The organism is Nisaea sp. (genome assembly GCF_039990255.1).
Taxonomy (GTDB): domain Bacteria; phylum Pseudomonadota; class Alphaproteobacteria; order Thalassobaculales; family Thalassobaculaceae; genus Nisaea.
The window spans coordinates 1-57,671 of sequence record NZ_JBDXGG010000013.1; the positions used below are offsets into that span (position 1 = coordinate 1).

Annotated in this window: 49 protein-coding genes (1 of these 49 running past the window's edge); 26 read left to right on the plus strand and 23 right to left on the minus strand. The window is 60.9% G+C overall.

The genetic code is table 11. From position 1 onward, the window contains the following. Nucleotides 1–55: 55 nt before the first annotated feature. The 6 genes from ABJ076_RS09055 to ABJ076_RS09080 are packed head-to-tail and all read left to right on the plus strand — an operon-like array spanning nucleotide 56 to nucleotide 13,236. Nucleotides 56–6,238: an amino acid adenylation domain-containing protein gene (locus ABJ076_RS09055; protein ID WP_348202658.1), complete on the plus strand. Its 6,183-nt coding sequence runs from the start codon at nucleotides 56–58 to the stop codon at nucleotides 6,236–6,238. Nucleotides 6,239–6,248: 10 nt separating this feature from the next. Beyond that, nucleotides 6,249–8,903 carry an amino acid adenylation domain-containing protein gene (locus ABJ076_RS09060; RefSeq protein ID WP_348195160.1) on the plus strand — a complete coding sequence of 885 codons (2,655 nt, stop codon included), beginning with the start codon at nucleotides 6,249–6,251 and terminating at the stop codon, nucleotides 8,901–8,903. Next, nucleotides 8,900–9,658, plus strand: a complete 759-nt coding sequence (locus ABJ076_RS09065; RefSeq protein ID WP_348195162.1) for an alpha/beta fold hydrolase — start codon at nucleotides 8,900–8,902, stop codon at nucleotides 9,656–9,658. The genes ABJ076_RS09060 and ABJ076_RS09065 overlap by 4 nt, the downstream gene beginning before the upstream one ends. A gap of 29 nt (nucleotides 9,659–9,687) precedes the next feature. Continuing rightward, nucleotides 9,688–10,812: a hypothetical protein gene (locus ABJ076_RS09070; RefSeq protein WP_348195164.1), complete on the plus strand. Its 1,125-nt coding sequence runs from the start codon at nucleotides 9,688–9,690 to the stop codon at nucleotides 10,810–10,812. Beyond that, nucleotides 10,809–11,954: an FkbM family methyltransferase gene (locus ABJ076_RS09075; protein ID WP_348195165.1), complete on the plus strand. Its 1,146-nt coding sequence runs from the start codon at nucleotides 10,809–10,811 to the stop codon at nucleotides 11,952–11,954. Before ABJ076_RS09070 ends, ABJ076_RS09075 begins: the two co-directional genes overlap by 4 nt. Beyond that, nucleotides 11,938–13,236: an aspartate aminotransferase family protein gene (locus ABJ076_RS09080; RefSeq protein WP_348195167.1), complete on the plus strand. Its 1,299-nt coding sequence runs from the start codon at nucleotides 11,938–11,940 to the stop codon at nucleotides 13,234–13,236. Before ABJ076_RS09075 ends, ABJ076_RS09080 begins: the two co-directional genes overlap by 17 nt. Nucleotides 13,237–13,330: 94 nt before the next feature. On the opposite strand, the gene ABJ076_RS09085 is transcribed toward ABJ076_RS09080, so the two are convergent. Further along, nucleotides 13,331–13,552, minus strand: coding sequence for a hypothetical protein (locus ABJ076_RS09085; protein ID WP_348195169.1), 222 nt, complete (start codon nucleotides 13,550–13,552; stop codon nucleotides 13,331–13,333). 47 nt (nucleotides 13,553–13,599) lie between these two features. On the opposite strand from ABJ076_RS09085, the gene ABJ076_RS09090 reads away from it, so the two are divergent. Then, complete coding sequence (locus tag ABJ076_RS09090; RefSeq protein WP_348195171.1) at nucleotides 13,600–15,030, plus strand: amidase; 1,431 nt, start codon at nucleotides 13,600–13,602, stop codon at nucleotides 15,028–15,030. 76 nt (nucleotides 15,031–15,106) lie between these two features. Here the strand turns inward: ABJ076_RS09090 and queF are convergent, their stop codons facing one another. Both queF and ABJ076_RS09100 read right to left on the minus strand, forming a co-directional pair. After that, nucleotides 15,107–15,580, minus strand: coding sequence for a preQ(1) synthase (gene queF, locus ABJ076_RS09095; RefSeq protein ID WP_348195173.1), 474 nt, complete (start codon nucleotides 15,578–15,580; stop codon nucleotides 15,107–15,109). Between the two features lie 204 nt (nucleotides 15,581–15,784). Further along, a complete protein-coding gene (locus ABJ076_RS09100) occupies nucleotides 15,785–16,912 on the minus strand; it encodes a TauD/TfdA family dioxygenase (protein WP_348195175.1) in 1,128 nt (375 codons plus the stop codon). Between the two features lie 186 nt (nucleotides 16,913–17,098). On the opposite strand from ABJ076_RS09100, the gene ABJ076_RS09105 reads away from it, so the two are divergent. The 3 genes from ABJ076_RS09105 (at nucleotide 17,099) to ABJ076_RS09115 (ending at nucleotide 19,620) form a co-directional block, all read left to right on the plus strand. Further along, complete coding sequence (locus ABJ076_RS09105; RefSeq protein ID WP_348195178.1) at nucleotides 17,099–18,001, plus strand: LysR substrate-binding domain-containing protein; 903 nt, start codon at nucleotides 17,099–17,101, stop codon at nucleotides 17,999–18,001. A 180-nt stretch (nucleotides 18,002–18,181) separates the two neighbouring features. Next, the gene (locus ABJ076_RS09110) at nucleotides 18,182–18,946 is read left to right on the plus strand and encodes a class II aldolase and adducin N-terminal domain-containing protein (protein WP_348195181.1); all 765 of its coding nucleotides are present in this window, start codon (nucleotides 18,182–18,184) and stop codon (nucleotides 18,944–18,946) included. A gap of 119 nt (nucleotides 18,947–19,065) precedes the next feature. Then, entirely contained in the window at nucleotides 19,066–19,620 is a 555-nt protein-coding gene (locus ABJ076_RS09115; RefSeq protein WP_348195183.1) for a cytochrome b, read from the plus strand. A gap of 72 nt (nucleotides 19,621–19,692) precedes the next feature. Here ABJ076_RS09115 and ABJ076_RS09120 read toward each other — a convergent pair whose 3' ends face one another. Further along, nucleotides 19,693–20,112 carry a helix-turn-helix domain-containing protein gene (locus ABJ076_RS09120; protein WP_348195186.1) on the minus strand — a complete coding sequence of 140 codons (420 nt, stop codon included), beginning with the start codon at nucleotides 20,110–20,112 and terminating at the stop codon, nucleotides 19,693–19,695. Between the two features lie 109 nt (nucleotides 20,113–20,221). Between ABJ076_RS09120 and ABJ076_RS09125 the strand changes: the two genes are divergently transcribed. Further along, complete coding sequence (locus ABJ076_RS09125; protein ID WP_348195189.1) at nucleotides 20,222–20,572, plus strand: hypothetical protein; 351 nt, start codon at nucleotides 20,222–20,224, stop codon at nucleotides 20,570–20,572. A gap of 194 nt (nucleotides 20,573–20,766) precedes the next feature. On the opposite strand, the gene ABJ076_RS09130 is transcribed toward ABJ076_RS09125, so the two are convergent. The 5 genes from ABJ076_RS09130 to ABJ076_RS09150 are packed head-to-tail and all read right to left on the minus strand — an operon-like array spanning nucleotide 20,767 to nucleotide 28,395. After that, a complete protein-coding gene (locus ABJ076_RS09130) occupies nucleotides 20,767–21,606 on the minus strand; it encodes an HNH endonuclease signature motif containing protein (RefSeq protein WP_348195190.1) in 840 nt (279 codons plus the stop codon). 34 nt (nucleotides 21,607–21,640) lie between these two features. Continuing rightward, complete coding sequence (locus ABJ076_RS09135; protein WP_348195192.1) at nucleotides 21,641–23,740, minus strand: hypothetical protein; 2,100 nt, start codon at nucleotides 23,738–23,740, stop codon at nucleotides 21,641–21,643. Next, entirely contained in the window at nucleotides 23,737–26,502 is a 2,766-nt protein-coding gene (locus tag ABJ076_RS09140) for a DUF4159 domain-containing protein (RefSeq protein ID WP_348195195.1), read from the minus strand. Before ABJ076_RS09140 ends, ABJ076_RS09135 begins: the two co-directional genes overlap by 4 nt. A 10-nt stretch (nucleotides 26,503–26,512) precedes the next feature. Further along, complete coding sequence (locus ABJ076_RS09145) at nucleotides 26,513–27,370, minus strand: DUF58 domain-containing protein (RefSeq protein ID WP_348195197.1); 858 nt, start codon at nucleotides 27,368–27,370, stop codon at nucleotides 26,513–26,515. Nucleotides 27,371–27,384: 14 nt separating this feature from the next. Further along, nucleotides 27,385–28,395 carry a MoxR family ATPase gene (locus tag ABJ076_RS09150; RefSeq protein WP_348195198.1) on the minus strand — a complete coding sequence of 337 codons (1,011 nt, stop codon included), beginning with the start codon at nucleotides 28,393–28,395 and terminating at the stop codon, nucleotides 27,385–27,387. Between the two features lie 85 nt (nucleotides 28,396–28,480). Here ABJ076_RS09150 and ABJ076_RS09155 point away from each other — a divergent pair, with 85 nt between their 5' ends. From ABJ076_RS09155 to ABJ076_RS09170, 4 genes are read left to right on the plus strand one after another with little or no spacing between them, the layout of a single operon-like run. Beyond that, complete coding sequence (locus ABJ076_RS09155; protein ID WP_348195200.1) at nucleotides 28,481–29,068, plus strand: DUF1285 domain-containing protein; 588 nt, start codon at nucleotides 28,481–28,483, stop codon at nucleotides 29,066–29,068. Then, nucleotides 29,068–29,688 carry a CoA pyrophosphatase gene (locus ABJ076_RS09160; protein WP_348195202.1) on the plus strand — a complete coding sequence of 207 codons (621 nt, stop codon included), beginning with the start codon at nucleotides 29,068–29,070 and terminating at the stop codon, nucleotides 29,686–29,688. The genes ABJ076_RS09155 and ABJ076_RS09160 overlap by 1 nt, the downstream gene beginning before the upstream one ends. A 9-nt stretch (nucleotides 29,689–29,697) precedes the next feature. After that, nucleotides 29,698–30,906: a CCA tRNA nucleotidyltransferase gene (locus ABJ076_RS09165; RefSeq protein WP_348195204.1), complete on the plus strand. Its 1,209-nt coding sequence runs from the start codon at nucleotides 29,698–29,700 to the stop codon at nucleotides 30,904–30,906. A 2-nt stretch (nucleotides 30,907–30,908) separates the two neighbouring features. Continuing rightward, nucleotides 30,909–31,679 (plus strand): fumarylacetoacetate hydrolase family protein, encoded by a 771-nt coding sequence (locus ABJ076_RS09170; RefSeq protein ID WP_348195207.1) that lies wholly within the window; start codon nucleotides 30,909–30,911, stop codon nucleotides 31,677–31,679. Between the two features lie 261 nt (nucleotides 31,680–31,940). Here the strand turns inward: ABJ076_RS09170 and ABJ076_RS09175 are convergent, their stop codons facing one another. The 7 genes from ABJ076_RS09175 to hemC form a co-directional block, all read right to left on the minus strand. Then, nucleotides 31,941–32,525 carry a hypothetical protein gene (locus ABJ076_RS09175; RefSeq protein ID WP_348195209.1) on the minus strand — a complete coding sequence of 195 codons (585 nt, stop codon included), beginning with the start codon at nucleotides 32,523–32,525 and terminating at the stop codon, nucleotides 31,941–31,943. Between the two features lie 106 nt (nucleotides 32,526–32,631). Further along, nucleotides 32,632–33,495, minus strand: coding sequence for an oxygen-dependent coproporphyrinogen oxidase (gene hemF, locus ABJ076_RS09180; protein WP_348195211.1), 864 nt, complete (start codon nucleotides 33,493–33,495; stop codon nucleotides 32,632–32,634). Nucleotides 33,496–33,589: 94 nt separating this feature from the next. Further along, on the minus strand, nucleotides 33,590–34,381 hold the full coding sequence (locus ABJ076_RS09185; protein ID WP_348195212.1) for a hypothetical protein: 792 nt from the start codon (nucleotides 34,379–34,381) through the stop codon (nucleotides 33,590–33,592). Nucleotides 34,382–34,494: 113 nt separating this feature from the next. Beyond that, a complete protein-coding gene (locus ABJ076_RS09190) occupies nucleotides 34,495–35,973 on the minus strand; it encodes a heme biosynthesis HemY N-terminal domain-containing protein (RefSeq protein WP_348195214.1) in 1,479 nt (492 codons plus the stop codon). A gap of 4 nt (nucleotides 35,974–35,977) precedes the next feature. Then, nucleotides 35,978–37,363, minus strand: a complete 1,386-nt coding sequence (locus tag ABJ076_RS09195) for a mitofilin family membrane protein (RefSeq protein WP_348195216.1) — start codon at nucleotides 37,361–37,363, stop codon at nucleotides 35,978–35,980. A gap of 101 nt (nucleotides 37,364–37,464) precedes the next feature. Continuing rightward, nucleotides 37,465–38,187: a uroporphyrinogen-III synthase gene (locus tag ABJ076_RS09200; protein WP_348195218.1), complete on the minus strand. Its 723-nt coding sequence runs from the start codon at nucleotides 38,185–38,187 to the stop codon at nucleotides 37,465–37,467. A gap of 5 nt (nucleotides 38,188–38,192) precedes the next feature. After that, nucleotides 38,193–39,149 (minus strand): hydroxymethylbilane synthase, encoded by a 957-nt coding sequence (gene hemC, locus ABJ076_RS09205; RefSeq protein WP_348195219.1) that lies wholly within the window; start codon nucleotides 39,147–39,149, stop codon nucleotides 38,193–38,195. A gap of 31 nt (nucleotides 39,150–39,180) precedes the next feature. On the opposite strand from hemC, the gene tsaD reads away from it, so the two are divergent. From tsaD to ABJ076_RS09220, 3 genes are read left to right on the plus strand one after another with little or no spacing between them, the layout of a single operon-like run. Next, the gene (gene tsaD, locus ABJ076_RS09210; protein ID WP_348195222.1) at nucleotides 39,181–40,263 is read left to right on the plus strand and encodes a tRNA (adenosine(37)-N6)-threonylcarbamoyltransferase complex transferase subunit TsaD; all 1,083 of its coding nucleotides are present in this window, start codon (nucleotides 39,181–39,183) and stop codon (nucleotides 40,261–40,263) included. Beyond that, nucleotides 40,260–41,291, plus strand: a complete 1,032-nt coding sequence (locus ABJ076_RS09215; protein ID WP_348195224.1) for an NAD(P)H-dependent glycerol-3-phosphate dehydrogenase — start codon at nucleotides 40,260–40,262, stop codon at nucleotides 41,289–41,291. The genes tsaD and ABJ076_RS09215 overlap by 4 nt, the downstream gene beginning before the upstream one ends. A gap of 18 nt (nucleotides 41,292–41,309) precedes the next feature. Further along, on the plus strand, nucleotides 41,310–41,729 hold the full coding sequence (locus ABJ076_RS09220; RefSeq protein ID WP_348195226.1) for an EVE domain-containing protein: 420 nt from the start codon (nucleotides 41,310–41,312) through the stop codon (nucleotides 41,727–41,729). A 6-nt stretch (nucleotides 41,730–41,735) separates the two neighbouring features. Here ABJ076_RS09220 and ABJ076_RS09225 read toward each other — a convergent pair whose 3' ends face one another. From ABJ076_RS09225 to ABJ076_RS09245, 5 genes are all read right to left on the minus strand, one after another. Next, the gene (locus tag ABJ076_RS09225; protein WP_348195229.1) at nucleotides 41,736–42,467 is read right to left on the minus strand and encodes a hypothetical protein; all 732 of its coding nucleotides are present in this window, start codon (nucleotides 42,465–42,467) and stop codon (nucleotides 41,736–41,738) included. A gap of 39 nt (nucleotides 42,468–42,506) precedes the next feature. After that, on the minus strand, nucleotides 42,507–43,685 hold the full coding sequence (locus ABJ076_RS09230) for an alpha-D-ribose 1-methylphosphonate 5-triphosphate diphosphatase (protein WP_348195232.1): 1,179 nt from the start codon (nucleotides 43,683–43,685) through the stop codon (nucleotides 42,507–42,509). A gap of 113 nt (nucleotides 43,686–43,798) precedes the next feature. After that, nucleotides 43,799–44,128, minus strand: a complete 330-nt coding sequence (locus ABJ076_RS09235) for a lipid-A-disaccharide synthase N-terminal domain-containing protein (RefSeq protein ID WP_348195234.1) — start codon at nucleotides 44,126–44,128, stop codon at nucleotides 43,799–43,801. Then, nucleotides 44,125–44,901, minus strand: coding sequence for a glycosyltransferase family 2 protein (locus ABJ076_RS09240; protein WP_348195237.1), 777 nt, complete (start codon nucleotides 44,899–44,901; stop codon nucleotides 44,125–44,127). Before ABJ076_RS09240 ends, ABJ076_RS09235 begins: the two co-directional genes overlap by 4 nt. A gap of 96 nt (nucleotides 44,902–44,997) precedes the next feature. Continuing rightward, entirely contained in the window at nucleotides 44,998–45,261 is a 264-nt protein-coding gene (locus tag ABJ076_RS09245) for a hypothetical protein (RefSeq protein WP_348195240.1), read from the minus strand. Nucleotides 45,262–45,738: 477 nt separating this feature from the next. Here ABJ076_RS09245 and ABJ076_RS09250 point away from each other — a divergent pair, with 477 nt between their 5' ends. Beyond that, nucleotides 45,739–46,836: a TIGR04372 family glycosyltransferase gene (locus ABJ076_RS09250; protein WP_348202590.1), complete on the plus strand. Its 1,098-nt coding sequence runs from the start codon at nucleotides 45,739–45,741 to the stop codon at nucleotides 46,834–46,836. A gap of 107 nt (nucleotides 46,837–46,943) precedes the next feature. Continuing rightward, on the plus strand, nucleotides 46,944–47,432 hold the full coding sequence (locus ABJ076_RS09255) for a tetratricopeptide repeat protein (protein ID WP_348195244.1): 489 nt from the start codon (nucleotides 46,944–46,946) through the stop codon (nucleotides 47,430–47,432). 4 nt (nucleotides 47,433–47,436) lie between these two features. Here the strand turns inward: ABJ076_RS09255 and ABJ076_RS09260 are convergent, their stop codons facing one another. Continuing rightward, complete coding sequence (locus tag ABJ076_RS09260; RefSeq protein ID WP_348195246.1) at nucleotides 47,437–48,357, minus strand: LysR family transcriptional regulator; 921 nt, start codon at nucleotides 48,355–48,357, stop codon at nucleotides 47,437–47,439. 125 nt (nucleotides 48,358–48,482) lie between these two features. Between ABJ076_RS09260 and wrbA the strand changes: the two genes are divergently transcribed. Then, entirely contained in the window at nucleotides 48,483–49,082 is a 600-nt protein-coding gene (wrbA, locus tag ABJ076_RS09265; protein ID WP_348195249.1) for an NAD(P)H:quinone oxidoreductase, read from the plus strand. A gap of 28 nt (nucleotides 49,083–49,110) precedes the next feature. Then, nucleotides 49,111–49,812, plus strand: a complete 702-nt coding sequence (locus tag ABJ076_RS09270) for a pirin family protein (RefSeq protein WP_348195250.1) — start codon at nucleotides 49,111–49,113, stop codon at nucleotides 49,810–49,812. A 43-nt stretch (nucleotides 49,813–49,855) separates the two neighbouring features. Here ABJ076_RS09270 and ABJ076_RS09275 read toward each other — a convergent pair whose 3' ends face one another. Next, entirely contained in the window at nucleotides 49,856–50,848 is a 993-nt protein-coding gene (locus ABJ076_RS09275) for an NAD-dependent epimerase/dehydratase family protein (protein ID WP_348195253.1), read from the minus strand. Nucleotides 50,849–51,161: 313 nt separating this feature from the next. On the opposite strand from ABJ076_RS09275, the gene ABJ076_RS09280 reads away from it, so the two are divergent. The 4 genes from ABJ076_RS09280 to ABJ076_RS09295 form a co-directional block, all read left to right on the plus strand. After that, nucleotides 51,162–54,650 carry an indolepyruvate ferredoxin oxidoreductase family protein gene (locus tag ABJ076_RS09280; RefSeq protein WP_348195255.1) on the plus strand — a complete coding sequence of 1,163 codons (3,489 nt, stop codon included), beginning with the start codon at nucleotides 51,162–51,164 and terminating at the stop codon, nucleotides 54,648–54,650. 82 nt (nucleotides 54,651–54,732) lie between these two features. After that, the gene (locus tag ABJ076_RS09285; RefSeq protein ID WP_348195258.1) at nucleotides 54,733–55,503 is read left to right on the plus strand and encodes a DUF3750 domain-containing protein; all 771 of its coding nucleotides are present in this window, start codon (nucleotides 54,733–54,735) and stop codon (nucleotides 55,501–55,503) included. 504 nt (nucleotides 55,504–56,007) lie between these two features. Then, nucleotides 56,008–56,667 carry a flavin reductase family protein gene (locus ABJ076_RS09290; protein WP_348195260.1) on the plus strand — a complete coding sequence of 220 codons (660 nt, stop codon included), beginning with the start codon at nucleotides 56,008–56,010 and terminating at the stop codon, nucleotides 56,665–56,667. A 303-nt stretch (nucleotides 56,668–56,970) separates the two neighbouring features. Beyond that, nucleotides 56,971–57,671: the 5' end (the start) of an ATP-binding protein gene (locus ABJ076_RS09295; protein WP_348195262.1), read on the plus strand. It continues 1,435 nt past the right edge of the window; 701 of the gene's 2,136 nt are visible here — the first part of the coding sequence; it begins with the start codon at nucleotides 56,971–56,973; its stop codon lies off the right edge, out of view.

Genomic DNA, 57,671 nt, shown 5'->3' on the forward strand with positions numbered 1-57,671 from the left:
AGGTCTCGATAGCGCAACACTGCGGCGAGAACTCCAGACAGCTCTCCCGAGTTACATGGTGCCGTCGGAGGTGATGGTGCTGGATGCCCTGCCCCTCACCGTCACAGGCAAGCTCGATCGCAAAACACTCCCAGTGCCGGAGGTGGCGCCCATTGCACAAACCTACGAAGCCCCCCGTACAAACCGGGAAATAGCGCTTGCTGTGATCTGGGGCAGTGTCCTCGGACGCGAGCGGATCGGCCGGAACGACAATTTCTTTGAGCTCGGCGGGGATTCGATCCTAAGCATCCAGATTGTTGCACAAGCACGGGCGGCCAAACTCCGCCTGGCAGTGCGGGATATTTTCCAGCATCAGACAGTCGCCGCCCTCGCCCCCCACGCGGCATCGGTCGAGCCGTCCGTGGAAGCAGTAACCACCAACCAGGACGGGCCGGCTCCGCTGACGCCGGTTCAGTCCTGGTTCTTTTCCTGGGATCTGGCTGATCTGTCGCACTTCAATCAGGCGCTTCTACTGCGCCCGAACGAACGGATCTCGACAGAAAAATTACACGCCGCAGCCAGTGCGATCATCGCCCGGCACGCTGCATTGCGCCTCCGTTTCCGGCGCGGCAGCGAAGGCTGGCTTCAGGAACCGGCCGGGATCGCGGCAGATATACCCGTCCACGAAGAGGATCTCAGAGACCTGCCGGCCAAGGCGCAGGCGGACGCCCTTGCAGAGCGCGCGACCCATTGGCAACGCAGCCTCGATCTGGAAAATGGTCCGATCCTGCGCCTGGTCCTGTTCGAGCTGACATCGGGCCAGCGCCTGCTCTGGTGTATCCATCATCTCGCAGTGGACGGCGTGTCCTGGCGCATCCTGCTGGGCGATCTCGACAATGCCTTCGCCCAGCTCCGGCAGGGTGCCGATATCTTTCTTGAGCCGACCCCGGCATCTTTCCCGGACTGGGCGCTTTATCTCCACGGCCTCGCCGGGACACCGGAGAGCACCGAAGAGGCTGCCTACTGGCGCGGTTGGAAGACGACACCACCCTTGCCGAAGGACGATCCGTCGGGAGCGGCACGCTGGGACAACACCGAACACGTCCGGGTCGCCATCGACCGGGAGACAACCGCCGCGCTGCTGGAACAAGCCCCGCGCGCTTTCGGCACACGGATCAACGACCTGCTGCTGACGGCGCTGGCGCTGGCGCTGGCTGACTGGACCGGGCGGAGTGATTGGCCCATCGCGCTTGAGAGTCATGGCCGTCCGGAACGGGCGGGTGCGCCGGATCTGAGCGAGACCGTCGGCTGGTTCACCGCAATTCACCCGGTGTGCCTGACCCTGCCCGACCAGACAGATCTCGCCGCCTGCCTAATGGCGGTAAAAGAACAACTCCGCGCGGTGCCCGGTGAGGGGCTGGCCTATGGCATCGGGCGCTCTCTTGCGGGAGCTGCGCCGGAGGATTATCCGGAAGCGGAGATCGCCTTTAATTATCTCGGCCAGTTCGAGACCGACGCGGGCGCCGGGCTGTTCTCTGTCGCGGAGGAAGGGGCTGGCGAGAGCCAATGTCTCGACGGAACGCGGCCGCACGCGGTCGATATCAACGGGCTGGTATCGGACGGCGCCCTGACTGTCTCGCTGAGTTACAGCAGCCACCAGTATCGTCAGGAAACAATGGAGAGCCTGGCGCAAGGCTTCGAGGACGCCTTGCGCTCCCTCGTGGAGCTCTGCCGCGACGAAGCGGCCTGCGGTTACACGGCAAGCGATTTCCCGCTCGTCCCCGTCGCGCAGGACCGGCTCGACCGGCTCGCGGCACAGCAGGGGCGCGGCGTGGCGGCTCTCTATCCGCTAAGCCCGATGCAACAGGGCATGGCCTTCCACAGCCTTGCCGACGAGCCGGGCGGGTCGGTCTATTTCGAGCAACTGACCTGGAAAATCGCCAGCCCGTTCACCCCGGACGCCTTCCACGCGGCGTGGGATGCGCTGGTAGAGCGCCATCCGATCCTGCGCACTGCACTCTGGCTGGACGGCGGAGAACCTCTGCAGTTCGTCCGGCGTGATGTTACACTCCCCTGGAGGGATCTGGACTGGCGCGATCTGAAAGAGGAGGAGCAAACCGAAGCGCTGGAACGGCTTCTCGCCGAAGAGCGGGGCGCCGGTTTCGAGCTGACGCGCCCACCGCTGCTGTGCTGCCTGCTGATCCGGCTGAAAGAAGATAACTGGCAGTTCGTGCTGGGCTTCCACCACATGTTGCTGGATGGCTGGAGCCTGCCGATCCTCTTCCGGGACCTGATGCTGTTCTATGGCTCCCGCTCGACCGACCTTCCTCCGGCCGTGCCCTACGAGCGCTACATCGCCTGGCTGCTGGAGCAGGATCACGCTGCAGCCCGCACCCACTGGCGAGACGTTATAGAGGATTTCGACGCACCCACTCCGCTGCCGGGAGCCCGGACAAAGGCGCCGGACGGTTCCGCAAACGCGCAGCCGAGCGAAAAAACCTTCACCTTCGAGCCCGCGCTCGGCCGCGCCTTGATCGAGACCGCGCGCCACCGCCACCTGACCCTGAGCACGCTCTTCAATGCGGGCTGGGCACTGGTACTGAGCCGGACCAGCGGCGAGAACGATAATGTTTTCGGCGTTACCCTGTCCGGCCGCGATATCGATCTCGCCGGGATCGAGGACATGGTCGGCCTCTTCATCAACACGGTGCCGATGCGCGTTTCGACCGAGGATCGTCCTGTCGGCAACTGGCTGGACGCGCTGCAGGCACAGCACCAGGAAAACAGCCGCTTCGGCTTCGTGCCCCTGGCCGAGATCCAGCATGACAGCGCGGTGCCGCACGGCGCAGCCCTGTTCAACAGCCTGCTTGTCTTCGAAAACTACCCGCTAGATCCCGACCTGCCGACGGGTGAAGGCGAAAACACGCAATTCTCCGGCGGCCGCGCCATCGACCATACCAACTACCCGCTCACCCTCATAGCGGCAGCCTATGGCGACGAAATTCGCCTGCGCGTCGGCTACGACGGAGGACAATTCGCGACTGACGAGATAGACCGAATCTTCGCCTTTCTCAGCACAGCCCTGCGCGGCCTGATCTCGGCGGATCCGAAACAGCCGCTGGATGGGATCGGCATCCTTACCGACGCGGAGCGCCAAGAACTCTGGGAGGCTGGACGTGCTCGCTGCCAGCTGCCCGTCTCAGAAACACTGACTGAACGTTTCGCAGCACAAGTCGCGCAATATGCCGACCGGCCCGCTGTTACCTGCGCCGGGGAATCACTCAGCTACTCGGAACTCGATGCGAGAGCGGACTATATCGCCCGGCGCCTTTCCGCTCTCGGCGCCGGTCCGGACCGTCTGGTCGGCCTGCTTGCGGAACGCTCCGTCGATCTCGTCGCCGGCTTGCTCGGCATCGTGAAATCGGGCGCGGCTTATCTGCCAATCGACCCGGCGACACCGCCTGCGCGTGTTGAATTCATGCTACGGGATGCGGGCGCGGTCGCCCTGGTCGCGGAACGGGCCCTTTCGGAAATTTGCCCCGCGCAAGAGCTACCCCGCCTTTATCTGGACGACCTGACGGAGACCGCAGCGCCCGTCGATCCGGCTCCAGTCCAGCCGGATAACATGGCTTACGTGATCTATACGTCCGGTTCCACCGGCCAGCCCAAGGGCGTCATGGTGAGCCACGCAAATGTGCTGCGCCTGTTCGACGCAACCCAGCCTGACTGTTCTTTCTCGGCCGACGATGTCTGGACCATGTTTCATTCCGTCGCCTTCGATTTCTCGGTTTGGGAGGTCTGGGGAGCCCTGCTGCATGGCGGACATCTAATCGTGGTTCCCGATGAGGTACGGCGCGATCCCGCTGCTTTCCACACGCTGCTGGAACGTGAAAGCGTCACGGTTCTCAACCAGACACCGTCGGCCTTCCGGCACCTCATCCCAGAGGCTGTGGAGCGCGGGCGGACACTGTCGCTCCGGCTCGTGATCTTCGGCGGCGAAGCTCTGGACCTTCCGGGCCTGAAGCCCTGGTTCACGCTCTATGGCGAGCAGGAGCCCAGGCTCGTCAATATGTACGGGATCACCGAAACCACTGTGCATGTCACCTGGTGCCCACTGACCGAAGCGGATTGCAGCAGCACGGCGAGCCTGATCGGAACGCCGCTCCGCGACCTGGATCTACATCTGCTGGACCGGCGCGGCGAGCCGGTACCGATAGGCGTGGCCGGTGAGATCCATGTCGGCGGAGCGGGACTCGCACGCGGCTATCTCAACCGTCCCGAACTGACTGCCGAGCGCTTTATCGAGCGCACTGTGGAAGGCACCGCTCAGCGGCTCTACCGCAGCGGCGACCTCGCACGACGGCGGGCGGATGGCAGTCTCGAGTATCTCGGCCGCATGGACAAACAGGTCAAGCTCCGCGGCTACCGTATCGAGATCGGCGAGATCGAGGCAACGCTGAGCCAGCACAAGGCAGTCCGACAGGTCGCTGTCATCGCGCAACAAGAAGAAGGCCGGATCGTCGCATACGTTGTCGCAGACAGTGAGGCGACACCGGAAATCAGGGACTGGGCGGCATCGCAGCTGCCCTCCTATATGGTTCCGGCACTTTTCCTTCCGATAGAGCGGATTCCACTTACCCGCAACGGCAAGACCGACCATGCAGCCCTGCCGAAGCCCGAAGCCCGCACCGCACCAGATCGCGGCGGAGCGGCCCCGGCCAGCGAGGTGGAACGGAGACTCGTTGAGATCTGGCAGGAAGTTCTCGGGGTCGACAATATCGCCACGGACGACGATTTCTTCGCGCTCGGCGGGCACAGTCTGAAAGCCCTGCAAGTCGTCGCCCGCATCAATCAGGCCTTCGGCCATCAACTACCCGTCGGCCTGCTGCTGAAGAACCCGACCATCGCTGCGCTGGCATCGCATGTCGGCAACATTGGTGGGGCAGCTTACGAGCCAATCCGGGCCACGCCGAAACAGGAAAACTATCCGCTCTCCCATGCTCAGAAGCGGTTCTGGCTCGAAGACAGGCTGGCAGGGGATGCCCGTTACAACATGCCTGCGGCTTTCGAGCTTAAACAGCAGATCGACGCGAATGCCCTGCGCCGCGCACTGGAGCAGCTGATCGACCGGCATGAAATTCTCCGCACCGTCTTCGTCGACGTGGATGGCGAGCCGCGCCAGCAGGTTCTGGACGTCATCGATGCGCCGCTCACGTCCATTAATCTGGGAGATGCAGAAGATGTCGACGCGCAAACTCACGCAATCGTCGCGGAGCTGAACCGGACGCGCTTTGCCCTTAACCAAGCACCGCTGTTCCGCGTCACCCTTATCACCCGGGATAGCGGCCCCACCGTATTCGTACTCGTGATGCATCACATCATCGGAGATGGGTGGTCCATGCAAATCTTCTATCGCGAACTCCTAGCACTTTACGACGCTGCCTTTTCTGGCACACGGAGCGCACTCCCACCCCTAGAGATCCAGTACCGTGACTACGCTGTTCTGCAGGACGCGCGCGACCGGACCGACGATGCCCGCTATTGGACGGCACAGCTCGACGGTCTCGACGGTCCGCTGCGGCTGCCCCGCGATATCGCGCAAAACGCCGGCGACGCACGAAAGGGGGAGCGGGTCGGCCTGGAACTCTCGGAGGAATGCACCAAGGCATTGCGCGCCCTCTCCCGCGCGAGGGGCACCACGCCTGCAAGCACCCTCCTCGCCATTTTCAAACTGTTCCTGTTCCAGCTCACGCGACAGGAGGACATCTGCGTCGGTATGGCGGTTGCCAATCGCGGGCGGCCAGAGCTGGAGCCCCTCCTCGGCGCGTTCGTGAACCTGCTACCGCTGCGCACAGAGATCTCCGCCGATATGGATTTTGACGCATTGCTCGATCGGGTAACGCAGACCATTACCTCCGCCCTGGACCATCAGGATTACCCCTACGACCTGATTCTCAGCAATCGGAAGACAGGTCCAGGTCGAGCCCCGGTCAATGTCATCTATGCCTTCCAAAACGCGACGGACGTCAATATCGGCGACGGCGAGCCGTCCAGCTCACCAGACGGACCGGAGGCAAGACAACTCGATCTCACCTTCCCGTTCGCCAAGGTCGAGCTGATGCTTCTGGTCGCGGAACGCGGGTCGCAGCTTGAGCTGACCCTCGAATATGACGCTGGCCTGTTCACAGCGGAAGCCGCCGAACGTTACCTGAACTCCCTGAACCGGTTCGCCGAAGCCGTCGCGGCCGGCGCGGCATGAGAGGACGAGTATGAAACTTTCGAGCTTCAGCCTGATCGAGCAAACCGGCGACACGGATGATGTCACAGCCCTCATCAACCGCTTCAACCAGACAACCCGGGACTATCCGAGCGACAGCACTGTGGCCGACTTGTTCGCAGAACAGGCAACCGCCCGCCCCGGCGCGACAGCCGTCAGCTTCGGCGAACAGTCCTTGTCCTATGACGACCTGGACCGGCAGTCCAACCGTCTGGCGCATTATCTGAGAGACGCCCCTCGGCTCAGCGACGGAGCGCTGATCGCTGTGTGCCTCAACCGATCGCCAGACCTGATCGTCACGCTGCTGGCAATCCTGAAAGCGGGCGCCGCCTATCTCCCGCTCGATCCGGACTATCCGGCAGACAGACTCCACTTCATGCTGGAGCATTCCGGCGCAGCGGCCCTCGTCACACACACGGACTGTTCCGCGAATTTGCCAAAGAACACTGTTCAGCGGATTCTGCTGGACCAGGCCGGACCCGAGATCGCGCGCGAGCCTGATGCCCCGTTACCGCCGACGACAAGTGACGGTGCCGGAGGGCGACTCGCCTATATCATGTACACCTCCGGCTCGACCGGCCGCCCAAAAGCGGTTGCGGTGCCGCAACGAGGGATTATTCGGCTGGTCCGGGGAGCAGAATACGCCGATTTCGGCACCGATCAGGTCTTCCTGCAATACGCCCCAATCTCTTTCGACGCCGCTACCTTCGAGATCTGGGGGCCGCTGCTGAACGGTGCCCGGCTGGCCCTGGCACCACCTGGAAAGCAGAGTCTAGCCGATCTGGGCGGCGTAATCGCGCGCGAGGGGATCACGACACTCTGGCTTACCGGCGGACTGTTCAACGTGATGATCGATGAATACCCACAGAGCCTGAAACCGCTCCGCCAGCTTCTAGTCGGAGGCGAGGCGCTCTCCGTTCCACATGTCAAGAAAGCCCTGGAGGCGCTTCCGGCCTGCCACCTGATCAACGGTTATGGGCCGACCGAGAACACAACCTTTTCCTGCTGCTTCCGAATCCGTCCCGGCGACTATCGCGGCGCAATTCCCATCGGACCGCCCATTTCCAACTCGACGGCATACATTCTGGACGAGGAAATGCGGTTGCTCCCGCCCGGTATAGCAGGAGAGCTTTATGTCGGGGGCGACGGCCTGGCACTCGGCTACTGGAACGATCCCGCTTTGACCGCCGAACGCTTTGTCGCCGATCCTATCGCCAGCATTGAACGCGCCGGGGAGCGACTTTACCGCACCGGTGACCTGGCATGCTGGCGCGGTGACGGCTCCATCGATTTTCTCGGCCGTATGGACGACCAGCTCAAGATCCGGGGCTTTCGCATAGAACCCGGCGAGATCGAGACCGCGCTTCATCAGTTTCCGGGCATCACCGGGGCGGTTGCGCAGGCATGGGATGCGGGCAAAGCGGCCGCCAAGGAAGACCGGCGTGTGCTGATCGCGCATTATACTGCCGCAGAAGAGACGGATGAGATTGACGAGCCCGCGCTGCGCGCGCATCTCCGGGCGACGTTGCCGGATTTCATGGTGCCTACCCACCTGATCCGGGTCGACACACTCCCCCTCAATCCGAATGGCAAGATCGACCGTGGGGCCCTGCCGCCGCCAACCACGCACCCGGATGTGAACGATAGCTCGCCCGAGCCGCCATCAGGCGAAACGGAAGCTGCACTCGCGATGATCTGGGAGGAGCTGCTCGGCCTCTCCCCCATCGGTGCGCACGACGATTTCTTCGCCCTCGGCGGGCACAGCCTGATGGCCGCAAAAATGGTCTCGGTGATGGAAAAACAGTTCGGAGTCACCCTGCCGCTGACGTCCATTTTTACGCATCCGACAATACGTCAACTGGCCGGGGCCGTGCTGGATGCAGCTGCGTTCGGAAATACCTCCATCGATCAGCAATGCGTGCGGCTGAGCCCGGAGCCCGGTGGGCAACCGCTCTTCGCCCTGCCGCCAGGCACCACGGATGCCCTCAGCTATGGCCGTCTGGGAGAAGACCTTGCCGGGTTCGACCTCCAGGCCTTCAATTTCATCGAGGCGGAAACGCGGATCACCGATTATGCGGACCAGATCGCGGAGCGCGATCCAGACGGCCCGCATCTGCTGTTCGGCTATTCAGGCGGCGGCAATCTCGCCTTTCACGTGGCGCAGGAACTGGAGCGGCGCGGCAGGCTCGTCAGCGCCATCGTCATGCTGGACGCCTCGCGCTTTATGCGCTGCTTCGACTTTCCCGAAGAAGAGGCAGACCGGCTGACCAGTGCAGTTCTGGACGCGGATGGCGTGGCCGAAATCGTCTCCAGCAGCATCCTGAGAGACAAAATCCAGCGCCGCGTCCGGCGCTACTACGCCTTCCTCTCCTCCATCAAAGAGGATGCGCCGATCAACGCCGACATCCACCTGATCAGCAGCCCAACGGGCGAGGACGAACATCGCGACGAAGCGGGAACTCTGATCGCCAGCAAACCGGCATGGGCGGAAGTGACCCGCGGCACCTTCCATCGGCACGACGGCCACGGCGATCACGGCGACATGCTGCTTGAGCCGCATTACAGCGGCAATGCAGCGCTTCTCATGAAGATCCTACAAGCATCCGACACAGCCCTGACATTCGAAAACGACCGGAGAATGCGATGAACGCGACGGCAAGAACAGACCCCTGGATCCGCTGCTCAAAACCGAACCCGGCAGCACGGCTCCGGCTCTTCTGCCTGCCCTATGCAGGCGGTGGCGCTTCCATCTTCAAGAACTGGGGGCGCGTGCTGCCGGACAGCATTGAGGTCTGCGCCATCCAGCTTCCGGGGCGCGAGGACCGGATCGCCGAGACGCCATTCCGGCAGGTCGGACAACTCCTGCCCGTTCTACTGGACCGGCTTCGCCCCTACTTCGACCGGAGTGTCGCATTCTTCGGTCACTCCATGGGTGCCTTCCTCTCCTACGAGCTGTCCCGCGCGCTGACCGAAGAGCATCGCGCTCCGGCGCAACTGATCGTCTCCGGCCAGAGGGCACCTCACCTGCCGCTTTCGCGACCCGAGAGCTATCACCTCTCCGATACGGACTTCTGCGAGCGGTTGCGTAGCCTCAATGGCACACCGGCCTCGGTGCTGGCAGAGCCCGAACTCTTGTCGATGATCCTGCCGCTGTTGCGGAGCGATTTCGAGATGAGCGAGACCTACCGTCGTGTCCCGCAGACCAGATTGAACTGCCCCATAAAGGTGTTCGGAGGCGACCGGGATGAAGAGGTCGACCAGGCCGGACTGCAGGCCTGGCAGGAGACCACCAGCGCGCCGGTGAATGTGGAGATGTTCCCTGGCGATCATTTCTTTCTGCAAAGCCAGACGGACGCATTGCTGGAAACGGTGGAGCGGACACTCCGACCGCATCTGCACTGACAGAATCACGGAAAGGGAGGGAAACAGATATGAGCAATCGTGACGCCGCACTGGCCTATGCTGCATTCGAAGACAGGAATCTGGATGCCGCCGCCAGTCACGCGGATGCCGCATATGCGGCGGGCTTCAAACCGATCCAGCAGCTGGGCGCCATGATCGCCGCCCAGCGCGGAGAGTACGGCAACGCCATCGCCAGGCTGGAAGCGATAGAGGATCACAGCGAAGCCTCGGCCGCCCTGCTTATCCGCCTTCACCTGCTGGCAGGCGATGCCGGGAGAGGCGGCCAATTGTTACTCGATTGCTGCAAGGCCAACGCCTTCGGTCCACCGCTTTACCCGGTTCCGCGCTGGCAAGGCGAGCCGCTGGAAGGACGCCGGATCGTCGCCTGGGGCGGCGGCCTTGGCGACGACATCCTTTATGCCCGCTTCCTGCCCATGCTTGCCAGCACCTACAGGACCGAGATCACAATGCAATGCCGTCCCGGGCTCGTGGATCTCTTCCGTACTCTCCGCGGGGTCTCCCGAGTCCTGCCCCTTGAGACCGAGGTCACGGATTGCGACTTCCATGTGCAGACAGCGGAGCTGGCAGCACATTTCGGCATCGCGCGCGGCAGGATGTGGGATGGCCCCTATCTTCATGCCTCCGCTCTACTTAAGCTTTCGGGTGACGGGCTGAAAGTGGGCCTTGTCTGGGCCACAACCGCCACCCATTGGGAGGGTGGGTCCCGCAGCACCTCGCTTGCCGAAATGGCCCCCCTCGCCTGCGTTCCGGACGTGCGCCTCTACAGTCTGCAATTCGGCGCGCCATCCGCCCAACTAATGCCTCCGCCCGAGGGAATGGAAGTCGAGGATCTGAGCGACCGGATCAAGGGTTTCGCAAATACGGCGGCGGCAATCGCGGGACTGGATCTGGTGATAACGATCGACACCGTCGTCGCAAACCTAGCAGGCGCAATGGGAGTGCCGGTATGGGTCGCGACACCGTCCATGCCCGACTGGCGCTGGGGCCTTGAGGGCGACCGCACACCGTGGTTCCCTTCGGCGACTGTCTACCGGCAGATGAGAGGCGGGAGCTGGCGAGAGCTGTTCGAGGCAATGGCGTCCGATCTTGCCGCGCTTGCCAAGGATGCCGGCAAGAGGAATGCCAGCCGATGAGCGAGGTCTGCGACTGCACCCTCTGCCGCGCGGACCCGGCCCATCCGGCAAAACGCTTCCACGACATGTTCCGGCGGATCGCCTCATGCATGTCGGCGGGCGACCTCGCCGCCTCTCTGGTCCAATACGGGCAACGCTCCGAAATGGGGGATAGCGACGACGACATTCTGAGACAGATCGGACGGCTGGACACCCGGCAAGTGAGGGAAGCGCGCGCGATCGTCCGGCAGGATCAGAACGCACTGATGAACGGTCTGAGCGAATCGGCAAACCAGATCCAAACCCTCGCGGCAAACGACGAGACACGGGACTGGCTCATTGCCGTTGCCGCAGCCGCAGCCGCAGCGCGCCAATCAGGTGATTTCAGGCTCCGCACCCAGCGCCTCGCCGTCACCCTCAACGAACGCCTCTACCAGATCGATATGCCGCCCGACTGGATGGCATATGCCAACCTCTTCGAGGTCTTCCTGCGCCTGAACTACGCGCACAATCCCCAACCAGTCGACACGATCTTCGATCTCGGCGCATTTGTTGGCCTCTCCTCGATCTATCTGAACAGCTGCTACCCGAAGGCCGACATCGTCGCGGTCGAGCCAAATCCGGCTAACTTTCGGGCGATGAGCGTGACGCTTGGCCTCAACGCGACACACATCAGACATCGGACAATCGGCAAAGTTCTCGCGGCCGAGTCCGGGACTGCCACCATCGCCAGCCTGGTGGACGGTCCAGACGCGACCAGCATGATGAATTCCACCGTGATCACTCTGACGAACGCGCCGACCGCAGAAGTCGATGCCATCGGGCTGGTCGAACTCGTCGGCGAGGCCAGTAGCTACGGCCTCAAACTGGACATCGAAGGAGGCGAATTCGGCCTGAAACCGGCACAGGCTGTGCTCTCTGATGCAACATGGATTCTGGGAGAATTTCATTACGGCCCCTGGTCGACATCGGAAGACCAATGGCTGCCGAAACTCCTGGCACGGGATTTCGAGCTGAGCATGCAGGTGCCGCGTCTAGAAATGACCGGGAGAGGGGAATTTTTCTGTATCGGTCAGGACTTCCACGCCGTGAAGCCTAAAGAGGAAAGCGCCACCAGATCGGGAAAATCTCTCAGGGAGAAGGTCGATGAACGATATTTTTGAAGCCGCTGAATCCCAGGTTCGAAGCTACTGCCGAAGCTTCCCCGCCACTTTTACCAAGGCCGTCGGTCACGAGCTGATAACGGAAGACGGTCGCAAGGTCACAGATCTTCTGATGGGATGCGGCGCCCTGAATTACGGGCACAACAATCCCATCATGAAGAATGCGGTGCTGGATTATCTACGGGATGACGGCGTGGTTCAGGCAATGGATCTTCACACCAGCGCGAAGGACGAATTTCTTCGCCGTTTCAAGCGTATCATCCTCGACAGGAGCGGGCTCCGGCATCGCGTGATGTTCACCGGTCCGACCGGCACGAACGCCGTGGAAGCCGCTCTCAAGCTGGCACGAAAAGTCACCGGGCGGTCGACAGTCATAGCCTTTACCGGCGGATTTCACGGCATGACCCTCGGGGCGTTGTCGGCGACGTCCAATCGCAACAGCCGGGCGGCATCCGCGCATCTCCTGTCCAACGTGGTCCGGGTGCCCTATGACGGCTACCTGCCGGGAGATGGTCTCGACTTTCTGGAACGCTCTCTGGACGATCCCAGCAGCGGCATCGACGCACCCGCCTGTATACTGGTTGAAACCATTCAGGGAGAAGGCGGCTTGCGCGCCGCGACCTGTGCGTGGCTGCGCCGGCTGAGAGCCATCGCCGATCGCTGCGGTGCCCTGCTGATCGTCGACGATATCCAGGCCGGGTGTGGCCGCACCGGTACGTTCTTCAGCTTTGAAAGCTTTGACGTACGCCCGGATCTGATCTGTCTCTCCAAATCAATCAGCGGTATCGGCTTGCCAATGGCTTTGCTTCTGATCGAACCGGAATTCGATATCTGGAACGTCGGAGAGCATAACGGGACTTTTCGAGGCAACAACTTGGCTTTTGTCGCGGCCTCTGCATCTTTGCAATATTGGGAAGATGACAGGTTCCGTAACGAAGTTTCCGACAAGATCGAGATCCTCGATACACGGTTGCGGGCAATGGCGGAACGGTGCCCGGACCATATCGAGGAGCTCCGAGGGCGCGGCTTCATGCGCGGTCTGGTCTTGCGCGGCGCCGGCACGGCCGATGCCGTGTCGCGGGATCTGTTCGCGCGCAACGTCATGGCCGAAACCTGCGGTGCCGGCGGTCAGGTGTTGAAACTCCTGCCGGCTCTGACCACCCCCATCGACGCTTTGAACGCGGCCCTAGACACAATCGAGGAGGTGATCGCGCGCCTCCCTATTCGCACATCAGACACAACAACAGCACCCCTCGGTCACGCAACAGCACGTACCGCGTAGGTGCTGATTGCCACCAAAAAAAGTCCCGCCGGACAAATGAATGCGTCGATAAAAAGCGCCATGCAAGCGCCTTCAACAACGCCGTTTCCCAGAATCAGCCGCCCAGCCGTCCCCTGAATGGCGTCCCCGAAATCAGCGTCACCAGGTGCGCCAAAAGCACGAGGCAGGTGACGACAGCCAAAATCTGGATCATCGTATAGGGGATCAGGGTAACCTGACCGGGCTCCCGCTCGCGTTTGTCCTGCCAATAGGCAAAGGCGAACAACAGGGCAGCGGCGCCAAGTGCGATCAATGTGGTGAAGAGGTCCATAGACACGACAGACTGAACAAGAGACCCAAAAAACGACAGGGGGAAACATAAGCATGAGTGTTGCAAAGCGCCAGCAGACCGCGACAAGCGGCAATTACGACCCGGCGAACGCCAGCCTGCCAACCTTCCACGACGCTGTACCCGGCTTTCAGGATGGAAGCGACAACCCAAGGTCCTATCTGGAACGCTGCCTCGAGGTGATCGACGCGCGGGAACCGGAGGTCCAGGCCTGGGTCACGATCAATCGCGACGGCGCCCGTGCCGCGGCCGATGCAGCGACAGACCGCTTCAAAGCCGGCCGCGCCCTTTCCCCCATCGACGGCATGCCCATCGGCATCAAGGATCTCTTCATGACGAAGGACATGCCGACGGAAATGGGCAGTCCTCTGTTCAAGGGGAACCAGACCCACGCGGACAGCGCCCTGGTCTACGGCTTGCGCCTTGCCGGTGCCGTTGTGCTCGGCAAGACCGTTACCACCGAGCTCGGCTTTTCTCATCCGGGCCCGACCCGGAACCCGTTCGACACGAACCGCACGCCCGGTGGCTCTTCCAGCGGCTCCGCTGCTGCGATCGGCGCCGGCATGGTGCCCGCCACCATCGGCTCCCAGGTTGTCGGTTCGGTCATCCGGCCCGCCAGCTTCTGCGGCAATATCGCCATCAAGCCGACCCTCGGCGCTCTCAATCGCGGCGAACGAGCGGGCGGTCTGAGCCAGAGCCATGTCGGCGTGCATGCCGGCTCTCTCAAGGATATGTGGGCCGTTGCCTATCAGATCGCCGCCAAAGCAGGCGGCGATGCCGGGTATCCGGGCCTATACGGCGAGGAAGCACCGGCCGAGCCCCGCAAGCCAAGCCATCTCGTGCTCCTGAAGACCGAAGGCTGGGACATGCTGGACGGCACCACCCGTGCAGCATTCGAGCAGGTGCTGGAGCAGCTCCGGAAGCAGGATGTGAAAGTCCTGACCCGCGCCGACAGCCCGACCATCGATGCATGCGAAGCAGCCATCGATGACAGTCTGAAGCTGGCACGCGACATCTGCTGCTGGGAGTTGCGCTGGACCTTGCGAAATCTGGCGGAGAAAGATGAAAGCCAGATGAGCGAGAGCCTGAAACAGCGCCTTGCCCTGGCCGAGGAAATGACGCTGGAAGATTACCGCGCTGCGCTCGACAGAAGGGAGCGGATGCGGGCCCGGTTCCGCGCTCTGGCGCCGTTTGCTGACGGCTGCATCAGCCTGTCTTCTGCCGGCATCGCTCCCCCGTTCGACGGCTCCGGCTCCGTAGGCGAGCCAGGTATTACGCATCAGACTGGCCTGCCGGCTTTCAATGCGGCAACATCGGCGCTTGGCGTGCCCTGCGTGACCCTGCCGCTGATGGGTGTGAACGGCATGCCCGTCGGGGTGCAACTGATCGGTCAAGCCCATCGGGACCAGGAACTCACAGGTACCGCCGCCTGGATGCAGGAGAACGTTAAACCGGTTTCGCTCTGAACGATCGGCCGCCACTTTAATCATCCGTCATCCCAGCATGCGCAGGGATGACGGTGTTGTTGGATCAAGGTGCGTTCTAACCCCGTCCGCGATAAGGCGGTACGCCCTGATCCGGCAGCCAGACGCCCTCTGGAACTGGCCCGGACTGGAAGAACACGTCAATCGGTATGCCACCTCGCGGATACCAATAGCCTCCGATGCGCAGCCAGCGCGGCTCCAGCTCCTCTATCAAGCGCCGGGCGATACCGACCGTGCAATCCTCGTGAAATGCACCGTGATTCCGGAAAGAGCCGAGGAACAGCTTCAACGACTTGCTCTCCACCAACCACTGGTCCGGCACATAATCGATCATCAGATGGGCGAAATCGGGCTGACCGGTCATCGGGCAGAGCGAGGTGAATTCCGGCGCCGTGAAACGGACGAGGTAATTCACGTCCGTCATCGAATTCGGCACCTTTTCCAGCATCGCCTTTTCCGGGCTATCCGGTAACTCGGTCGCACCGCCGAGTTGGGTCAGGCTGGAAAAACGCTCTTCGGAATGCGAGGTCATGGGACGGCTCCGTGTCAGATCCTACCGGTCGAGCCGTTTCATAACGCCAGAGCGTGCTGGAAGCCAGCGCCCTGCCCGCCCATTAGATCGTCATCCCGTCTGGAGAGCCGGGACCTGGACGATCATAAGACCTGCGCTCGCCTTCCTCTCGGTCCCGTCTTTCGACGGCATGACGATGAATTGAGACGGTCCAATAGCCCCCGCCTACCCAAACCGTCCCGTGCCGGAGAGCACCCGGTAGCAGCTGCGCATCTCGCCTCTGTCCGTGTAACAACCGCGCAGATGACGATCGCCGCTGGTTGCCGTGTAGGCCTCCCGGCCATGCACCACGCGGTGATTATCGAAGCAGATGCACTCGCCGGCATTGAGCCGAAACCGCATCACGTATTTCTCCGCCTGCAACATTCGCCCGAAACGGTAGAAGGCCGGGTAATAGAGGTCGAGAAAGTCCTGCGGAAGGTCGAAAACATCTGCCATATGCTGGCTGATGGAGACGCCGGAAACCTCACCATGCGCATCGAGTTCGATCACTCTCTGGCGCGCCCGCATATCAAAGGCATCATGTTCGCAGAAATAGGGAATATCGGTCTCTGTCAGCAGTTTGAAATCGGCCGGAAACTGCTCCCGAAGATCGTTCGCAACCGCGACAGCGTCGACAAAAACACTGTTGCCACCCTCCACTGAATTTGCCACGCAATGCAGATACTGGACGCCCGGCGCGCATTCCTCAGCCGGCAGATCGGTATGCAGCTCCAGCGCGCTCGCCGTGAAAGCGGTGTTGGTCGGATTGATGTGCGTCATTACTTCGAATGAGGTGCCGAAGAAACTCGGACGGACATATCCCGCCAGCGCGGCCGTCACCTCCAGGGCATCCGGCGTCTCCGGCATATCTGTGATCAGGGCCACGCCCTCGGTCAGAATTGTCTCGAACCAGGCTTTTCGAAGTGCCGGATCTGACATAAGGGCTGGCTGGGAGTACCGGGGCACATTCGGATAATGATCCCCGAGCCAGGCCCGGCGCGGCAGATCAGCCGGATCGTGCCGTGGCGTCCCTGTTGCATACGAAGCGAGGAAATCGAGAGGGTAGCGGCTGCTGTGACCATTGCGCCAAACAACGTCCAGTGCCTCCCCCGACAGCACCGCCGCCTCCGGTTGCGGCGCGCTCTCCTCGGCGAAAATGTCAAAGCAGCGTTCCCGCGTCACCGGGTCAAAGGATGTCCGACAATTGTCCCGCAGCCAGAAGTAATTGAAATAGGCCGCAGTTCCGTCGGGAAACCCGACCTCAAGCCCTGTGTCCCGCAAGGTGACACCACCTTCTTTTCGCGCCTGCATGCCTATGCTCCTTTCCGAGACTGGGCTACATCCATAAGAATGAAAACAGACAGGCATGTCGCAATCGCACTATTAAGTGGCCCAAATTCGCCACCTAACCATCTGTTTTATTGTACAAACTTGAATCTGCACAAAACTTCTGAGAAGCCTGAAAAATCGGATCATTTGATAAGGTGACCTTATTTCATGTCGCGCCACCTGCCGCCGCTCCGCCTCTTCGGCGTATTCGAAACAATCTGTCGGACCGACAACCTCCGCGCCGCTGCGGCCGCGCTGAATGTGTCCCAGCCGGCCGTCAGCCAGTCCCTGCGGCAGCTTGAAGATCATATCGGCGCCCGACTGATCGATCGGAACACCCGGCCCGCATCACTGACAGCCGAGGGCGAAATTCTTCTCCGTGCAACAGAAGACGGGCTCGGCCGGATCTCCGGCGCAGTGGACGAGATCCGCCGCCATCAGGCTCAGCGTGGTTCAAACGTCACGGTGGCCTGCTCCGTCGGTGTCGCTACCCTCTGGCTCATGCCGCATCTGGAGAGCTTCTACTGCGACCATCCGGACGTGCAGGTAAACGTCATCACCTCGGAAAGCGGCGCGCCGACTATTGCGGGCGATGTCGATATTGCTATTCGTTTCGGCGACGGGAAATGGTCCGACGGCACTGTCACGCCGCTCCTGGAGGAACGGATCGAGCCGGTATGCACACCGGAATTGGCCGAACGCCTTACCCTGACGCCGGAGAGCCTGCACGCGGCGCCGCTGATCCATGTCGATGTGAAAGACCCGCGCTGGCTCGGCTGGACGGACTTTCTCGCAGCCCTCGGTCTTGGCTGTCCCACCCACCCGGTGCAGCTCCGTTTCTCGAACTATGTCCAGGCCACCCAGGCCGCCCTTGCCGGTCGCGGAGTGGCCCTCGGCTGGCGTACGATTACCGGCGGCCATCTCAGCGAGGAGCGCCTGATCACGGCAGTCGAGGCACCACTAACGCCACCAAGCGCCTTCTATGCCGTCACGGCGTTTGACCGCGCCGGGGATGAGGCGACACGCAGCCTGCTAGATTGGCTCACGGGTCTCTGTAGCGAGTTTGCCTAAGCATATGCCTGCTGCAGGGCCAACTCTGCGAACGCTATGACGGTTATGAGAACAGCCCAGTCGTTGCAGAAGGCAGATAAGCAGCGCTAATCGCAGCATCCGCATTTTTGCGGTAGCGAAGACGCTGCCGGCACGGCAGTCTGCGCACATACCACCACCACACCTTCCGGAGACCGCACCATGTCCTCGCCCGTCGCCCTCACCCCGGCAAGCAATCTCGGTTATTGGCCGGAGCGCGTCGATCTCGCCGCCGCATTCCGCTGGACCGCGCGGCTCAACATGCATGAAGCGGTGGCGAACCATTTCTCTCTGGCAACAAACGATGACGGCACCCGTTTCCTGATGAACCCGAACCAGATGCATTTCTCCCGCATCAAGGCATCGGATCTTTTGGAACTGGATGCAAACGATCCCGACGTGCTGAGCCGCCCCGGCGCACCGGACCCGACCGCCTGGGGGCTGCATGGTTCCGTTCACAGACACTGCCCGCATGCCCGCTGCGTCATGCATGTGCATTCGATCCACGCCACCGTGCTGGCCAGCCTGAAGGACAGCCGCCTGCCGCCGATCGACCAGAATTGCGCCACCTTCTACAACCGGATGGTGATCGACAACGAGTATGGCGGGCTGGCCTTCGAGGAAGAGGGCGAGCGCTGTGCCACCATGCTGACAGACCCGAAGGTCAAGGTCATGGTGATGGGCAACCATGGCATTCTGGTGATCGGCGACACGGTCGCGGACACCTTCAATCGCCTCTACTATTTCGAGCGCGCGGCGGAAACCTATATCCGTGCGCTGCAGACCGGCATGGAGCTGCGCGTGATCCCGGACGACATCGCCGAGAAGACCGCGCAGGAACTGGACGATTATCCGGGACAATCACAACAGCATCTGGACGAGTTGAAAGCGATCCTGGACGAGGAAGGCTCGAACTACGCGGCCTGAGCCCTGTCGTCGTCATCCCGTCCATTCAGCCGCGATGACGATTGCATCAATGCCTGTCGCACATCGGTTGATGTCGGGTAAGATGTCTTGCATCAGAGGCATCCGGCAGAGAGTGCTCCATGGTAGAAGACCGCTATTCCCTCCCCCAGCGATTGCTCCACTGGGCCATTGCCGCGCTCGTATTCCTGACGCTTGCGGCCGGTATCCTGTTTTTCGTCTTCGGTTTTGCTGGACTTAAGGAGAACTTCGGCGGCGCCGTGACGAACGCGCTCTACAAGTATCACAAGACTGCGGGCGTTCTGGTCCTGGGCCTGATGCTTTTCCGCATCGCCTTGCGCCTACGCCTGGGCGCCCCGCCGAAGCTGGAAAGCCTGACACCACAGGAACGCATTCTCTCAACTGCCGTGCAGCACCTTCTCTATCTGGCGCTGATCGCGCTGCCGGTCTTCGGCTGGCTCGCCACCGCGGCCGGTGGCTTTCCCGTCGAGTTCTTCAACTGGACACTTCCCGGGCTGATCGGCAAGGACAAGGCCCTGTCGGAGATCCTCTTCACGCTACACGGACTGGCCGCACTGGCCGTCATGCTGCTGCTTGGCCTACATATCGCCGGCGCGCTCCGGCACTGGCTGATCAAGCGGGACGGGGTGATGCGGCGGATGAGCCTGTTTGGGTGAAGCGCCCGTTGCATCACCTGACTCTGCGGATATCCGGCAAACCGATTAGGCTATGGACAGCGTCGGAAAGTGTCAGTCGCCCCCGTGTAAATCGCTGCTACCCACCGCTTCAAGTCTTGGCCCGTCATCATCAAATAATCTCACGGGGCCTTTGCGGGCAAAGGGCCGCGCGTCATACTTGCCGCTCCAGAGAATGATCTCGTGTATGACCGGTGCCAGATCGCGCCCCTTTCCGGTCAGGTGATACAGATAGCTCCGGCCACTCGCCGGATCCCGGGTCTTCTCGATGATCCCGTTCGCCTCAAGCTGTTTCAGACGGTCAGCGAGGATATTCGTTGAAATCCCCTCTCCCCCTTCGAGGAAATCCCCGTAGGTCTTTTTTCCGTACAGCGTCATGTCGCGGATGATCAACAGGCTCCAGCGATCCCCGAAAACATCAAGACCAAAGGCGACCCGACAACCGCTTGTGCGTAGCTTGCTCGTGTTCTCCATGAGTTAAATTTAGAAAAAACACTTGCAATAAACAAGTTGTTTTTCTATCTGTTAATTACTTGCAAAACGCAAGTCTTTTTCATATTACCAGCAACAAGAGAGCCGCTTCATGGACAACCTGAAAACCGGCACAGATCACATCGAAATACCGTTCGAACAACGCCTCCGGTTCCGGGGAGCGTCAGCGGCCGGAGCAGTCCATGTCCTTCGGTCACTCCGCCCCGCAGATTCATCGACGTCCTTTACCGGGAATAGGGACGAACGGCTGAAAACCCCGGCATCGCCCACGGCCGAGAGGGCTGGCATCACGAATAACATTTTGAAGATCTTCAGCGCCGCCCTACTACGCGCCCTTGCCTCAACGCGCCCGAAGTGCGCGGTGCATAAACTCCGCACCGATACGAGTGAAGCGGAGAACCTCGAAGACTGGCATCTCCGGCCGCCTTACCGACTCGGATAAATCGGAGCGTCCCCATCTTCCCGAAAAAATACGTCATCCCTGCGCAAGCAGGGACCCAGGGAAGACATGCTCAGCCGTAGGATCATCTAGGTCCCGGCTCTCTGGCCGGGATGACGACATTGAGGCCCGAACAGGCTGGCGGACACTAAAAAGGTGGAGCGGATTAAGTCGCGCATCCCTTTTAACTCCGATTTCTATCTATATGACTGAATCTTGAGGAGAAATGCGTCTAGCAGAGTTTGTTTGCGCAAAGAATAGTGCGCTTGTCGGTGATGCTCGGGGCAAAGCGCTATTACGTTCTCAACCACGTCAAGCCCGTCCTCAGAAAGCGGAATAACATGATGCGTCTCAAGATAGATTTTCCCCGAGACAGTCTCAAAACCTAATCGACCACAATACTCACAATGGCCTCTCGCACGGGCTAATACCTCTTCTCTGACAAACCGATCTCTCACGAATAAATCATTTGTTACCGTCCGGCGCCCAGCACTCCCAGCTTGTTCATCAAAAGATGAAAACTGATCTTCGAAAAATACCGGTACAGACCAACGAATAAGCTCGATGTCATTCAATAACAGATTCGGTTCACCAATACGCCAAAACGCATAGTCAAGCTCTCTTGCCGTTACACTAGATGGCCTCGAACTGGGCGATGCTGATTCCGTTTTCCCATCTAACAAGATGACACGTATAGGCGCCGCATTAGTTGCTGCCTTGTTTATTATTCCCAACATTCTTTTAGCGCGGCCTGTCCACGGCCCCCGTCCTGAACGAGAGTAATTTTCTATATCGTTTTTGAGGTTCATCCTCACCACAAGATCATTATTTTTCGGTTTTATTTCCTTCCACCAAATATTTAGTAAAGCGCCCATCTCGTCGCACCAGTATGCCCATTCATAACAAAAATTTGGGTTTTGCGACGGGGCACCATGATAATTCCCCCACCCAGAAATGTCGTGACCGCACGCCTCAACTAAATCTATTATTCTGCTTTTCTTATGCGGCCTTAATTTTTCAATTTCTTCCAAAGACATCCAATTCCAATCTATCCGATATACAAATCACACTTCACCCGGCTTCGCGTCTCCACGCCATGATGATCCCGCCGATCACCAGCAGCAGTACCAGCGCACCCGGCAGCAGCGGCACTGTCCGCACCCCAGTCACGATGTAATCCTCGTTCCGCACCAGCCCCGCCCAGTCGCGGCCTGATGTGGCGCGGCCGGTGCGGACGCGGCGGAGGGACGGGGTGTCTTCCTCGGCGCCCCAGGTGACGGAGCCGCCGGTTTGTTCCGCCAGCGGGCCGAGCCATTCAGCCGTGGTGTGGACGTCAGAGAATTCGACCGGGTTGAGGGCGCCGACGGCGGCGAGTTTGCTGAGGGTGCCGTCGGTGAAGCCGTGCAGGCCGACCTGGTCCGTGGTGAAGCTGGCCTGCCCCCGGCCGGGACCAGTGCGGGTCAGCGGCAAGGTGAGTTCGGTGCCGTCCGGCAGGGTCATGGTGACGTCTGGCAACTCTCCGTCAAGGGAACGGCGGGTGACGTCGATCCGGTCGCCCTTTACCCTGACGCGCAGATCGTTCTCTTCCAGATCAGGCTCCCGCATCAGCCAGTGGGCCGTGCGGCGGAGGATTTCGGCCTGGGGGCCGCCACCGTCGAAGCCACGGGTCCAGAGCCACATCTGGTCGGTCAGCAAGTGGGCGACGCGGCCCTCGCCGAACCGGTCGAGGATCAACAGCGGGCGGCCTTCCGCCCCTTCCATCAGCACGACACCGCGCAGCACGTCCGCCTCGATCTGCCGGAACCAGCGCCCCCATGTCGGCGCGGCGGTCTCGATACCGTCGGCATCAAGCGCGGGGCCGCCCGGCAGGTCGGCCGTCACCGGATGGCGATAGCCGTCCGGCGTGGTGGCGGGGCGGAACGGCTGCTCGACAATGTCGCCGGTCGGCATGGCCGGCAGCACCTCTCCGAGCGGCGTGTTGGCGAGCGAAAGGCGGGAGGCGAAAGGCGGGCCGCTGGCCTCCAGGAAGGCGCCGCCATTACGCACGAACTCGACGATATTGCGCAGATAGCTGCGCGGCAGCACGCCCCGGCGCTGATACTGGTCGAAGATAATCAGATCAAACTCGTCCAGTTTCAGCTCGAACAGCTCGCGCACCGGAAAGGCAATCAGGGACAGCTCACGCACCGGCGTGCCGTCCTGCTTTTCCGGCGGGCGCAGAATGGTGAAATGTACCAGATCGACGGACGGGTCCGCCTTAAGCAGATCACGCCAAGTCCGCTCCCCAGCATGCGGTGCGCCTGAGACCAGCAGCACGCGCAGACGGTCCCGCACGCCGTTGATAGCCAGCACCGCGCGGTTGTTCTTTTCGGTCAGCTCATCCGGCCCCGGCCCCGCCATCATCTCGATAATGGTCTCGCCTCCATGGTCGATGGGGATCTCGATCTCCACCACCCGGTTGGCGCGGATAACCGCATCGGGCAAGGGCACGCCGTCGATCAACATGCTGAAGGGTACCGCCGCTGTCTCGTCCGCATCCTCGATCCGGATCTTGGCGGTCACGGTGCGACCGACCACACCGAAAGAGGGCACATGCTCGACGACAAGCCGCCGGTCGCGCTCACCCTTTCGGCCGGTCAGGATGACATGCAGCGGTCCGCCAAGGTCACGGTCTCCGAGCTCCTCCACCCGGTCATGGCTTTGACCGTCCGTCACCGCGATGACACCGGCGAGCCGCCCTTGCGGTACATCGTCCAGCACATCGCGCAGGGTGGTAAAAAGCCTGGTCCCGTCCCTGCCGCTCGCCGCCCGGCCACTGCCGCCGCCGATGGTGACGGTACGCAGCTCAAGATCGTCGAGGGTGCCAAGCTGACGCATCAGGTCCTCGGTTATTTCGGCCGCCCGTTCCGTGCGGCCATCGATAGACTGGCTGGTGCTTTCGTCGAGTAGCAGAACGGCGACATCGTCGCGCGGTTCCCGGTCCTCGGCGATCAGATAGGGATTGGCGAGCGCCGCCAGCAGCACCAGAAGCGCCAGGCTACGCCATAGAGCGCCGCGCCCGCGCATCGATGCCGTATATATCACCAGCGAGAAGCCGGCCGCCGCCAATGTGCCGATCACCCACCATGGTACCATCGGCGAGAAATCGAGCCCGACCGCCGCGCCTATCATTGGCCCAGCCTTTCAAGGATCGCCGGGACATGCACCTGGTCCGCCTTGTAGTTCCCGGTCAGCATATACATCACCAGATTGACGCCAGAACGGAAGGCCATTTCCCTCTGAAGCTCGCCGCCCGGCACCACAGGGAAACGGTAGAAACCATCTTCGGATTTCGCCCAGGCACCGGCCCAATCGTGGCTGCCGATGATCACCGGGGAGACTTCGCTCTCGCTGCTCCCTTCGCCCAACTCGACATAGAGCCGGCCGCCGTCATAGCGGCCAGGGAAAGTATCGAGCAGGTAGAAGGTCTTGGTTAGTACGTGATTTTCCGGCACCGGTGCGAGGGCGGGAATGTCCAGATTGCGGGTCAGGGAACGAAGCCGTTGCAGCCCCGGCCCAGCACTCCCGGGGGCGGCATCAATCCGGTCCCGTGTGTCGAAAAAGATCGTACCGCCATTGCGCATATACAGATTGAGCCGTGCCTCGCCGCCCGGCGTCAGGTCGGTCTGCGCACTGGTCATCGGCCAATAGAGCAGCGGGAACAGAGACAGCTCATCCACCTCCACATCGACGGCCATCGGCTCCAGCGGCTCCACCGCCGTGCGGCGGTTCAGGATTTCGCTGAGACTGCTGAGCCCGGAGCGGCTGATCTCATCGACCTCCCGGTCTCCGGTAATCACATAGGCAAACCGTGTGTCGAGCGCGGCACGCATGATCCAGCGCTCTTGCTCGCTCATGGTCTGCGATGCGGCGGTCTTAACCAGGACCGGGAACAAGAAGGCGGCGAGCAAAAGAACAGAGACCGTTGCGCCCGCCCGCGCATTGCCGACACCACGGACAAGCCCGCGCATGATCAGTGTGATAATGAAGTCCACCAGCAACAACAAGGCAGCGGCCGTCAGGCCCCAGGGAGCGAGATCCAATTCATCCCCGCCGCCGTACCGGACCACGCCGCTATTCTCGGGAATACTTGCAAGCGGCACCATATCAGCCGCGAGAGGGCCAAGATTGAAGGCCATGCGGGACAGCTCGCTGCCGTAATAGCCCGGCGGATGGTCCGGCCCGATCAGCGGTGCCGCATCCCCGCCCAGCTCGAGCGCCCGGGCGCTGGCTTGTGGCGCACCGATCTGACCGAAACCGTTCAGTGTTTCCACGGCGGGTGCCGTCCCGCCGCCTGTCGCCTCGCCAACCCCGGCACTGACAGCGACGATTCGGCGGAGCATTTCGACAAAAGCGCCGGAGATGGACAGATCGCTCCAGTCCGTATTGGCCGTGGTGTGAAAAAGAACGATGCGCCCGTCTCCGCGCGACATGGCAGTCACGATCGGCGTGCCGTCCGCAAGACTGGCCCAAGTTCGGTCCGCCAGCTCGATAGAGGGCTCGGCCAGAACCTGTTTATAGATCAGAACATTTTCGTAATCCGGCAGATCCGCGAAAGGCGTCTCCCCCTCGAACGGCGCAAGTGCGGCCGGGGAAGACCAGGAAAGCACACCACCAAGCGACCGGTCACCGCCACGCAGAAACACCGGCAGAAGCTCTGATTCGCCAAGCCCCCGGTTTTCCAGGCTGGCAGCCGCAAGGCGCGGACCGGCGAACCGGATAAGCGTGCCTCCGTCGGAGATCCAGTCATTCAGCAGGGCCTTTTCCCCGGACGGCAGCAGACCGGTATCCGGCAGCGCGATGACCGAAATATCCCGCTTCAGCAGATCGTCCAGCGTGCCCCGGCTCACCTCACTGAACGGCGCCAAAGCGCGGTCCAGAAAGAACATTTCCTCCAGCAAAGGCTGTGATTCCTGAAAGCCGGAACCGGCAACCAGTCCAACCGGACGACGGCGGAAACTTTCATCAAGCAGGGCAACGGATGCCGCCCCCGGACGCTCTTCAATTTCAAGGCGCGCCAGCTCGTTGCGCAGCTCCAGCGGAAGTTCGACAATAGTTTCGGCAGCCGGCTCACCTTCAGCGAACGTGGCCCGCGCACGGGTCAGCACCCGGCCATCCGTCGCCACTGCGCGAACATTCACGATTTCTTCCGCGCCCCCAGTCAGCCGGGTCAGCCGCGCGGTCAGGGCATTACGCTCGCCGACCCGCGCGGTCAGAGCCAGCGGACTCTCGCCACCATCATAAACTGTCAAGCTACCGAAACTCGCAAGCCGCTCCGCCAGTATCCGGTCCTCCGGCTCCTCGACCCCGTCCGCCAGCCAGAAAACAGAGACTGCTCCGGCAGCCCCCAGCGGGGTTTGCGCAATCCGTTCGGCCGCAATTGCGGGCGCTGTCGGCCAGGGCTGCGGCTCCAGTCCGTTCACGAATGTCCGCGCGTCGTCCGGAGCCATCAGGCCGCCACGCTCGATAGCAGCGGAATCCGAGACCGCCGTCGGGAAGATCGCCACAGCCCGCCCGGAACGCTCCGACCGCTCGACCAGATCCAGTGCCGCCGCTTTGCGGTCAGGCCAGCCCGGCGCTGCCGCCCAGCCATTGTCGACCACGATCACCACCGATCCGGAGCCGACAAGGTCCTGCCGAGCACCGATCAAAGGTTTCGCCAGCGCCAGGACGACCAGCGCAGCGAAAAGCAGACGCAGCAGCAGCAGCCACCAGGGTGTGCGGTCCGGTGTTTCTTCCGGCGATTGCAATCCGTAAAGCAGGCGGATTGCGGGGAACGCGACGGTGCGCGGGGCCGGAGGCGTAATCCGGATCAGCAGCCAGATCGCCGGCAGGGCAATCAGTCCGGCGAGGATCCAGGGAGAAGCGAAAGCCAGAGGCCCGAGTGTCAGCATTAGCGCGCCCTCACCTGTCTTGCCGCGTCATCGCGGTATAAAGCTTGAGCAAGGCCGCTTCCGGCGGCTCTGTCGTGACATGCTGGCCAAAGAACCATCCGGCACCCCGGCAGACATCCTTCAGTTGCGCCCGATGTTTGGCCAATTTTTCGATATAAGCCTCCCGTACCCGGTCAGCGCGGCGCAGCAGATGCGCGGTTTCAGCTTCGGTACCCTCAAACCGTATCCGTCCCTGGAACGGAAACGCCTCTTCCGCGGGATCAGTCACTTGCAGCAGGAAGCCAGACACACCAGCAGCGGCGTAATGCCGGATGATCTCGGCGTATTCCGCAGCAGGCTCCATGAAGTCGGAAACCAGAACCATGACGGCATGACGCGGGAGATTTTCAAAGGCAGGTAGACTGGCAGCGCTCTCCCGGGCATTCTCCAGAGTGTTCGCAAAAAGATTAAGCCCGCTCCGGCCGCCACGCGGCGGCACCCCTTCGCTAAGCAGGGCGATGCGCTCCCCAGCCTCCACCAGAAGAGACCCGAGGGCAAGAACCAGCAGATCGGTACGCACGGATTTCTCCGGCAGCGTCCTGTCCGAGGAGAAGCGCATGGATGGAGAAGAATCCCGCCACAGCCAGACACTCTGCGACGCTTCCCACTCGGTCTCCCGGACATAAACTTCATCGGTTCGCGCCGTGCGCCGCCAGTCGATCCGGCGCACCGAGTCAGTCACCTGATAGGGCCGGAACTGCCAGAAAGCTTCTCCCATGCCAACGCGCCTGCGGCCGTGCATGCCCTGGGAGACGGTCGCTGCGACACGCTCAGCCGCAACCAGGAGCGGCGGGAATTTTCCGGCGAGTTCTTCGGCATGATGACGCATCGGCGCGTCCCGGCTCAGCGATACGGGGCCAGCAGACGCTGGATGATATCGTCGAGCGAGACACCTTCCGCGCGGGCGGCAAAGTTCAGGGCCATACGGTGCCGCAGCACAGGCGGCGCCAAGTCGAGCACATCCTCGACCGAGGGAGACAGGCGGCCGTCGAGAATGGCGCGCGCCCGGACCGCAAGCATCAGCGCCTGACTGGCGCGCGGGCCAGGCCCCCAGGCCACATGGCGCTTCACCTCGTCCACACCGGTGGTTTCCAGGCGGCCGGAGCGCACGATTTCAAGGATAGCTTCAAGCACAGTTTCGCCGACCGGGATCTGACGCAGCAATTTCTGCGCGTCGATCAGCTCGGCCGCATTCAGCACAGGCTCGACCGCACGCTCCTCGCTGCCGGTGGTAGCAAGCAGCATGCGGCGTTCCGCATCACGGTCCGGATATCCGACATCGATCTGCATCAGAAACCGATCGAGCTGGGCTTCAGGAAGCGGGTATGTACCTTCCTGCTCAAGCGGGTTCTGGGTCGCCAGAACCAGGAAAGGCGACGGTAGCTCATAAGTATGGCCGCCGACCGAAACCGTGCGTTCCTGCATGGATTGCAGCAGGGCAGACTGGGTTCGCGGGCTGGCCCGGTTGACTTCGTCCGCCATCAGGATTTGCGCGAAGACGGGGCCCTTCACGAAGCGGAAATGCCGTTTTCCGTCTTCCGATTCCTCCAGGATCTCCGCGCCGACGATATCGGCGGGCATCAGATCGGGTGTACATTGGATACGCTTATCGTCGAGCCCGAGCACTGTCCCCAGTGCTTCGACGAGCCGAGTCTTGGCCAGTCCCGGCACACCGATCAACAGAGCGTGACCACCGGCAAGAACCGTTGTCAATGTCTGGTCGACAACCTCGCGCTGTCCGAAAATCACCGTTTCGACCTGCGCCCTGGCTTTCGCCATCCGCGCGCCGAGCGCATCTATTTTTTCTACGGTATCGGTTTCAAGCCGATGATCGAGAGTGGAGGAATTGGTCATGGACTCTATACTTCCTTCTTAATCACGAGCTCCGCCGGCAAGCGGCGGCGCATAATGAAGAACTCATAGAAGCAGCCAGCAACCGATGACCGCATCGAACGCGCCTTCCGATGTCTCCCCCACACCAGATCAGTTAGAGCGTATCGCAGCTGCTGCAACAGGCAAGCGCGAACAACGCGAACAGATCGATATGGGCCATTACGGCATTCGCATCGCCGTTGACGGCACATGGTACCATCAGGGCGCGCCCTTTACCCGCCAGGCCCTGGTAAAGCTCTTCGCAACCATCCTGCACCGTGACGAAGATGGCGGCTACTCTCTCAGAACGCCGGTCGAACGTGGCAAGATCACGGTCGACGACGCTCCATTTACAATCGTCGAGGCATGGTACGACGATGCGGGGTCAGCGGAAATGACATCTCAGAGACTTATGCTCCGCACCAACCTTGACCATATTTTGACCGCCGGACCAGATCACGCGATTCGCGTCGTGACCGATCCTGAAACAGGAGAACCCCGCCCCTATATCGATACCGGGAATGAATTAGATGCCCTCATTCTACGCCCCGTATTCTATGATCTGGTGGATAAGGCAGAAAGTGTGCAGCGAAACGGTGAAACCGTGTTCGGGCTATGGAGCGATGGCGTTTTTCATGAACTTGGCACCCTCTGATGCATAATTTCGACAGCAGCAGGCTTCGCTCGGCTTTCCGGGAAGGCAGGCCGGACGACACGGCAGAGGGCCGCGGAGATCACGACCTGAACCCGGACATGAAGCCGCCGGTCAAGAATCGCCCGGCCTCCGTTCTCATTCCGATCATAGAGCGAGATGAAGGCCTCACCATGCTGCTGACCAAGCGGTCCGAGGATCTACCGGTCCATCCCGGCCAGATCAGCTTTCCCGGCGGCCGGGCCGAGCCTCATGATGACGGGCCGGTCGACACGGCGTTGCGCGAGACGGAAGAAGAAGTCGGCATTCACCGACGCCATATCGATGTGGTCGGCCAGCTCGGCCTCTACAGCACCCGCACAGGATTCGAAATCACACCCGTCGTCGGGTTGCTGACGCCCCCCTTTGACACCCGGGCTGATCCGATGGAAGTGCAGGAAATCTTCGAAGTCCCGCTCGCCTTCTTCCTCGACCGCGAAAATCATGAGCGGCACAGCCGGGAATGGAACAAACAGATCCGCAGTTTCTATGCCATGCCTTACGGCGATTATTACATCTGGGGTGCCACAGCCGGCATGCTGGTAAACTTCGTCGATGTGCTGCTGCCCCGCTTTGATGCCTGAGACCGCCTGATGCGTATCTCCCCGCTGCCCTGGATGACCAGCCCCGAAACACGGGCCGTGATGGATGTCCTGAACCGGGGCGGCGACATGGCCCGCTTCGTTGGCGGCTGCGTGCGCAGCGCCGTGCTGAACCTGCCGATCGCGGATATCGATATCGCAACCCGCCACACGCCGGAGAAGACAACCGAGCTTCTGAAAGGTGCTGGCATCAGGGTTGTGCCGACCGGCCTGCAGCACGGCACGGTGACGGCGGTCATCAATCACGAGCATTTCGAGATCACCACGCTTCGGCTCGACGTCGAGACTGACGGGCGGCGCGCGATCGTCGCCTTCACCGAAGACTGGAAAGAAGATGCGGCGCGGCGTGACTTCACCATGAACGCGATGTTCCTGCGCCCGGACGGCACGCTGGAAGACCCTTTCGGCGGGTACGGCGACGCACTGAGCGGCCGGGTCCGGTTCGTCGGCGATCCGGCAACCCGCATCCAGGAAGACGTACTCCGGATTCTCCGCTTCTTCCGGTTCCATGCCCATTTCGGCAAGGACGGTATCGATCCCGTCGGGCTCAAGGCCTGCGCGGACCATGCCGGGCAGATCAAGACCCTTTCCGGTGAACGGATCAGAGCCGAATTTCTGAAACTTCTGGCCGCAACTGATCCGGTTGCCGTGCTGGCAACCATGGAATCAGCCGGGATACTGCAAAGCTATCTGCCCGGCCCGTACAACCCGGTGGCCCTCACCCGGCTCATCGAGTTCGAGCCCAAAGTCGCCGACCCAATTCTGCGCCTCGCGGCATTCGCGCCGGAGCGGCCCGAACAAGCGTTTCGCGCATCGGCGCGGATGCGGTTCTCGAATGCGGAAGCGGCCCGTTTCACCAGCCTGTCGCAGACGTGCCTCCCGGCAATGGCCGATGACCCAGCTGCCCGTCAGCAGATCTACATCAACGGCAATTCCCTGCTCGAAGACCTCGTCCGGCTCGGCTATGCGAATGGCGGCTTCGACCGGGAGCAGGCCGAAGACCTCATCGCCCGGTCTGAAGACTGGCCAAAGCCCGGTCTGCCCCTGCGCGGTGCCGATCTCGTGAAAATGGGGATTGCCGCCGGCCCCGGAGTGGGAAACCTTCTGCGGAAAATCGAATCATGGTGGATCGAGCGGGATTTCGGTCCCGAACACGAGGAATGCCTCGCTGAGGCCCACCGCATTGCAGGCAAGGAGTAACAATGTCAGACAGAGTGAGTGCCGCGGCCCAGCGGCTGTTCGAAGCTTTCGGGACCGGCTCGCCAATCGCGGATCTGCCTGCGGCCGAAGCGCCGCAGACACGCGACGATGCCTTCGCCATTCAGGATGCTACGTTCGATCTCCTCGGCCGGAAGGTGGGCGCCTGGAAAGTCGGCGGCAGTCCCGGAACGGAATCGACCGCATCGCCGATAGCGACCAGCAAGATCTATCCCTCTGGACAGGTGCTCTCCTCGGCTGAGCATAGGAACTTCGGTGTGGAGGCGGAGATCGCCTTCCGGCTCGGCCAGGACTTGCCGCAGCGTGAAGCAGACTACAGCCCCGACGATATCAGGGCAGCCGTGTCGGACATGATTGTCGCCATTGAGGTCGTAGAATCCCGCCTGCTGAACTGGCCGAAAACAGATCCGCTGTGGGCGTTGATGGATTTCCAGGCAAATGACTCGCTCGTACTCGGCACCGAGATGCCGGTGCCCGAGGCGCTCGACTTTTCAACCCAGCCCGTCCGTTTGCTGTTCGACGATAAGGCCGTTTTCGAGGATACCGGAACCTTCGGTGGCGGCGATCCCTTCGTCCTGATGGCATGGCTCGCCAATCATGCGCCAGGCCGGACAGGCTCCCTCAAGGGCCGTGGGCTGAAAGCCGGGGACGTGGTCACAACCGGGTCATGGAACGGCGTTCACTTCGCCAAGGCAGGCACTACGGCACGGATCGAGTTTCCCGGGCTTGGACAGGCGGACATGCGGTTCGGATAACAGAACCAATGCGCATAAAAATATCGCCATTCATTCTAATCAGGCTTTGAGGGTAGAAGCCCAAACGGAACGAATGGCGGCTATTCAAGGGGGTTAATGCGCGAGTAGGTGGGAATGACAGTTAATCATCCTCGTCCTCGTCCCGGAGAGGAGGCGAAACACTTCTCCCATGCACGGCGCTATCCCGTTTATGCAGCTCTCTCACCCGCCTTTCGTACATCATCTCAGCGTCATAGCGGTCTTCATAAAAGGGAAGCCCCGTCAGGCGATGATGCTTAGCCCGCCCCCTGAGCGTGGGGCCGGGCGGCTGTTCAGGAATTCGAGCACCTGAGTCGACCGGCTGATGCGCTCGTTGAACACCTGTAAATCCCGCTCCGCAGGATCAATGCTGTAATCCGGGACTTCCAGCGGCTCGCCCGTCAGTCGCTGTGCTTCGCTAATCAGCTCGCCGGCCTTCACCGCCTCGGGGCGGCCATCCAGGGCAATGCTCTCCGTCGAATCCTCATCCCCCACTGGGACCAGACGGGCTGAAATCGTCAGAGTTCCATCATCCTCGGTCTCTGTGGTCTCTGTGTCCGTCTCTTCAGCCGCTTCCTGCGCCTGTGAAAGATTTGCGGGATCGACAAGCGGGCGCGGCGCCAAAGCAGCCGGGCTTTGCAGGGAAGCGTCCCGGCTTTGAACATCTCCGGGAGCCTCTATTGTAACGGAAGTTCCATTACCCGAAGAGGCCTCACGGGTACCCACAACTGGACGGTTCGGCCCAGGCCGTGAATCACCCACATTTCCGGCAATCGCTCTCTCAAGCGAACCGGCCGCTGTCAGATTTATCGCACCAGAAATAGACACTGATCGGCAAGGCCCCAATTACCCTGACGCCCCCGCGCCAAGTCTTAACTGAAGATTAATTCATCAGTGAATTGAGTCCAACTGAAATAGGAGTATCACTTGGTGTCTAATCATCTATGGGAGAGGGCCAGATAACCATTGGCGGCATGCTCATCAGGATAGCCTCTACGTTTCCGCCGGTTTTCAGGCCGAAAAGTGTTCCCCGATCATGGATCAGGTTGAACTCGACATAGCGGCCGCGCCGGACCAGCTGATGGTGGCGCTCCTCCTCCGTCCACTCCTCGTTCATCCGCCGCCGGGCAATCGCCGGATAGGTCTCCAGGAACGCTGTGCCGATATCGCGGGTGAAGGCGAAGTCCTTCTCGAAATCCCCGTCCACATAATCATAGAAAATCCCGCCGACACCGCGCGGCTCGTTCCTGTGCTTGAGGAAGAAGTACTCGTCGCACCATTCCTTGAACTTCGGATAGTAGGCCGGATCGTGCTTGTCGCAGGCGGCCTTGAGGCCGGCATGAAAGGCATCGATATCCACCTGCTCCGGCACCATCGGCGTCAGGTCAGCGCCGCCGCCGAACCAGGATTTCGTCGTGGTGATATGCCGGGTGTTCATATGCACCGCCGGAACCTTCGGCGATTGCATATGCGCGACCAGAGAAATGCCCGCCGCCCAGAAGCGCGGGTCCTCGTCAGCACCGGGAATCGATTTGCGAAATTCTTCGGAGAACGTGCCGTGCACGGTCGAGATATTGACGCCGACCTTCTCGAAGACCCGGCCTTCCATGACGGACATGACACCGCCACCACCGCCGTCGCGTTCCCAGCTCTTGCGCTTGAAGCGGCCCGCCGGGCGGTCCTTCAAGGAGCCCTCGTAATCATCCTCCATACGCTCGAAAGCCGCGCAGATCTGATTACGCAGGTTTTCGAACCAGGCGCGCGCGGCGTCCTTTTGGTCTTCGGTGGAGATATACATTGGCCTATCCGATGCTGAACCGACGATGCCGCCTATCACAGGCCGCACCCCGGTTTAGCCGGAAGCCGGAAGTCCTGTCGAGAGGCGGACTTCCTTATACGTCGAGAATACCGCTGCCCGGAAAGACCGCGCTCTGCGTCACGTCCTTGGCGCTGGACAGTGCCTGGACGCTTTCCGCATTCAGAGTTCCGCCACGGAACAGGTTTTCAATGTTCTGCAACGGACCGAGATCACCACGTCGGAAGGCGGCAAGAGCATCGCTGACCAGTTTCAGGCGTTCCAGCGCCTGATCGGCAGCCGTTTCCTGTGCCTTGTTAGGAGACGCCGCCGGATCGTCGAGCACAAACCGTCCGGTGACGATGCCGGTCTGTTTCTGTTCATCGGTCAGGGAAAGCGTTTTGCCCTCAAAAGAAAGCAATTCCACATCCTCGGCAGTAACCTTGCCGTCACGGACCAACCCAACCTCGATGGAAAGCTGAGAGACGCTGGAAAACACATCGCCCCCGCCTTCGTCTGTCCGCAATTGCTGGCTGACGCTGGAAATCCGGATCTGGAAGCCGGACACGGACGGATCCTCGCCCGCCTTACCGAGTAAGTCCTTCAGGCTGTCGAGCGCACGTGAAACCGAAGCATCCGGGTCGTTCTTCCTGTCAAGAGCGCCAAACAGCTTCTCAAGCTCACCGCCGAGCAATTCCTGCAATCCTGTCGTGGTGCGGTCGCCCTCGGAGATGGAGGCAGAGAACAGATTGTTTCCGGTCTCGGCGGTCCTGTAGGTCGGCAACGAAGACGCAGCCGTACTCTTGCTCGTTGCGTCCTGGCCGACAACACGCGACTGGGCGACCTGAACCTTGGTCAAACTCGACAGACTGGAAATGCTTGTCATCATACAGGCTCCATTCTGGGCCTCGGGCATCCGGGGCTTCCTGCCCCTAAAAAGGGTGAGTCTGATCGACTACACCCTGAAATCAACCATCAGATTAACTCATAGTGCAGTAAGAGTCACGCGAGACGGCGTACAACATCTTCCGGGTTCGGCGCGTCACCTGACGGTTCATCCGGCCGCGCTGACCCAACTGGCTCCCCAACCGCCACCTCGGCCGGATCTGAAGCTTCCGCCGGAGCCGATGTTTCAATCAATGTCGGGGCCGGCACGATATCCGTTTCCGGCGGAGCGACGAGGGCCGAGACCCGCGGCGGCTGCTTCCAGGTCAGGGTAGCGAAGTGACCGCAATTGCCGCACGAGACCGTCCAGTTTCCGGAGGTTGCGCCGCAATCGGAGCAGGTCCATGCCGGATCCGCGGGCGCGTTTCCGGCACGTTCCAGGAAACCGCGGGCCTGCGCCGCATCTCGGTGTTCCGCCTGCGCCATGTAGGCGAGCAACCGGAACACACCGGCACTGCGCTCCGCTTCCGGAATGGCATCAAGCGCCGAGCGCGCCACGCCCCAGAGCTCTGCCGCGATAGCAGCCTCGGCAACAGCCAACCGTCCAGCCAGACTGTCAGCCTGACCACCGGTCAGTTTCTGGATGCGCTTCAGGCGCTCGGCCGGATCGTCGTTTGGCCAGAGCCCGGCATAGAGTTTCGCAAGCGCCGGATGCGGTGATGCCGACCAAGCATCCTCCAGCAGACGCTGGGCTTTCCTGTCCCGCCCCTTGCCCTGTTCCGCCTCGACGGCGATCTGAACAGCCGGCGGGAAAGAAGGCTCGACCGCCAATACCCGAAGCGCGAAATCCGCCGCCCCGCCGAGATCGCCTGCCTCCTGCTGCAGCCGGGCGCGTTCCATGTCGATGGCTACCCTGTAGTGCTTCGCCTCGTCTTCCGGGATCAGGTCTCGACGCACTGCATCAAACAGAGTTTTTTGCGCACCATCCCAATCTTCCGCCCCAGTCTCCAACGTGAACAGAGTGCGGGCGACGAACCCGGAATCCGGACGAAGATCGCGGGCGCGACGGGCAAGCGGCAAAGCTTCGTCCCGGTCGCCCGCTTCAAGCGCCTGACGCAGTTTCCCAACCAGGCCGACGAACCGGGTTTCCGGGTTTTCGGTCAACGCATCGAAATAACGACCTGCAGCCTCGCTATCACCACCGAGCGCCGCCGCCTGGGCAGAAAGCAGCCGGGTCTTTGCCGGATCATTCAGAAGTTTCTCGGCCTTCCTGGCTTGCTTGCGTGCTTCTTCAGCATCTCCGGCAGAGATCGCCGCCATACCGAGGCTGAGTGCGCTCACACCTTCATCACGACGGCGCGTGGCACGGCGGTCAAAAAAACCGCCCGGCAAACCGACGATGCCCCGGAACAGACGGAACACAAAAAGCAGGAGCCAGAGCCCCACCAGCATCGCCAGCAAGGCAACGCCGAAATAGGTATCGATATGATAGCCGAGCCAATCGATAGAGATCCGCCCCGGATTGTCCGCAAGCTGAATGGCCGCGAAGGTGATCGCACCGATCAGGACGATAAGGCCGAAGCAGAACTTCAACATGGCCTTACCCCGCTTCCGCAACAGACGCGAGCGCGGCGCCGCGCAGGAGAGCAACCGCCTGATCGACAGCAACACGCGCTTTCGCCGCCGCGATCCAGCCTGACGCCCGTTCCGCTGGCGCCCCGGAGAGATCTTCCAGAGCGGTAACGGCACCGGCGACATCCCCAACTTTGACAGCGCTTTCGGCCCTCACCAGGATTGCGTCTACGCTTGGCCCTTCAGCGACATCCGTGCGCCTGATAGTCACCAGAGACGCGACCGTATTCAGTGTCTTGCCGACCAGCCCCTCATCGCTTCCAGCCAGTTTCGCCTGACTGACCGCCTTGGCGAGATCGTTGAACCTCTGGGAGAGCGAGGCCACGGTTGCAACACCGTTATCATGCCCCTCAAGTACAGCGACAGCCCTGGCGACCTCGTCAGACTCTCCAGTTACCAGATCCTTCACCGCAACCAGCTGGGCAGCAAAACTGCCGGAGGTCGTCGCCGCCGCTTCAAGCTGTCCTACCGCGAGAAGCAACAGGCCAGCACGCTCACGTTGCGGCGCTCGCTTCTCGGCCAACTGGCGAACCGTTGCCAGGTCCGCCTCCAGCTCGGCAATGCGCGTACCTGCACCGCTTTCAGCCGTTTCTATCCGGCTTGTCACTGTTGCAAGATCGGACGGCGCAACCATCTCGCGCGCTTCCAGAGAGACAACGCGCTCTCGCAGAGAGCTGATCAGATTAAGCAGAGCCTCATTGACCGCAGCAGCCTCGGAGCCGCCTCCCGTCGCAGCGGCGGCAAGCGGCCGGGCCTCAAGTCCATCCAACCGATTCTCAAGACGTTCCAGGCGGGCAGCAAGAACCGCCACAGCTTCCTTGTCGGTATCAGGACTGTGCGCGATTGCAGCGGATGTCTCGACAGCATTATCGGCTGCGGACCGGGCCGCCTCAGCGGTTTCCGCAACAGTGCCAATTTGATCTTCCAACCCATCCAGCCGGCTCGCCAGAGCTGTCAGCGGATCTACGACAGGTTCAGGGGCAGGCGTAATGACTGCCGTCGCCGTATTTTCACTCGGCACAGCGCCGGACGACGCCCCTTCGAAGAAAGCGATCACGTCGCCGACCGTCCCGTAGAAGGCGTTCTCAGGCACTTCCGGAAGACTGAGCGGCAAACCGCTCTGAGAAACCAATGTATCCGCCCTGTCCCGCCAGAGCGGATAGAGCACAGTGGCCACACCACCTGCAATGACCACCAGCAGGACCAGGAATCCGATCAGCTTGGTACGAAGGGAAAGGCCCGGTTTTTTAGCGGTGCCGTCCACGACATCGTCCGAGGTCCGTGTCGGCTCGACATCGATCACGGTCACGTCTTCAGGCTTGGTCTCGCCAGTCTGGTTTTTCGGGTCGGTCATACGTCGGATCTTCCAAATTCAGCGGCGCGCAATGCACCGCTTCACATTTCAGCCCAGTTGCTATCGAAGCACCAAGGCGCCGAAGATTCAGCTATTATTTTTTAGGCATCTTTGTGACATGGGGCCGCAAGCAGGGCGATTAAATCCCCTTTGTTCGGCTTTACCGCGATGCGAACGGCCGCCCATGGCATTGTAGAGACGGCATCCGCAACAGCATCGCTGAGGCAATACGCCGTTATCTCGTCACAGAATGACGCGAGCCCCGCCTGTTCGACAAGAGAGATTAAGGTCCGCCCTGCCCGGGGCGAGAAAAAAAGCACACCCTGAATTTCGCCCGCGCGCATTTGAGTCTCGACATCGCGGGCCAGAATCCGCTCCGGAACGCCGCGATAGGCGATGATCCGCCTCAGGTCGAAACCATCCGCAGACAATGCTCCTTCGATATCTCCTGCGACGATTTCGGCGCTCAGGAAAAACAGCGGTCCGGCATCAGGATCAAGCCGGCTTCGGGCCAAGGCCGCGAGATCGGCAGCATCGCCATCCGCGCTCTCAACAGCCTCGAACCCGAGATGCGCCAGTCGCTCCGCCGTCGCCGCGCCCACCGCCAGAACCGGTTTTTCCCGGCTCTCCGTATACCGCGCCAACGCTTCGGCGCCGTTCCGGCTGGTAACCAGATAGGCCTGCACCGGCTCATCAGGCTCCTCGACCGGATTGAAGAATTCAATGGAGAGCATCGGGGCGAGAACCGAGGAGATTTCGTGGCCCAGCAGTTCCGCCTGCAACGCCAAACCGTCCTCAATCGCCCTGGTGATGAGGACGCGCACCGCCGCTAGACCTTGTAATCCGGCCCGGCCTGCGCAATCAGCGCCTCGCCGACAGCCAGACCGAGCGCGGCAGGATCGTCCACGCTGCCAACTTCCTCGGCCGAGAACAGCGCGCTGCCGTCGTGCACCGCGAGCTGGCCACGCAACCGCAGCTTTCCGCCAGGCAGCAATTCCGCGAGCCCGGCAATCGGCGTCCGGCAGGAACCGTCGAGCCGCGCCAGCATCGCCCGCTCCGCCGTCACCCGGATATCGCTGTCCCGATCATTGACTCCGCGAACCCAATCCAGAATGCGCTTGTCGCCGTTTTTCTTACCGGACCGGCACTGAATACCGATCGCACCCTGCGACACTGCAGGAAGCAACTCTTCCGGCTCCAGCACGCGGGTCGCCCTGTCCGCTAGGCCGAGGCGGCTGAGACCGGCCATGGCCAGCATGGTGGCGTCACAAACTCCCTCGTCGAGCTTGCGCAGGCGGGTCTGGAGATTGCCACGATAGAGGATGATCTTGAAATCGGGCCGCTTGTGTAGGAGCTGCGCCGCACGGCGCACGGATGCGGTGCCGATGACCGCACCTTTGGGCAGTCCCTCAATGTTATTGGCTACGCGGGAGATCAATGCATCGCGCGGATCCTCGCGCGGCAGGATCGCTGCCAGCTCCGTGCCGTCCGTCAGGAAAGTTTCAACGTCCTTCAGGGAATGCACGGCGATATCGATACGGCGCTCGATCAAAGCCGCCTCGATTTCTTTCATGAAGAGGCCCTTGCCGCCGATCTCGGCCAGCGCGCGGTCCTGCACCTTGTCCCCGGTGGTATTGATGACCACGATCTCGACGGCATCGTCCGGCGCCAACGCCGCATGGGCTTCGCCAAGACGACGCTTGGTCTCGTAGGCCTGCGCCAGAGCCAGCTTGGAGCCACGGGTGCCGAGACGGATCAGGGGGGCTGCTTTCGACTGGTGTTCCATGGGCCGACTGTGTAGACCGGAGCGCATGGCATTGGAAGAGCAAACAGCCCCGTCTGGAACCCCGCTTGTTCTCGGGATAGAGACCAGTTGTGACGAGACCGCAGCGGCAATTGTCGATGGCGACGGGACGGTCCACGCCAATATCGTCTTCAGTCAGATCGAGGACCACGCTCCGTTCGGCGGCGTCGTGCCGGAGATCGCCGCCCGCGCCCATCTTGACCATCTGGAGCCGGTGATCGCCCGCGCACTTGAAGAAGCCGGTCTCGGTTTCGACGATCTCGATGCGGTTGCGGCAACGGGCGGCCCCGGTTTGATCGGCGGCGTGCTGGTTGGCACCATGACTGCGAAAGCCATCGCCATGGCACGCAACATTCCCTATCTCGCCGTGAACCATCTGGAAGCCCATGCGCTGACCGCGCGGCTCACGGACAAGGTTCCCTTCCCTTATCTGCTCCTGCTGGTTTCCGGCGGGCATTGCCAGCTTATAGCAGTTGAAGGCCTGGGCCGTTACCGCCGCCTTGGCACCACCATCGACGATGCGGTCGGTGAAGCCTTCGACAAGACCGCCAAGCTGCTCGGCATGGGCTATCCCGGAGGCCCCGCGCTTGAGAAAGCAGCCACGAACGGCCATCCGGAGCGCTTCGATTTGCCCCGCCCGATGGTCGGCAAGCCCGGTTGCGATTTCTCTTTTTCCGGCCTGAAGACCGCCGTGCGGCAGAAAGTCGAAGCCATCGCCGCGCCGACGGAACAGGATATTGCCGATATCGCCGCCGCGTTCCAGGAAGCCGTTGCGGGCAGTCTGGTGAACCGCTGCCGCAATGCCATCCGTACTTTCAGCGAAGAACATGGCACAGGCCATGCTCTTGTCGTTGCCGGCGGCGTCGCGGCGAACCAACGAATTCGGGCCGCGCTGTCGGAGCTGGCGACAGCCTCCGGCATGAGCTTCACCGCCCCGCCTATCGCGCTCTGTACCGACAACGCCGCCATGGTCGCCTGGGCCGGCATCGAACGCCTGCAAGCCGGGGCAAGCGATCCTCTCAGCTTCGCGCCGCGCCCGCGCTGGCCGCTCGACCCCGGTGCCCCGAAAGCCAGAGGCGCGGGGGTGAAAGCATGAGTATCGAAAAGATAGGTGTGCTTGGCGCCGGTGCCTGGGGCACAGCGCTAGCGCTCGCCGCCCAACGTGCAGGGAGAGAGACCGTTCTTTGGTCCCGCCGTCCGGATCAAACCGAAGCCATACGCCGGACGCATGAGAACGCAGAGTATCTGCCGGGCATCACCTTACCTGCCGGCCTCACGGTCACCAACGACGCGGCTGAAGCGATCAGCGGTGCAGACGCACTGCTGCTGGTGATTCCTGCCCAGCATATGCGCGGGGCTCTGGCCAGCTTCGACATTCCAGCAGGTGTCCCGCTCATCTCCGCCGCCAAAGGTATTGAGCGCTCCACCGACAAGACGATGAGCGCGGTCCTGCGGGAAATCCTATGCGACAATCCGGCCGCCATACTCTCAGGCCCGAGTTTCGCGAATGAGACCGCTGCCGGAAAGCCAACAGCGGTGACCCTTGCGGCAGCGGACCGCGACCTGGCCTTGACGCTCGTGGAGGCGCTCAGCACCGAAACTTTCCGGCTCTATGCTTCCACGGATATTGCCGGCACCGAGGTCGGCGGTGCGGTGAAGAATGTGCTGGCCATCGCCGCCGGAATCGTCAGTGGCATGGGAATGGGAGAGAATGCTCGCGCCGCATTGATTACACGCGGCCTGGCGGAAGCCACCCGTTTCGCAGTCGCCCTCGGTGGTCGGGCCGAAACCCTGATGGGGCTGTCCGGCCTCGGCGATGTGATGCTGAGCTGTTCCAGCACCAGCTCGCGCAATTTCTCGCTCGGCAAGCGGCTTGGCGCCGGTGAGCGTCTGGACGAGATTCTCGATTCAAGCCAGTCCGTCGTGGAAGGTGTCCATACAGCCGCCGCACTGGTCCGCCGGGCGCGCGCCCTCTCCGTCGAGATGCCGATAGCGGAAGGCGTCGATGCGGTCTTGAACCATGGCGTCGATCTCGGCACGGTAATACAGGAACTTCTGTCCCGGCCGACCGGCTGGGAAGCACCGGGCGCAACAGCGTCTGAAACGCCTGCCCGAAACACCTGAGAAAAGGAGACACCGTCAATGGCCTACTGGTTGTTCAAATCCGAGCCGAATACCTGGTCCTGGGACGATCAGGTGAAGAAAGGCGCGGAAGGCGAAGGCTGGGACGGGGTCCGGAACTATCAGGCCTCGAACAACATGAAGGCCATGAAGGTTGGCGATCTCGGCTTCTTCTACCATTCAGTCAATGAGAAACAGATCGTCGGCATTGTGAAGGTGATCGAGGAATATCACCCGGACCCGACCGACGCGAAGGGCCGGTTCGGCATGGTCACGGTCGAGGCGGTGAAACCGGTGGTAAAGCCGGTGACCCTGGCCGACGTCAAGGCAGAGCCCAGGCTGGAAGATCTGGCGCTGGTGCGTCAGTCGCGTCTCTCCGTCGTGCCGGTCAGCGAGGGGCAATGGGAGATCATTATGGAGATGGCGGAAACGCCGCTCTGAGGACGGTCAGATCCCGTCTTCCTCATCCTCTTCCGGCATCTCACGCAGCCGGACCTCGGCGACGCTCTCCGGCTCGACCCCTCCGGAAAATTTCCGTTTGTAATATGTCACCCAGACAGTGATTACGACCGTCCCGATGATTGTCGGCGCCAGCCAGCGCGCCAACGGTGGCAGTATATCGCCGGAATTGACCAGAAAGGCCGTAACAGAGGCAATAGTGCCGCCGAGCATCCGAATCATATGAGTGAAGAACCAGGCGCGAGGATCTGTCGTCGGTTTACGGAAACGCCTGAGATCGAAATAAGCCATCAGGCTACCGATCGTTCCCAGTGTAACGAGAACCGGTGCCAGAGGTTCGGTGTACCAATAGACTCCGCCGTAGGTCGCCATGGCCGAGCAGGCAATTACCGTGAATTGCGCCGCCCCCTTGTCCAAAGCCCCGGCCCGGTAGCGCAGATCCAGAGAGTCCGTTGGCTTCTTCAGGTAAAGTGCCCGATAACCGCTCAGCACCATGTAAAAGCTGAAGATCGCGACTGTCATCAGAAACAGGTCGTTTGAGGCGAGGCTGAGCGCCACCGCTGTCGCGAACACGACTGCCATCGACAGGACGTAAAGCTTCCCGGCGAGCCGGTGCGGACGCCTACCTTTCGGCGCCACGATGGCAACCGCGGCAGTGGCGAGCGAGATCGCCCCAGAGGCGATATGAAGCATCAACAGGAAAGAAGGTGCGGCATCCATGATGTCAGTCTTGCACCGCAATCACGTTTCGGGAAAGCGTCAAACCGGGAACAGCTCAGACAGCGCGGCAACCCGATACGGTTCGGACGCGTAGGACAAAGCGCCGTTGACCACGGCGAAATCCACCTTCGGCAAAGCCTGATCACTGTCATCGACCGCAATCATGTCCGCGCGCTTGCCCACTGCGATCACACCGCGATCATCCAACCCGCCAACCTTCGCGGGACCGGCAGAAACCAGAGCCCATGCGCTGCCCAGGGGCAACACGCCGTCGGCGGCCAGTTTGAACGCCGCGTGGAACTGGGCCGGATAGTAATAGTCCGAGATCAGGTAGTCGCAGAGTCCCTCCTCGATAACAGAGAGGGCGGAAACATTGCCAGAGGCGCTGCCGCCGCGCAGGGCGTTCGGCGCGCCCATGCCGACCGGATTGCCCAACGCGCGAGCCGCTTTTGCCGTTTCCAGATTGACCGGAAACTCAGCGATCCGTGCACCAAGTGCATTGTAATGCTTGCGCAGATCAGGCGTTTCGTCATCGTGAGAGCCGGTCGGCACGCCCATCTGACGGGCGAGCTCAGCAATCCGGCGCACCGTCTCTTCCGCCTCATCTTCGCGGGCACGTCGGGCACGAACCTCAGCCCTGAAGTCGTCGAAAGACATACCAAGATGATGTGCCCAGCGCTGCATCTTGTCCGGTGTTTCCCGCAGGGACTGCTCGAACTGCGGCAGGTGGTCGTTGAACACCAGCATCGAAACCCGGCCATCCTCCAACCAGCGCATCGCGGTTTCCTGCTCCTCGATGGCGAAAGTCTCAAATCGAAGGTGGAACTGCAGATCGGCACCGAACCGCTTTCGGCCGCGCTCGAGCGCGGCAAGGATTTCCTCCGCGACCCTGGAGCTGCGGATGCCGCCTTCCCAACTCACACCTTGAGCCAGAAAAGCAGTCGTGATGCCGGAGGCGAGGATCGAACGGTCGGCGTCCATCAACGCTATATCGATCGGGAAATGGGTGCCTACCCTCGGTGTCAGACTGCGTTCGAAACCATCACCGTGCAAGTCGATGATCCCGGGCAGCACCAGCCTGTTATCGAGATCAATGGCACGTCCGGTGACCGCTCCCGAACCGATCGCCTGGATCACTCCGTCTTCGATCTGGATCTCGGTTTTCTCTACCGAACCGTCTTCAAGCAGGACACGGGCATTAACCAGGGAGACGGACATGGGACCTCAAGCGGGCTGGATTTCGAAAAAGAGGGAAGGTGTCCCCCGTTTTCATGACAAGAGAATGACAAGCGGGAAGAAAAACTCCCGCCGCGATCCGAGGCCCGTCCGGTTCAGTCGTCGCCGCCCGCATCTTTCGCCGCCGCCATATCCACACGCTTCTCCCTGTGAATGAGGAAAAGGTTACGGATATAAACCACGAGACCGGTCGACTGACCGAGGATGAACACCGGATCCTTACGCCAGATCGCATAGATCAGCATCATGGTACCGCCAGCACAGCTGAAGTACCAGAAAGCGACCGGGATCACGCTCTTGCGACCGATCTCACTCTTCACCCATTGCACCAGAAAGCGCGCCATGAACATCGCCTGGGCGACAAATCCGAAGGTGAGCATGACCATCTCTTCAATGGAGAGGTCGAAGAAGCTATCGAGATTCACAGGTCGATTTCTTTCGCTTTCAAGCCATCCGGACTGCGGCGCAGCAACCAGGCCACACCTAGCAGATCGGGAATGCCAACCAATGCACGGCCAAGATTCGAGTATTTCGACTGGCCATGCTGGCGGTGGCGGTGGTTTACCGGAACCACGTGCACCGCGCAATTCTCGCGTTTCGCCAGAGCCGGCAGGAAACGGTGCATATGATCGAAATAAGGGAAGCGCAAAAAGGTCTCGCGCGCATAGAGCTTCAGAGAGCAGCCAGTATCCGGATTGTCGTCCTTCAACAAGGCGCGCCGGAGCTTGTTGGCATATCTCGATGCCATCCGCTTGGAGGCCGTGTCCCGCCGGTTGACCCGGTGCCCGGTGACCATGACGGGCTGATCCGCTGTCACAGTCGCACGGTACTTCTCAAGCAACTTCGAAATGTCAGCCGGGTCGTTCTGCCCGTCCCCGTCCAACGTGGCGATCAACTCGCCCCGCGCAGCCATCACACCGTTTCTGAGCCCCGCGCTCTGGCCACAGGTCAGGTCGTGCCGGATCACCCGAAGATGCGGACGATCCGCCTTCAGCCGCCGCAGGATGTCCGGCGTCTCGTCGGTGCTGCAATCGTCGATATAGATAATCTCGAAAGCGCAGGCATCGGTCAGCGCCGCCTCAATCTCGCCGACGAGCGGCGCTATATTCTCGGCTTCGTTCAATACCGGCACGATCACGGACAGCAACGGCCGCGCAACGGCGCCTGCCTCGGGACTGGAAATACTTGAATGCGGCACGTCGGCCCTTTCGAAAACGCCTGCCTTTGCGGTTCTTACGGTGTGGGGACGCCCCGATCAACCACCAAGGGCGGGACGCTGATGTGCCACAGGCGCCTATCGGCCTGCGGCATGGTAGAGCGTGACGACCACAGGATCACCCCGGGAAGAGTTCAGACCGCCGATTGTAGCGCCCGCCTCCGGCTCGAGATCAAGGCTTTCCGCCTGCGTCAGGAATGCTTCGCGGTGCCCGGCCTCTACAAGAGCGACGCCGCGATTGACCGCGTCAAGAGAGCGGACAGCATCCGCTCCGCTGCCGTGTCGTTCGTCGGTTCCAAGCAGAAACACGGCGCCCTGCTCGCCGAAGCCCACAATAAACACCGATGTGGATCTATGGGAGGCAGCTTCGGACACGGAGGGTGCTGAAGAGCGCGGAAGGCGTGCAATCCCGCCGCGACAACGGCGACTGATCGTAAGGCCAGGCTGGTAAAGGAGGACGAACAACGCCATGAGAACAATGACATGTCGAAAAAGCACGCAAACTGTTACCGTAAGAAAAATTACCGCGCTGTGTATAGCGCCACTTTGTTAGGGTTCTGTGAGCATGGTGATGAAGCGTCTTATGTAGACTGAGGAAGCGGCGACGCTTGCACTGTATTCACCGCATTGAACAAGACCGGGGCAATTTCCGATAGCATGCTAAAGCCAGAAATCGCATCGCTGGATACAATCACAGCTCAAGAAATCTTTTCCGAGAGAACGCTCGGTAGCCTTGTGGAAACACTCGGCCCCATTATGCAAAAGGGGGGAGGCAAAACACTCGTCTACATGCTGCCCGCAGCCTCAAGGCTGGGCCACATGACCCTTGAGCCATTCTATCTGCGGCACTTCTTCGGAGAAACACACGACACTTTGGCGGTGATCATTCACGATCATCGATTCAAGGCTCATAGCAAAGGCCTTCGCCGCCTGCATGAACCACGCATCACCTTTATTGAAACCATGAACCGTAAACTGGTCATGATGGGACATTTCAATGCCCGCGCCCTCGAAATAGGCCCTTTGACCTGGGCCGTTCTCTCTCCGAGCGCATTGGTGAGAAATTTCGTAAAAGACCTGGAGGCTGGTAGCCAGATTAACCACCTCAAGGTGCCTGGCGATTTGGTCGAAGAGGGTGATGCCCTGCTCACCTCCATGGGATACGGTGACGACAGACCAATGGTCGTCCTCCATGTCCGGGACATGGGCTATATGCCGGAAATGAGCTATCACAGCTTCAGGGCTGCGAAGATCGAAACGTACAGACCCGCCATCGATTACCTCGTCTCCAAGGGATATCGGGTTATTCGGATTGGCGATAAGACCTCTGTCAGACTGGAGCACGAAAGCCCGCTCGTCGTTGATCTCCCGCACCATCCTGACTATTCCGACATTCTGGACGTGTGCTGTATGGCCAAAGCTCACTTCACAATCACCTGCTCGTCCGGCCCTGAATCGCTTGCTAGGGCTCTTGGCACTCCAATGCTGACGGTCAACGGCTATGTGCAGCCAGATTTCTGGCTGAATCATAATGATGTGTTTTTGGTGAAGACATACCGGGACAAGGCGACGGGCGAGAAACTGTCCTACGATGAAATGCTGTCGCGAAACCTGTTCCTTGAATCCACCACAGAGGGTTTTGAGCGTGCCGGCATAGTCCTTGAAGACAACACTCCGCATGAAATCCTTGAAGCGGTCCAGGAGATGGACATGCGGATAAACGACACCTACGTCTCGGATGGAACACTGGATGACCGGTTCCATGCCCTTTCCGTGCAGCATTTGGCCCGATATCGCTCAGAGCTGACTGACGTCGGCCCCGTGGAGCAGGATCGATCTGAAACCTACGCTTTTGCCCTTCCTTGGACTCGATACAGCCAGTCCTTCATGAAAGCCAACCCTTGGTTTCTCCGTTAGGAGACAGCGGTTGCCGCGCCATAATATTGCCCGTTTGGGCTTCAGGAATTAGGTCTAAGAACTCTTCCCGCGCGGATCGCAGGAGAAAATGTTGAGAGATGATGACAATGGCCCGAACCAGTCTACCGATCCTGATCGCTTTCCTTCTCGCTTTCGGCGGAAACTTGGCCCACGCCGTTTTCCCGGAAAGCGAGGAAAGTGAGATCGAGCGGCCACCGATCTACTATGCCGGCATCAAGGCGATAGAGGACGGTGACTACGCCAAGGGCCTTGAGATCATGCAATCGTTCGTCGCCGAGGACCCGCAGGACGCAGATGCTTGGGCATTGATCGGTTTCAGCCTCCGCAAGACAAAACGCTATGTTGATAGCGAGCTCGCCTATCAGAAGGCTTTGAAAGCCGACCCGAGAAACCTTGCGGCAAACGCCTACGCGGCGAAACTCTACCTTGAGACCGGCCGTGTGCAGGAAGCAGAGCAGAAACTCGCCGTGCTGGATGATCTTTGCGCGGACGGTAAAGGCTGCGAGGAGCGGCAAAGGCTGGCCGGAATGATTGATGACTACAAAAAGACCGGCAAGGTAGGATCGGACTGGTAGGCCTTCAGTCCAACTCCAGACCTTCATCCCACCCGGGGTTGTCCCGAAACCGCTTGCGCAGGAAATCAATGAAGACACGCACCTTCAAAGGCAGGTTCCGCGCGTTCGGGTAAAGCGCATAGAGCCCTATTGGTGCGGGGGAAAAGCCGGACAATATCTGTTGCAAGCGCCCTGCACGGATACTGTCTCCAGCAATGAAAGTCGGGATCTGGGCAATTCCGCCCCCCTGCTCCGCCATGGTCAGAATGGCATCGCCGTTATTCATCAGCATCCGGGGTGCGATCCGATGCTGCAGGGCCCGCCCCTCGACCCGGAAGTCCCACGCGGCCCCTTCGTTGAGATAACTGTATGCAAGGTGCTCGTGATTTGCGAGCCCGTCAGGATGCTTCGGCTCACCCCGCTTTTTCAGATAGTCCGGCGACGCAACAGTCACCAGCCGTGCAGGGCAAAGTTTGCGGGCAATCAATGTCGAATCCTCCAGCCGGCCAATCCGGAGCGCCACATCGTAGCCCTCCTCGACCAGATCCACCTGGCGGTCATTCAAAACCATCTCCATGCTCAGTTCCGGATATTCGAAAAGAAAGTCCGGCAGCACCCTTGCGAGATGCAAACGCCCGAAAGACACGCCGGTGCTGATCCGGAGACGCCCGCTCGGGTTTGACTGCAGGGAGCCTGCCTCCCGCTCCGCAGCATCGACTTCCGCCACGATGCGCTGGCAGCGCTCGTAAAGCAGGGTTCCGGTTTCGGTCAGGCTGAAACGCCGTGTTGTCCGGTTGAGGAGGCGTGTGCCGAGATGGTCTTCCAGCGCGCTTACTTGCTTCGAGACGGAGGATTTCGAGATACCGAGGCTGCTTGCCGCTTTCGAAAAGCCACCCTCCTCGACCACTTTCGCAAACACCACCAGTCCGGTCAGATTATCCAGCATTGCATCTCGCTTACTGTTTCTTTAAGGAAACAATTTTGTTCATTTTTACCCAATTGTTCGAAATCGTCAATGCTCCCAAATTCCACTTCAAGGCGACGACACAACCCCGTCGCGGGAGATAGAACATGACAAAGATTCTGGTCCTTTATTATTCATCATATGGCCATATCGAAGCCATGGCCGGTGCTGTCGCCAAGGGCGCCTCCGGTATCGATGGCGTCGAGGTCACAGTAAAGCGAGTCCCCGAACTGATGCCCAATGACGTCGCCAAGGGCGCCGGCATGAAACTGGACCAGGATGCTCCAGTCGCGGTGCCGTCGGAACTTGCCGACTATGATGCCATTATCTTCGGCACCCCGACCCGGTTCGGCAATATGGCAGCCCAGATGCGCAACTTCCTGGACCAGACCGGCGGCCTCTGGGCCAAAGGCGCGCTGGTCGGCAAGGTCGGCAGCGTCTTCACCTCGACCGGCACCGGCGGCGGTAACGAGTCGACCATTCTCACCACCATCCCGACGCTGATGCATCACGGCATGGTCATTGTCGGTGTCCCCTATGCCGCAGAAGGGCTGACGAACATTACCGAAGTCCGTGGAGGTTCGCCCTACGGCGCCGGCACAATCGCGGGTCCGGATGGAAGCCGTCAGCCGAGCGACCTTGAACTCTCCATCGCGGAATATCAGGGCAAGAATGTCGCGACCATCGCAGCAAAGCTCGCCGACTGAAACGCGGATCCAGACAGGAGTGGAATTAATGATTGATGTCAGACCGTTCGCCTCGCTTGGTGCCGTCCAGATCGACTGGCTGAACGCCCATCACCATTTCAGTTTCGGTCATTATCATGATCCGAAGCGTATGGGTGTCGGTCCACTCCGGGTGTGGAACGATGACACCATCAAACCGAAAACCGGGTTCGATCCACACCCGCACCGGGACATGGAGATCATCACCTATGTCCGCAAAGGAGCGATCACGCACCAGGACCGGCTCGGCAACGAAGGCCGGACAGTCGCGGGCGATGTGCAAGTGATGCATGCCGGCACCGGAATCGTGCATGCGGAATACAATCTGGAGGACGAGGAAACCCAGATCTTCCAAATCTGGATTAATCCTGACCGGGCCGGGCATGAGCCAGGATGGGGCGCCATGAGCTTCCCTGACAAATCCTCTGGCAGCTTCACGACCCTAGCGTCAGGCCGCCCAGACGATAAGGCCAGCAACATCCTTTCGATCCACCAGGATGCCGCTGTCCTCGGCACCAAACTGAAGACCGGCGAGGAAGTGACCTACAGCTTCAATGACGGACGTCAGGGCTACCTCGTCTCGACCGATGCCGATATTGAGGTGAATGGTGCATTTGCTGAAGCTCGGGACGGTATCCACGTCTTGGGCGAGGACAAAATCACGGTTCTGGCCCTCGGTGACACCGACATCGTCATGGTCGACGTCGCCTGACCGTAAATGACGTCACCCCGTCGATAGCGGGGTTACGTCATTCTCAAACCCCGTGATATTTCCGGTACCAGTCGACGAAGGCGGGAATGCCTTCCTCGATTGGGGTGCTGGGTGCGTAGCCGAAATCTTCTGATGCCGGATCGATATTGGCGTAGGTGGCATAGACGTCGCCCGCCTGCATCGGCTGCATGTCCATGATCGCCTCGACACCGCAGGCCTTCTCGATCACCCGGATATAATCCAGCAGCTTTACCGGCTTGTTGTTGCCGATATTGTAGACTTTATGCGGACAGGTATCGCCCTCGCCGGACGGAGGAGTGTCGAGTGCGCCGACGACACCGGCGGCGATATCCGCGATGTAGGTGAAATCGCGCATCATGTCGCCATTGTTGAAGACCTTGATCGGTCGGCCTTCGAGAATGGCACTGGTGAACAGCCAGGGAGACATGTCTGGCCGGCCCCACGGCCCGTAGACCGTGAAGAAGCGCAGGCCGATGGACGGCACCCGGTAGAGATGGGCATAGGAATAGCTCAGCAGCTCGTTCGCCTTCTTGGTCGCGCCATAAAAGGAAACCGGACTGTCCGTCTTCTGCTCGGTGCTGAACGGCATTTCCTTGTTCGCGCCATAGACCGACGAGGAGGAGGCATAGACGAAGCTCTTGCAGCCGCCAGGCCGGTCCATCAGGCCGCGCACGAATTCCAGCATGTTGGAATGGCCGACAAGATTGCTGCGGACATAATCGCCCGGATGCTCGATGGAGTAGCGCACCCCGGCTTGCGCCGCCAGATGCACCACCCGGTCGATATCCGGATAGCGCGCCGTCAACCCCATCACCGCTTCCGTGTCGGCTATTTCCAACTCTTCGAAGGTAAAGCCGTTGCGGCCTTCAAGGTTTTTAAGCCGGGCCTGCTTCAGAGCCGGATCATAATAGCTATTGAGGTTGTCGATTCCGACAACACGCTCGCCGCGCGCCAGCAGCAGCTCCGCCACATGCATGCCGATGAACCCCGCAGCGCCAGTCAGCAATATCGTCATAAGCCTCTTCCGGATCTTTGGAGCACGGGAATTTCAGAAGTCCGTTATGCCGGAAGGAATCCGGGGCGCCTAGCACCCGAAACACGAATTTCACATCCGCCGGTTCGTGATCGACACATGCTTTTCATTTCGCGCGGACCTCGAATAACGAAAAACTGCGTCGTTCTGTCGCGTAACAGTATCGATTTCTTGCGTATTTGCGAACTAGCCTCCGGCACCGATTGCCGCGCTCCCGATGCAGGCATACCTTAATTACAAATGAAACAAATGGAGTGCCGGAACAATCGGCACCCAGAATTGCCGGGGAGATATCATGACGGCACTCAAGCCCGTCTCGCTGGACGACAAGTATACCCTCGACCGGGGGCGGGTATACATGACCGGTATCCAGGCGCTCGTGCGCGTGCCCATGGCACAGCGACAGCGCGATGCCGCGCGAGACCTCAACACTGCCTGCTTCATATCGGGGTACCGTGGCTCGCCGCTCGGCACCTATGACATGCAGCTCTGGCGTGCCCGCGCATTCATGCAGAAGAACAATATCGAGTTCCAGCCGGGCCTGAACGAAGACCTCGCCGCCACCGCCGTTTGGGGCAGTCAGCAGACCGGACTCTATCCCGGCGCGAAGCATGACGGCGTGTTTTCCATCTGGTACGGCAAGGGGCCTGGCGTCGACCGTTCGGGTGATGCCTTCAAACACGCCAATTTCGCCGGCACGGCAGAGCATGGCGGCGTGCTGGCCGTGGCGGGGGACGACCATGTCGCCAAGTCCTCCACCATCCCGCACCAGAGCGAATATGCATACATGGACGCCTGCATGCCGATGCTGCATCCGGCTGGCGTGCAGGATGTACTGGATTACGGACTCTACGGTTTTGCAATGTCGCGATTCAGCGGCTGCTGGGTCGGGCTGAAGGCAACTGCGGAGAATATGGACAGCTCCGCCTCCATCGATATCGACCCGTTACAGCTCGACATCGTGACACCCGACGATTTCGTTATGCCGCCAGGTGGCCTCAACATCCGCTGGCCCGACCCCTGGCTGGAGCAGGAAGAGCGGCTGCATAACTACAAGCTGCCTGCGGTTCTGGCTTTCGCCCGTGCAAACCGCCTCGACAAGGTGATGCTGGACAGCCCGGCGCCCCGGATTGGTATTATCACCGTCGGCAAATCCTATCTCGATGTCCGTCAGGCGCTTGACGATCTCGGCATTTCTGATCAGGAAGCCGCTGATCTTGGCCTGCGGATCTACAAGGTCGCCATGCCGTGGCCACTGGAGCCGGAAGGGCTGAAGGAATTCGCCGCCGGGCTTGAGGAAGTTCTGGTGATCGAGGAGAAGCGCCCGCTGATCGAGGATCAGGTGAAACAGATCCTGTTCGACCTCGCCGAACGGCCACGCGTCATCGGCAAGAAGGACGAAACCGGCGCCGTTCTGATGTCGGCCAACGGCGAGCTGTCCGCCAGCAGCATCGCCCGACTGCTTGCCCGGCGCATCCTCCAGATGAAGGATCACAGCCGTCTGCGTGACCGGCTGACCTTTCTGGAGGACCACGCCAAGACAGCGCTGAAACCGGTTACGGACTTCCAACGTATTCCCTATTTCTGCTCCGGCTGCCCGCACAATACCTCAACCAAAGTGCCAGACGGCAGTCTCTCCTTCGCCGGGATCGGCTGCCACTTCCTGGCGAGCTGGATGCCGGAACGGGAGACCAAGACCTTCACCCAGATGGGGGCGGAGGGAACACCATGGATCGGCATGGCCCCTTTCACCGAGCACAAGCACATGTTCGTCAATCTGGGGGACGGCACCTACACACATTCGGGCTTGCTGGCGATCCGCGCCGCCGTCGCCGCCAAGGTGAATATCACCTACAAAATCCTCTATAACGACGCCGTCGCCATGACCGGCGGTCAGCCGGCGGAAGGCGCCTTCTCGGTGCTGGAGATCGCCAACCAGGTTGCCTCCGAGCGGGTCTCGGCCCTGCGCATCATCACAGACGAGCCGGACAAATACCCACTCGGCACCCATTGGCCCGATTTCGCCACACTGCACCACCGGGACGAGCTAGACCCCGTGCAGAAGGAACTGCGCGAAACCGACGGCGTGACCATCATTCTGTATGACCAGACCTGTGCCACAGAAAAGCGCCGCCGGCGCAAGCGGGGCCTGCTACCAGAGCCGGCAAAACGGCTGTTCATCAACCAGCGGGTCTGCGAAGGCTGCGGCGATTGCGGCGTTGCCTCGAACTGCGTATCGCTGAGCCCGGTCGAGACAGAGTTCGGCCGTAAACGCGCCATCGACCAAAGCTCCTGCAACAAGGATTACTCCTGCGCCAAGGGCTTCTGCCCGAGCTTCGTCAATGTGATCGGCGGCGGTATCCGGAAGAAATCCGGCGCCCAGCCGGAAAAACCTGCCCGAGCCGACATCTTCCCGGTCCTGCCAGAACCGACGCTTCCAGCACTGGATAATCCCTACAACATTGTCGTGACCGGCATCGGAGGCACCGGTGTCGTCACCATCGGCGCTCTCCTCGGCATGGCAGCGCATCTGGAAGACAAGGGCGTCACGGTGCTCGACCAGATTGGTCTTGCCCAGAAGAACGGCTCCGTCGTGACCCATGTCCGGCTGGCAGCAAAACCCGAAGAGCTGCATGCAGTCCGGATCGCCGCCGGATCGGCCCACCTGCTGCTGGCCTGCGACATGATCACGGCGGTCGGGGTCGATTGTCTGTCCAAGCTCAGCCTTGGCGACACCACCGCGATCGTGAACATCCAGCAGACCATGAACGGCGCGTTCACCCAGAACCCGGATCTGCAATTCCCGACCGAAGCGGTGAAAGCGGCGCTTAAGAGTTCCTGCGGCGAAAACTCGACCCACTTCCTGGATGCGAACCGGGTCGCCACCGCCCTTTTGGGAGACAGCATCGCTTCCAACCTCTTCATGCTCGGCTATGCCTACCAGCTCGGCCAGGTGCCGCTTACGGGCGAGGCTATCCTCAAGGCAGTCGAACTGAACGGGGTCGCTGTAGATTTCAACAAGAAGGCGTTCCTTTGGGGCCGCCGGGCCGCGCACGATCTCGCCACCGTCGAGAAAGCCGCCGCCCCTGTGGTCGAGCAGCCGAAGCATCTCGATCTATCCACCAGCCTCGACGAGATGATCGAGCGGCGCATCGCACAACTCATCGCCTATCAGAATGCGGGCTATGCCGCGCGTTATAACGGTCTGGTCGAAAAAATCCGTGCCGCCGAGGAACGGGCCATGCCCGGCTCCGAAAAGCTGTCCGGGGCCGTTGCCCGTTACGCCTACAAGCTGATGGCCTACAAGGACGAGTACGAGGTCGCCCGGCTCTATACCGACCCGGCCTTCCGGCAACAACTTGACGAGCAGTTCGACGGAAAATTCAAGCTTGAAGTAAACCTCGCACCACCGCTTCTGGCGCAACGCGACCCGGAAACCGGAGAGCTTAAAAAGCGCGCCTACGGACCATGGATCTTCACAGCTTTCAGCCTTATTGCAAAGCTCAAGGGCCTGCGCGGCACCGCTTTCGATCCGTTCGGCCGGACTGAAGAGCGGCGGACGGAGCGCAGGCTGATCGAAGAGTATTTCGCCGACATGGAAGATGTCGCGCGCGGCCTCACCGTTGAGAACCATGCTGCGGCCGTTGTGCTGGCGACCGTGCCTGAACATATCCGCGGATACGGCCACGTGAAGGAACGGCACCTGAAGAATGCGGCCATCCGCCGTGAGGAAGCCCTTGAGGCATTCCGCAATCCAGCGGCAACACGCGACGCCGCCGAATAAAATGACCCCATAAAATGCAAGGCCGGTTCGGTATCTCCGTGACCGGCCTTGCATACACCGGCACCGGCCCCATGTCATCGTGATGGCACGCGGCAAAACCCTCTTCAAACGCATCACTTTATTTGGTCTGGTTCTGATCGGCTTGCTCGGTTTACCCCTTGCAGCGAGCGCGGTCGGTAAATGGGCTGAGGGTCCGACGCACTGGAGTCAGGCCCGGCGGGATTCCGCCGAGATCGCGCCGTCGCCCCAAACGACGCCGGAAGCGGTCGTCCAGGTCTACGCCGCCCGTGCATGGAGCTGGCGCGGCATCTTCGGTGTGCATACCTGGATCGCCGTCAAACAGCCGAATGCCCCGCACTACACCCGCTTCGAAGTGATGGGCTGGCAGCTGCGCCATTCCAACACTGCCGTGCGGGCGACCAATGGCAATCCGGACGGCTACTGGTTCGGCTCGAAGCCCGATCTGCTGCGGGATATCCGCGGCGCGGAAGCTGAAACCCTGATCCCCCGCATCGCCGCCGCCGCGCAATCATACCCCCATGCCGGGACCTACCGAGTTTGGCCCGGCCCGAACAGCAACACCTTTACCGCCCATATAGCCCGGCAGATTCCGGAGCTGCGGCTCGACCTGCCGCCAACCGCCGTCGGTAAGGATTTCATTCCCGAAGGCGGCATCTTCGCAGAGGCACCGAGCGGGACCGGATATCAGGTTTCACTCTTCGGCCTCGCCGGAGTGATGCTGGCGCTGGAGGAAGGCGTTGAAGTCAATCTGCTCGGCCTGACGCTTGGCCTCGACATCAAGAACCCGGCCCTGAAGCTCCCCGGCGTCGGCAGGATCGGAATGTCGGACTGAAGCATTTAGGTCGAGCGCGCCTAAGCCGCCCTAAAGCTCGACGCTCCAAGCTCCTTGGACCATCCCTGCATAATATCAGCATCTGAGAAGGCCCAGCCCCGAACAGCACACTTCCATGCGCGGCACGGCTTGTCGCGGCATCGCGGGCATCGCTTGGCGACGTGCCAAAATAATCCCGGAACCGGGTCAAGAAATGGCCAGCATTTGTAAAGCCCTATGCGAGCGCTTCATCAAAAATACCGCGCCCAATATTAGCCGGCACCGACAATGCTTCGAAAACAAGCATTACTCGGCTCCAGCGGCGGCACACTCATAGAGATTGGCGTTTCGACGGTTGAGATTACCTCTGCGACCGGCTGGGAAAAAGGCTGATAGAACTCCGAAAATCAAAGAAGAGCTCAGACACGACTCAGGTGACGTGGCCGAAATCGCGGCCTCCTCACTTCCGGGTTTGTAATGCGGCGGGTATGGTAAGAGTCCCACCGGACTGAAAGCGAGCCCCTGATGCACTACGCGCCGGACCGCGAGCCCTGCCCGCTACCCTATTCGCCCTTCAAGAGCTGTACTGTGCCGCGGCCGATCGGTTGGCTGTCGACCGTCAGCACGGACGGCATCCACAATCTCGCCCCCTACAGCCAGTGGCAGAACCTGACCTTCGATCCGCCGATGGTGATGTTCGCCGCGAACCAGTACCCGGACGGGCGACGCAAGGACAGCGTTATAAATGCCGAGGAAACCGGTTGGTTCGTGTGGAATATGGCGACCATGGCACTGCGCGAGGCGGTGAATATTTCCGCCATGGCTGTGGCGCCAGACGTGGACGAGTTCACCGAGGCGGGCGTCACCAAGACGACTTGCATCGATGCCCCCTGCATGCGTGTCGCGGAGAGCCCGGCACATTTCGAATGCCGCTATCTTTCAACACACCGTCTGCCGGGGAACAGTCCCGTCGGCACGGTGGACGTGGTTTTCGGCAAGGTTGAGCGTATCCATGTGAGGGATGACGTCATCGGGGCGGACGGCAAGCTCGATATCGCCAAGATCCAGCCTCTCGCCCGAATGGGCTATTATGACTACACCTGCATCACCGAGGTCTTCGAGATGCGGATCCCCTCGGCCAGCGGTGTCGCCGAAGACGGACTGGAAGGCAAACCGTCCCGGTGACGCTGCAAACGACGTCTTGCCTGTTCACCGGAACGACAGCGACGGGGCCCGGAGAAAAATCAAGACCCGCTTCAGCACGGCACTGAAATTGATTGGAATGATTTGGAATGGCGCCTCGCGCTCTCGCCATCCGCTGCAGAGGCACAGGAACATCATATCACTCAATGAATTAAGGGAATATTCAACAAAAATTATTAAATTACTCAAAGCTAATTAGAAAGACAGGCTATCTGAATGCCGGTAGTCGAAGCTTAACGAGCTTCGATGCGTCGAAGCATTCTGTTTTATAGGACCCGAATTGCAATGACAGGGACACGCCGCTCCAGCAATTTCACGCCGTCCGCTCGCGACACTTCCGGCGCCTTGATCAACCACGCAGGCTCGTCCCTCAAGAAAGCACAGCCAGACAAGCGCTACACAACAGCGCTGAGACTGATCCTCCTGGCATTCATCCTGTTTGGTTCAATTGGGGGCTCCGTCAACCACGCTGCGGCAGCCAGTTCGGACATGATAGTGATCGTGGACGGCTCAAGGGATCGGGTCCCCTTGCTGCCGTCAACCGTGTTGTCGGATGATTCGGCATCGCTCTCTCCGGAACAGGCGGCCGATCTGCTTGCGCAACCGGATGCCAAGAGAAATACGCGCGTGATCAGCCGGGGTTATCTTTCCAGTGTAACCTGGGCCAGGGTCTCTCTCGAGATAGAGCCGGCAGCCACCGGGCTATGGTATTTCACGCTGGAACTTCCGAACTTCGATCATCTCGACGTCTACCGCATCGGACCGGCCCCCGGCGATGCTCCGGAATTCCTGTTTTCCATCGGAGACCGGGAGCTGCCGCTAACGGATATTGCGACCCGCTTTCATATCGCACCGATGGACCTGAAACAGGGCCGCTTCGACATTCTGGTGCGCGGAGAAACCGCGAGCACCATGACCCTGGATATAAATCTGCGCAAGCTCGACGCCATGCTCATCGAAGAGGGGAAATTTGTATCCTGGCAGAT

Bases quoted from the DNA above. Each gene is read 5' to 3' on its own strand.
- ABJ076_RS09055 (WP_348202658.1), top strand. From the start codon at position 56: ATGGTGCCGTCGGAGGTGATGGTGCTGGATGCCCTGCCCCTCACCGTC.
- ABJ076_RS09060 (WP_348195160.1), top strand. From the start codon at position 6,249: ATGAAACTTTCGAGCTTCAGCCTGATCGAGCAAACCGGCGACACGGAT.
- ABJ076_RS09065 (WP_348195162.1), top strand. From the start codon at position 8,900: ATGAACGCGACGGCAAGAACAGACCCCTGGATCCGCTGCTCAAAACCG.
- ABJ076_RS09070 (WP_348195164.1), top strand. From the start codon at position 9,688: ATGAGCAATCGTGACGCCGCACTGGCCTATGCTGCATTCGAAGACAGG.
- ABJ076_RS09075 (WP_348195165.1), top strand. From the start codon at position 10,809: ATGAGCGAGGTCTGCGACTGCACCCTCTGCCGCGCGGACCCGGCCCAT.
- ABJ076_RS09080 (WP_348195167.1), top strand. From the start codon at position 11,938: ATGAACGATATTTTTGAAGCCGCTGAATCCCAGGTTCGAAGCTACTGC.
- ABJ076_RS09090 (WP_348195171.1), top strand. From the start codon at position 13,600: ATGAGTGTTGCAAAGCGCCAGCAGACCGCGACAAGCGGCAATTACGAC.
- queF (WP_348195173.1), bottom strand. From the start codon at position 15,580: ATGACCTCGCATTCCGAAGAGCGTTTTTCCAGCCTGACCCAACTCGGC.
- ABJ076_RS09100 (WP_348195175.1), bottom strand. From the start codon at position 16,912: ATGCAGGCGCGAAAAGAAGGTGGTGTCACCTTGCGGGACACAGGGCTT.
- ABJ076_RS09105 (WP_348195178.1), top strand. From the start codon at position 17,099: ATGTCGCGCCACCTGCCGCCGCTCCGCCTCTTCGGCGTATTCGAAACA.
- ABJ076_RS09110 (WP_348195181.1), top strand. From the start codon at position 18,182: ATGTCCTCGCCCGTCGCCCTCACCCCGGCAAGCAATCTCGGTTATTGG.
- ABJ076_RS09115 (WP_348195183.1), top strand. From the start codon at position 19,066: ATGGTAGAAGACCGCTATTCCCTCCCCCAGCGATTGCTCCACTGGGCC.
- ABJ076_RS09120 (WP_348195186.1), bottom strand. From the start codon at position 20,112: ATGGAGAACACGAGCAAGCTACGCACAAGCGGTTGTCGGGTCGCCTTT.
- ABJ076_RS09125 (WP_348195189.1), top strand. From the start codon at position 20,222: ATGGACAACCTGAAAACCGGCACAGATCACATCGAAATACCGTTCGAA.
- ABJ076_RS09130 (WP_348195190.1), bottom strand. From the start codon at position 21,606: ATGTCTTTGGAAGAAATTGAAAAATTAAGGCCGCATAAGAAAAGCAGA.
- ABJ076_RS09135 (WP_348195192.1), bottom strand. From the start codon at position 23,740: ATGATAGGCGCGGCGGTCGGGCTCGATTTCTCGCCGATGGTACCATGG.
- ABJ076_RS09140 (WP_348195195.1), bottom strand. From the start codon at position 26,502: ATGCTGACACTCGGGCCTCTGGCTTTCGCTTCTCCCTGGATCCTCGCC.
- ABJ076_RS09145 (WP_348195197.1), bottom strand. From the start codon at position 27,370: ATGCGTCATCATGCCGAAGAACTCGCCGGAAAATTCCCGCCGCTCCTG.
- ABJ076_RS09150 (WP_348195198.1), bottom strand. From the start codon at position 28,395: ATGACCAATTCCTCCACTCTCGATCATCGGCTTGAAACCGATACCGTA.
- ABJ076_RS09155 (WP_348195200.1), top strand. From the start codon at position 28,481: ATGACCGCATCGAACGCGCCTTCCGATGTCTCCCCCACACCAGATCAG.
- ABJ076_RS09160 (WP_348195202.1), top strand. From the start codon at position 29,068: ATGCATAATTTCGACAGCAGCAGGCTTCGCTCGGCTTTCCGGGAAGGC.
- ABJ076_RS09165 (WP_348195204.1), top strand. From the start codon at position 29,698: ATGCGTATCTCCCCGCTGCCCTGGATGACCAGCCCCGAAACACGGGCC.
- ABJ076_RS09170 (WP_348195207.1), top strand. From the start codon at position 30,909: ATGTCAGACAGAGTGAGTGCCGCGGCCCAGCGGCTGTTCGAAGCTTTC.
- hemF (WP_348195211.1), bottom strand. From the start codon at position 33,495: ATGTATATCTCCACCGAAGACCAAAAGGACGCCGCGCGCGCCTGGTTC.
- ABJ076_RS09185 (WP_348195212.1), bottom strand. From the start codon at position 34,381: ATGATGACAAGCATTTCCAGTCTGTCGAGTTTGACCAAGGTTCAGGTC.
- ABJ076_RS09190 (WP_348195214.1), bottom strand. From the start codon at position 35,973: ATGTTGAAGTTCTGCTTCGGCCTTATCGTCCTGATCGGTGCGATCACC.
- ABJ076_RS09195 (WP_348195216.1), bottom strand. From the start codon at position 37,363: ATGACCGACCCGAAAAACCAGACTGGCGAGACCAAGCCTGAAGACGTG.
- hemC (WP_348195219.1), bottom strand. From the start codon at position 39,149: ATGGAACACCAGTCGAAAGCAGCCCCCCTGATCCGTCTCGGCACCCGT.
- ABJ076_RS09215 (WP_348195224.1), top strand. From the start codon at position 40,260: ATGAGTATCGAAAAGATAGGTGTGCTTGGCGCCGGTGCCTGGGGCACA.
- ABJ076_RS09220 (WP_348195226.1), top strand. From the start codon at position 41,310: ATGGCCTACTGGTTGTTCAAATCCGAGCCGAATACCTGGTCCTGGGAC.
- ABJ076_RS09225 (WP_348195229.1), bottom strand. From the start codon at position 42,467: ATGGATGCCGCACCTTCTTTCCTGTTGATGCTTCATATCGCCTCTGGG.
- ABJ076_RS09230 (WP_348195232.1), bottom strand. From the start codon at position 43,685: ATGTCCGTCTCCCTGGTTAATGCCCGTGTCCTGCTTGAAGACGGTTCG.
- ABJ076_RS09250 (WP_348202590.1), top strand. From the start codon at position 45,739: ATGACCCTTGAGCCATTCTATCTGCGGCACTTCTTCGGAGAAACACAC.
- ABJ076_RS09255 (WP_348195244.1), top strand. From the start codon at position 46,944: ATGGCCCGAACCAGTCTACCGATCCTGATCGCTTTCCTTCTCGCTTTC.
- ABJ076_RS09260 (WP_348195246.1), bottom strand. From the start codon at position 48,357: ATGCTGGATAATCTGACCGGACTGGTGGTGTTTGCGAAAGTGGTCGAG.
- wrbA (WP_348195249.1), top strand. From the start codon at position 48,483: ATGACAAAGATTCTGGTCCTTTATTATTCATCATATGGCCATATCGAA.
- ABJ076_RS09270 (WP_348195250.1), top strand. From the start codon at position 49,111: ATGATTGATGTCAGACCGTTCGCCTCGCTTGGTGCCGTCCAGATCGAC.
- ABJ076_RS09275 (WP_348195253.1), bottom strand. From the start codon at position 50,848: ATGACGATATTGCTGACTGGCGCTGCGGGGTTCATCGGCATGCATGTG.
- ABJ076_RS09280 (WP_348195255.1), top strand. From the start codon at position 51,162: ATGACGGCACTCAAGCCCGTCTCGCTGGACGACAAGTATACCCTCGAC.
- ABJ076_RS09285 (WP_348195258.1), top strand. From the start codon at position 54,733: ATGGCACGCGGCAAAACCCTCTTCAAACGCATCACTTTATTTGGTCTG.
- ABJ076_RS09290 (WP_348195260.1), top strand. From the start codon at position 56,008: ATGCACTACGCGCCGGACCGCGAGCCCTGCCCGCTACCCTATTCGCCC.